64 protein-coding genes and 1 pseudogene (1 of these 65 only partly in view) are annotated in these 57671 nt (G+C 40.9%); 2 read left to right on the forward strand and 63 right to left on the reverse strand.

Annotation, left to right across the window (positions count from 1 at the left end; genetic code table 11):
• The 21 genes and pseudogenes from IHV09_RS22435 to IHV09_RS12430 all read right to left on the reverse strand — a co-directional run.
• Nucleotides 1-291, reverse strand: a pseudogene (locus IHV09_RS22435) (peptidoglycan recognition protein family protein); its annotated part reaches 210 nt to the left of the window's first position; the annotation flags it as partial.
• A 405-nt stretch (nt 292-696) separates the two neighbouring features.
• Nucleotides 697-1371 (reverse strand): endonuclease III, encoded by a 675-nt coding sequence (gene nth / locus IHV09_RS12340; RefSeq protein ID WP_197264641.1) that lies wholly within the window; start codon nt 1369-1371, stop codon nt 697-699.
• A 61-nt stretch (nt 1372-1432) separates the two neighbouring features.
• A complete protein-coding gene (locus IHV09_RS12345) occupies nt 1433-2146 on the reverse strand; it encodes a DnaD domain-containing protein (RefSeq protein WP_197130564.1) in 714 nt (237 codons plus the stop codon).
• 324 nt (nt 2147-2470) lie between these two features.
• Nucleotides 2471-3763 carry an asparagine--tRNA ligase gene (gene asnS / locus IHV09_RS12350; RefSeq protein WP_197191562.1) on the reverse strand — a complete coding sequence of 431 codons (1293 nt, stop codon included), beginning with the start codon at nt 3761-3763 and terminating at the stop codon, nt 2471-2473.
• Between the two features lie 76 nt (nt 3764-3839).
• Complete coding sequence (locus IHV09_RS12355; protein WP_197264642.1) at nt 3840-5024, reverse strand: pyridoxal phosphate-dependent aminotransferase; 1185 nt, start codon at nt 5022-5024, stop codon at nt 3840-3842.
• A 35-nt stretch (nt 5025-5059) separates the two neighbouring features.
• Nucleotides 5060-5545, reverse strand: coding sequence for a DUF5590 domain-containing protein (locus IHV09_RS12360; RefSeq protein ID WP_197130575.1), 486 nt, complete (start codon nt 5543-5545; stop codon nt 5060-5062).
• A 12-nt stretch (nt 5546-5557) separates the two neighbouring features.
• A complete protein-coding gene (locus tag IHV09_RS12365) occupies nt 5558-5728 on the reverse strand; it encodes a YpmA family protein (protein ID WP_082820684.1) in 171 nt (56 codons plus the stop codon).
• Between the two features lie 197 nt (nt 5729-5925).
• Complete coding sequence (locus IHV09_RS22440; RefSeq protein WP_231618292.1) at nt 5926-7341, reverse strand: cyanophycinase; 1416 nt, start codon at nt 7339-7341, stop codon at nt 5926-5928.
• Complete coding sequence (locus IHV09_RS22445) at nt 7328-8464, reverse strand: cyanophycinase (RefSeq protein WP_231618293.1); 1137 nt, start codon at nt 8462-8464, stop codon at nt 7328-7330. The genes IHV09_RS22440 and IHV09_RS22445 overlap by 14 nt, the downstream gene beginning before the upstream one ends.
• Before the next feature lie 279 nt (nt 8465-8743).
• On the reverse strand, nt 8744-9172 hold the full coding sequence (locus IHV09_RS12375) for a GNAT family N-acetyltransferase (RefSeq protein WP_197264643.1): 429 nt from the start codon (nt 9170-9172) through the stop codon (nt 8744-8746).
• A gap of 144 nt (nt 9173-9316) precedes the next feature.
• Nucleotides 9317-12124 carry an ATP-dependent DNA helicase DinG gene (dinG, locus tag IHV09_RS12380; protein WP_197130584.1) on the reverse strand — a complete coding sequence of 936 codons (2808 nt, stop codon included), beginning with the start codon at nt 12122-12124 and terminating at the stop codon, nt 9317-9319.
• Between the two features lie 40 nt (nt 12125-12164).
• A complete protein-coding gene (gene panD, locus IHV09_RS12385; RefSeq protein ID WP_066395605.1) occupies nt 12165-12548 on the reverse strand; it encodes an aspartate 1-decarboxylase in 384 nt (127 codons plus the stop codon).
• Entirely contained in the window at nt 12533-13417 is an 885-nt protein-coding gene (gene panC, locus IHV09_RS12390) for a pantoate--beta-alanine ligase (protein WP_197264644.1), read from the reverse strand. The genes panD and panC overlap by 16 nt, the downstream gene beginning before the upstream one ends.
• Nucleotides 13414-14253, reverse strand: coding sequence for a 3-methyl-2-oxobutanoate hydroxymethyltransferase (panB, locus tag IHV09_RS12395; RefSeq protein ID WP_197264645.1), 840 nt, complete (start codon nt 14251-14253; stop codon nt 13414-13416). The genes panC and panB overlap by 4 nt, the downstream gene beginning before the upstream one ends.
• 486 nt (nt 14254-14739) lie before the next feature.
• A complete protein-coding gene (locus IHV09_RS12400) occupies nt 14740-15726 on the reverse strand; it encodes a biotin--[acetyl-CoA-carboxylase] ligase (protein WP_197130593.1) in 987 nt (328 codons plus the stop codon).
• The gene (locus tag IHV09_RS12405) at nt 15714-16895 is read right to left on the reverse strand and encodes a CCA tRNA nucleotidyltransferase (protein ID WP_197130596.1); all 1182 of its coding nucleotides are present in this window, start codon (nt 16893-16895) and stop codon (nt 15714-15716) included. The genes IHV09_RS12400 and IHV09_RS12405 overlap by 13 nt, the downstream gene beginning before the upstream one ends.
• Complete coding sequence (gene bshA, locus IHV09_RS12410; protein WP_197130599.1) at nt 16892-18031, reverse strand: N-acetyl-alpha-D-glucosaminyl L-malate synthase BshA; 1140 nt, start codon at nt 18029-18031, stop codon at nt 16892-16894. The genes IHV09_RS12405 and bshA overlap by 4 nt, the downstream gene beginning before the upstream one ends.
• A gap of 11 nt (nt 18032-18042) precedes the next feature.
• Nucleotides 18043-18735 (reverse strand): bacillithiol biosynthesis deacetylase BshB1, encoded by a 693-nt coding sequence (gene bshB1 / locus IHV09_RS12415; protein WP_197130602.1) that lies wholly within the window; start codon nt 18733-18735, stop codon nt 18043-18045.
• Nucleotides 18732-19148, reverse strand: coding sequence for a methylglyoxal synthase (mgsA, locus tag IHV09_RS12420; RefSeq protein WP_197130605.1), 417 nt, complete (start codon nt 19146-19148; stop codon nt 18732-18734). Before mgsA ends, bshB1 begins: the two co-directional genes overlap by 4 nt.
• Before the next feature lie 11 nt (nt 19149-19159).
• A complete protein-coding gene (gene dapB, locus IHV09_RS12425; protein ID WP_197264646.1) occupies nt 19160-19963 on the reverse strand; it encodes a 4-hydroxy-tetrahydrodipicolinate reductase in 804 nt (267 codons plus the stop codon).
• Entirely contained in the window at nt 19956-20300 is a 345-nt protein-coding gene (locus tag IHV09_RS12430) for a nucleotide pyrophosphohydrolase (RefSeq protein ID WP_137789064.1), read from the reverse strand. Before IHV09_RS12430 ends, dapB begins: the two co-directional genes overlap by 8 nt.
• A gap of 142 nt (nt 20301-20442) precedes the next feature.
• Here IHV09_RS12430 and IHV09_RS12435 point away from each other — a divergent pair, with 142 nt between their 5' ends.
• On the forward strand, nt 20443-21315 hold the full coding sequence (locus tag IHV09_RS12435; protein ID WP_197130611.1) for a YitT family protein: 873 nt from the start codon (nt 20443-20445) through the stop codon (nt 21313-21315).
• A gap of 47 nt (nt 21316-21362) precedes the next feature.
• Here IHV09_RS12435 and IHV09_RS12440 read toward each other — a convergent pair whose 3' ends face one another.
• From IHV09_RS12440 to IHV09_RS12585, 30 genes are all read right to left on the reverse strand, one after another.
• Entirely contained in the window at nt 21363-22043 is a 681-nt protein-coding gene (locus IHV09_RS12440) for a zinc metallopeptidase (protein ID WP_137789062.1), read from the reverse strand.
• A 93-nt stretch (nt 22044-22136) separates the two neighbouring features.
• Entirely contained in the window at nt 22137-22931 is a 795-nt protein-coding gene (locus IHV09_RS12445; RefSeq protein WP_197130615.1) for a sporulation protein YpjB, read from the reverse strand.
• 85 nt (nt 22932-23016) lie between these two features.
• On the reverse strand, nt 23017-23583 hold the full coding sequence (locus IHV09_RS12450; RefSeq protein WP_197130618.1) for a DUF1405 domain-containing protein: 567 nt from the start codon (nt 23581-23583) through the stop codon (nt 23017-23019).
• An 80-nt stretch (nt 23584-23663) separates the two neighbouring features.
• Entirely contained in the window at nt 23664-24431 is a 768-nt protein-coding gene (locus IHV09_RS12455) for a menaquinol-cytochrome c reductase cytochrome b/c subunit (RefSeq protein ID WP_197130621.1), read from the reverse strand.
• Nucleotides 24432-24479: 48 nt separating this feature from the next.
• Entirely contained in the window at nt 24480-25151 is a 672-nt protein-coding gene (qcrB, locus tag IHV09_RS12460) for a menaquinol-cytochrome c reductase cytochrome b subunit (protein ID WP_066241815.1), read from the reverse strand.
• 3 nt (nt 25152-25154) lie between these two features.
• Nucleotides 25155-25658, reverse strand: coding sequence for a ubiquinol-cytochrome c reductase iron-sulfur subunit (locus IHV09_RS12465; RefSeq protein ID WP_137789058.1), 504 nt, complete (start codon nt 25656-25658; stop codon nt 25155-25157).
• A gap of 119 nt (nt 25659-25777) precedes the next feature.
• Nucleotides 25778-26242 carry a YpiF family protein gene (locus tag IHV09_RS12470; protein WP_197264647.1) on the reverse strand — a complete coding sequence of 155 codons (465 nt, stop codon included), beginning with the start codon at nt 26240-26242 and terminating at the stop codon, nt 25778-25780.
• 292 nt (nt 26243-26534) lie between these two features.
• Nucleotides 26535-27086: a ReoY family proteolytic degradation factor gene (locus tag IHV09_RS12475; RefSeq protein WP_197130627.1), complete on the reverse strand. Its 552-nt coding sequence runs from the start codon at nt 27084-27086 to the stop codon at nt 26535-26537.
• Nucleotides 27087-27176: 90 nt separating this feature from the next.
• Nucleotides 27177-28430, reverse strand: coding sequence for a tetratricopeptide repeat protein (locus IHV09_RS12480; RefSeq protein ID WP_197264648.1), 1254 nt, complete (start codon nt 28428-28430; stop codon nt 27177-27179).
• Nucleotides 28431-28467: 37 nt separating this feature from the next.
• Complete coding sequence (locus IHV09_RS12485) at nt 28468-29340, reverse strand: hypothetical protein (RefSeq protein ID WP_197130634.1); 873 nt, start codon at nt 29338-29340, stop codon at nt 28468-28470.
• A gap of 261 nt (nt 29341-29601) precedes the next feature.
• A complete protein-coding gene (gene hisC, locus IHV09_RS12490) occupies nt 29602-30708 on the reverse strand; it encodes a histidinol-phosphate transaminase (protein ID WP_197264649.1) in 1107 nt (368 codons plus the stop codon).
• 14 nt (nt 30709-30722) lie between these two features.
• Nucleotides 30723-31529 (reverse strand): tryptophan synthase subunit alpha, encoded by an 807-nt coding sequence (trpA, locus tag IHV09_RS12495; protein ID WP_197264650.1) that lies wholly within the window; start codon nt 31527-31529, stop codon nt 30723-30725.
• 2 nt (nt 31530-31531) lie between these two features.
• Nucleotides 31532-32731, reverse strand: coding sequence for a tryptophan synthase subunit beta (trpB, locus tag IHV09_RS12500; RefSeq protein WP_197130643.1), 1200 nt, complete (start codon nt 32729-32731; stop codon nt 31532-31534).
• Complete coding sequence (locus tag IHV09_RS12505; protein WP_197264651.1) at nt 32728-33360, reverse strand: phosphoribosylanthranilate isomerase; 633 nt, start codon at nt 33358-33360, stop codon at nt 32728-32730. Before IHV09_RS12505 ends, trpB begins: the two co-directional genes overlap by 4 nt.
• Nucleotides 33344-34120: an indole-3-glycerol phosphate synthase TrpC gene (gene trpC, locus IHV09_RS12510; RefSeq protein ID WP_197264652.1), complete on the reverse strand. Its 777-nt coding sequence runs from the start codon at nt 34118-34120 to the stop codon at nt 33344-33346. The genes IHV09_RS12505 and trpC overlap by 17 nt, the downstream gene beginning before the upstream one ends.
• Complete coding sequence (gene trpD / locus IHV09_RS12515) at nt 34110-35138, reverse strand: anthranilate phosphoribosyltransferase (protein ID WP_197264653.1); 1029 nt, start codon at nt 35136-35138, stop codon at nt 34110-34112. Before trpD ends, trpC begins: the two co-directional genes overlap by 11 nt.
• Before the next feature lie 368 nt (nt 35139-35506).
• Nucleotides 35507-36286, reverse strand: a complete 780-nt coding sequence (locus IHV09_RS12520; protein WP_197264654.1) for a CheR family methyltransferase — start codon at nt 36284-36286, stop codon at nt 35507-35509.
• 334 nt (nt 36287-36620) lie between these two features.
• Nucleotides 36621-37064 (reverse strand): nucleoside-diphosphate kinase, encoded by a 444-nt coding sequence (gene ndk / locus IHV09_RS12525; RefSeq protein ID WP_197130658.1) that lies wholly within the window; start codon nt 37062-37064, stop codon nt 36621-36623.
• An 84-nt stretch (nt 37065-37148) separates the two neighbouring features.
• Nucleotides 37149-38114: a polyprenyl synthetase family protein gene (locus tag IHV09_RS12530; RefSeq protein ID WP_197130661.1), complete on the reverse strand. Its 966-nt coding sequence runs from the start codon at nt 38112-38114 to the stop codon at nt 37149-37151.
• A 22-nt stretch (nt 38115-38136) separates the two neighbouring features.
• Nucleotides 38137-38964, reverse strand: coding sequence for a menaquinone biosynthetic enzyme MqnA/MqnD family protein (locus IHV09_RS12535; RefSeq protein ID WP_197191552.1), 828 nt, complete (start codon nt 38962-38964; stop codon nt 38137-38139).
• Nucleotides 38965-38970: 6 nt separating this feature from the next.
• Entirely contained in the window at nt 38971-39561 is a 591-nt protein-coding gene (locus tag IHV09_RS12540; protein ID WP_197130668.1) for a UbiX family flavin prenyltransferase, read from the reverse strand.
• Complete coding sequence (locus IHV09_RS12545; RefSeq protein WP_231618319.1) at nt 39558-40391, reverse strand: UbiA-like polyprenyltransferase; 834 nt, start codon at nt 40389-40391, stop codon at nt 39558-39560. The genes IHV09_RS12540 and IHV09_RS12545 overlap by 4 nt, the downstream gene beginning before the upstream one ends.
• A gap of 46 nt (nt 40392-40437) precedes the next feature.
• Nucleotides 40438-41142: a demethylmenaquinone methyltransferase gene (locus IHV09_RS12550; protein WP_197130674.1), complete on the reverse strand. Its 705-nt coding sequence runs from the start codon at nt 41140-41142 to the stop codon at nt 40438-40440.
• 4 nt (nt 41143-41146) lie between these two features.
• Nucleotides 41147-41860 carry a heptaprenyl diphosphate synthase component 1 gene (locus tag IHV09_RS12555; protein WP_197264655.1) on the reverse strand — a complete coding sequence of 238 codons (714 nt, stop codon included), beginning with the start codon at nt 41858-41860 and terminating at the stop codon, nt 41147-41149.
• A 150-nt stretch (nt 41861-42010) separates the two neighbouring features.
• Entirely contained in the window at nt 42011-42229 is a 219-nt protein-coding gene (mtrB, locus tag IHV09_RS12560) for a trp RNA-binding attenuation protein MtrB (RefSeq protein ID WP_066241872.1), read from the reverse strand.
• A gap of 12 nt (nt 42230-42241) precedes the next feature.
• Nucleotides 42242-42808: a GTP cyclohydrolase I FolE gene (gene folE, locus IHV09_RS12565; RefSeq protein WP_197130680.1), complete on the reverse strand. Its 567-nt coding sequence runs from the start codon at nt 42806-42808 to the stop codon at nt 42242-42244.
• A 318-nt stretch (nt 42809-43126) separates the two neighbouring features.
• On the reverse strand, nt 43127-43399 hold the full coding sequence (locus tag IHV09_RS12570; protein ID WP_197130683.1) for an HU family DNA-binding protein: 273 nt from the start codon (nt 43397-43399) through the stop codon (nt 43127-43129).
• A 380-nt stretch (nt 43400-43779) separates the two neighbouring features.
• On the reverse strand, nt 43780-45258 hold the full coding sequence (spoIVA, locus tag IHV09_RS12575) for a stage IV sporulation protein A (RefSeq protein WP_137789039.1): 1479 nt from the start codon (nt 45256-45258) through the stop codon (nt 43780-43782).
• 261 nt (nt 45259-45519) lie between these two features.
• Nucleotides 45520-46230, reverse strand: coding sequence for a hypothetical protein (locus IHV09_RS12580; protein WP_197130686.1), 711 nt, complete (start codon nt 46228-46230; stop codon nt 45520-45522).
• Nucleotides 46231-46244: 14 nt separating this feature from the next.
• Entirely contained in the window at nt 46245-46445 is a 201-nt protein-coding gene (locus tag IHV09_RS12585; RefSeq protein ID WP_197130689.1) for a DUF2768 domain-containing protein, read from the reverse strand.
• A 419-nt stretch (nt 46446-46864) separates the two neighbouring features.
• On the opposite strand from IHV09_RS12585, the gene IHV09_RS12590 reads away from it, so the two are divergent.
• Nucleotides 46865-47032 carry a hypothetical protein gene (locus IHV09_RS12590; protein WP_197264656.1) on the forward strand — a complete coding sequence of 56 codons (168 nt, stop codon included), beginning with the start codon at nt 46865-46867 and terminating at the stop codon, nt 47030-47032.
• Between the two features lie 57 nt (nt 47033-47089).
• Here IHV09_RS12590 and IHV09_RS12595 read toward each other — a convergent pair whose 3' ends face one another.
• From IHV09_RS12595 to sleB, 12 genes are all read right to left on the reverse strand, one after another.
• Nucleotides 47090-47350: a stage VI sporulation protein F gene (locus tag IHV09_RS12595; protein WP_066395705.1), complete on the reverse strand. Its 261-nt coding sequence runs from the start codon at nt 47348-47350 to the stop codon at nt 47090-47092.
• A 120-nt stretch (nt 47351-47470) separates the two neighbouring features.
• Nucleotides 47471-48496 carry an NAD(P)H-dependent glycerol-3-phosphate dehydrogenase gene (locus IHV09_RS12600; RefSeq protein WP_197130692.1) on the reverse strand — a complete coding sequence of 342 codons (1026 nt, stop codon included), beginning with the start codon at nt 48494-48496 and terminating at the stop codon, nt 47471-47473.
• Nucleotides 48497-48514: 18 nt separating this feature from the next.
• The gene (gene plsY / locus IHV09_RS12605) at nt 48515-49096 is read right to left on the reverse strand and encodes a glycerol-3-phosphate 1-O-acyltransferase PlsY (protein WP_370568825.1); all 582 of its coding nucleotides are present in this window, start codon (nt 49094-49096) and stop codon (nt 48515-48517) included.
• 6 nt (nt 49097-49102) lie between these two features.
• Complete coding sequence (der, locus tag IHV09_RS12610; RefSeq protein ID WP_066395717.1) at nt 49103-50416, reverse strand: ribosome biogenesis GTPase Der; 1314 nt, start codon at nt 50414-50416, stop codon at nt 49103-49105.
• A gap of 132 nt (nt 50417-50548) precedes the next feature.
• The gene (locus IHV09_RS12615; protein WP_197191548.1) at nt 50549-51151 is read right to left on the reverse strand and encodes a YphA family membrane protein; all 603 of its coding nucleotides are present in this window, start codon (nt 51149-51151) and stop codon (nt 50549-50551) included.
• 101 nt (nt 51152-51252) lie between these two features.
• Nucleotides 51253-52392, reverse strand: a complete 1140-nt coding sequence (gene rpsA, locus IHV09_RS12620) for a 30S ribosomal protein S1 (RefSeq protein ID WP_197130697.1) — start codon at nt 52390-52392, stop codon at nt 51253-51255.
• A 301-nt stretch (nt 52393-52693) separates the two neighbouring features.
• Nucleotides 52694-53275: a lysophospholipid acyltransferase family protein gene (locus IHV09_RS12625; protein ID WP_197130700.1), complete on the reverse strand. Its 582-nt coding sequence runs from the start codon at nt 53273-53275 to the stop codon at nt 52694-52696.
• 1 nt (nt 53276) lies between these two features.
• Complete coding sequence (gene cmk / locus IHV09_RS12630) at nt 53277-53951, reverse strand: (d)CMP kinase (RefSeq protein ID WP_197130703.1); 675 nt, start codon at nt 53949-53951, stop codon at nt 53277-53279.
• Between the two features lie 132 nt (nt 53952-54083).
• Nucleotides 54084-54260, reverse strand: a complete 177-nt coding sequence (locus IHV09_RS12635) for a DUF5359 family protein (protein WP_171005421.1) — start codon at nt 54258-54260, stop codon at nt 54084-54086.
• 58 nt (nt 54261-54318) lie between these two features.
• Complete coding sequence (locus IHV09_RS12640) at nt 54319-54981, reverse strand: flagellar brake protein (RefSeq protein ID WP_197191547.1); 663 nt, start codon at nt 54979-54981, stop codon at nt 54319-54321.
• A 323-nt stretch (nt 54982-55304) separates the two neighbouring features.
• Nucleotides 55305-56654, reverse strand: coding sequence for a germination protein YpeB (ypeB, locus tag IHV09_RS12645; RefSeq protein ID WP_197130709.1), 1350 nt, complete (start codon nt 56652-56654; stop codon nt 55305-55307).
• A 17-nt stretch (nt 56655-56671) separates the two neighbouring features.
• The gene (gene sleB / locus IHV09_RS12650; protein ID WP_197130712.1) at nt 56672-57553 is read right to left on the reverse strand and encodes a spore cortex-lytic enzyme; all 882 of its coding nucleotides are present in this window, start codon (nt 57551-57553) and stop codon (nt 56672-56674) included.
• Nucleotides 57554-57671: the final 118 nt, after the last annotated feature.

Consider the following 57671-nt stretch of genomic DNA (forward strand, 5'->3'; position numbering starts at 1 on the left):
GATCGCTGCATCATTCGATTCTCGACCAAAACGCAGGTTGTCCAATCGTGTTCCATATTGAACATGATACGCTTTTTCATCGAGCGGTATGATCACAAGGATCTCTTTATCATCTATAAAAACATGTGCGCTCGCACTCGGTTGTTGGTTGTTAAAATAGTTTCGGTTGTTTCGGGCGGAAGTCCCTGGGTTTCCCGTATCGTGAGCGACTCCGAAGAATGGCCCGTCAAGCTTCGTACCCGGTCTTGCATTACCTAACTTAATATAGTCATATGTGATTGAATATGACACAAAAACATCACTCCTTTCTATATGGTATGTAGAAAGAAAGTGATTGCTTGTACATAGGGGGTTTTTGTGCAGATTTTCAGACGATTTGTTAGTATTTGAGGGTTTGTTCGGCTGTTTAGACCTTGTGAAATGAATTTGATGTTGTTTTTGAAGCTTTCTTTAGCATACCCGCAATGGTATATGTAAGATGGATTTAGGAAATTTCTTCAATAATCCATGAAATTTCGTACATAATTCGGCGAGTTGGGACGATAATTCGGCGAGTTTTAATCATATATCAGCGGGTCGACAAATCATGACAACCTCACCTCACTAAAGTACCCCCTATGAGTGCCGTCCATCACTACCTACCAGATTCAAATACAAAGAAAAAACCGTAACTCCACTGGCGGTTACGGTTTTAAGCTATCTTTTTTGTGTCAGCTTCTTCTTCTCTTTTTGGTTCATCCGCTTCTTACCTTCTCGGCAGATGGAGAGGAGTGGACACTCTGGGCAGTTTGGATTTTGTGCTTTGCAGTGATATCTTCCAAAAAAGATCAAACGGTGATGAGTTGCCCCCCAAAGCGATTTTGGAATCTTCTTCATCAATGTTTCTTCTACCTGCAGAACAGAGTCTTTCCATTTACAGATGCCTAGCCTCTTAGAAACCCGTTCAACGTGCGTATCAACAGCAATAGCAGGAACGCCATATGCTACAGACACTACCACGTTTGCTGTTTTTCGCCCTACCCCCGGCAGCTTCGTCAGTTCATCTCGATCTTTCGGGATCTCTCCTCCGTATTCGTTCAAAACGAGTTCACTCAACTTTTGAATGTTCTTCGCCTTGTTTCGGTATAGACCGATCGATCGGATATCATCCTGCAGCTCTTCTATTGTTACGTCCAAATAATCTTGCGGTGTTTTATATTTTTCAAAAAGCTTCGGTGTGACTTTATTAACGAGCGCATCTGTACATTGAGCAGACAGCAGCACCGCGATCGTAAGCTCGAATGGGTTCGAGTGATGAAGTTCGCAATGAGCGTCCGGAAACATATCCTCGATCTGCTCTAAGCAAAATTGAATCTGTGCTTTGTTTAACACGTGTACGTTACCTCCTGTTATAAAAAAGAAAGACCTTAGAATAATAAGGCCTTTTCATGTATTACGATTCCAGCCAGTTGTATTGGGGTCGTTTGATACCTGTATCGTTTCTCGGTTGCTCTTGTTTTCCTGTTCTTTGCAGCTGTCTCACTCTGAATTTTTCACCGTACGTTTTTGCAGCTTCAGGACTGTTAATGCCGTTCTTCTTCCATTCGAATAAAATACGATCAATATATCGGAAGTTCAGCTTTCCAGATAAAACGGACTCTTTTAATGCAGAGAGAATTAATTCTGGAGACTGTTGATCCTCATCCATCCAAATTTTTAGCGTTTCAAGCTCCATTGGAGATAAAGGACGACCAAACTCTTTTTCAAAACGAACAAACACGTTCTGTTCCTGATGCTCCTTATGTACCTCTTTTTGGACCTGCTCTTCTTCTTTTAAACTTTGAAGAAGTCTGTTCCAAAGCGGCTGAAGCGTATAAGCCTCAAAGTAGACGCCTTTTTCTTTATCTTCGAACTGATCCATGCCGAGCACGCCTCTGCCGATCAACGACCGCAGCATAGCAGACACTTCATCACTTGAAGCTGACATCCGTTCAGATAGCTCAACAGGAGTCGGAAAGTAGTTTCCTGATTCTATAAAAACATGAAGCTGTATAAACAACATGCATTCGTTATCGGATAGGCCGATCTTTTTGTACGTTTTGATTAACATATTAGGGATGCTGACCGATCCTTCAGCCATCCATCGTTCAAATAAATTACCGTTCATCACTAAAACACCTCTTGCTACATTATAGCATATAAAACTCGCTTTTTTATTTTCGCTGTACTGGTGAATGTTGAGAAAAAAAGTAGTTTTGGACGTGATGAGCTAAGGCTAGGGGCTTGTCGAAATTTGCAGAACCGCCTTTATTTTCTTTTTTTGACTTAATTGGTTCTGATTTTGACTTAATTTTTTCATTTTAGACTTAATCGCGTCGGAAAACGACTTAATTCTTCCTCAAAACGACTTAATTGCACGTTTCCCACACTTAGAACACCACTTAAAACAATAAAAAAATCTCCCCGCATAACAGGGAGATTTTAAAATTTATTAAGGATATAGACGGTTCAATAGACGTGGGAATGGAATTGTTTCACGAACGTGCTCCGCTCCAGAGATCCAAGCTACTGTACGCTCTAATCCAAGACCGAATCCTGAATGAGGAACGCTTCCGTATTTTCTAAGTTCTAAGTACCATTTGTAAGCATCGTCTGTTAATCCGTGCTCTTCATAACGCTGTTCCATAAGGGCAAGGTCGTCGATACGTTGACTTCCACCGATGATCTCTCCGTATCCTTCTGGAGCGATTAAGTCTGCACAAAGTACAACATCATCGCGGTTAGGATCTGGCTTCATGTAGAACGCTTTGATGTCTTTCGGATAGTTTGTGATGAAAACTGGTTTATCGAAGCTTTCCGCGATCGCTGTTTCGTGCGGCGCACCGAAGTCATCTCCCCAGTCGATATCGTCAAACCCTTTTTCTTTTAGCATCTTGATTGCATCGTCATAAGAAACGCGAGGGAAAGGCGCTTTTACGTTCTCTAGTTTAGAGATGTCACGTCCAAGTGTCTTCAGCTCGTTTTCACAGCGTGAGATCACAGATTGAACGATGTGTGAGATGAACTGCTCTTGAATCTCAAGAGATTCTTCGTGTTCCACAAATGCCATCTCAGGCTCGATCATCCAGAACTCGATCAAGTGACGACGAGTCTTTGATTTTTCTGCACGGAACGTAGGACCGAACGAGTATACTTTTCCAAGTGCCATCGCTGCTGCTTCCATGTAGAGTTGTCCACTTTGAGAAAGATACGCATCTTCTTCAAAATACTTCGTATGGAACAATGAAGTTGTTCCTTCTGCAGAGCTTCCTGTAAGAATTGGAGGATCTACTTTTGCAAAGTCGTTGTTGTAGAAGAACTCGTTCACCGCATGAATGATCTCGTTACGGATCTTTAAGATCGCGTGCTGACGCTTAGAACGGATCCAAAGGTGACGGTGGTCCATCAAGAATTCTGTTCCGTGTTCTTTCGGTGTGATCGGATAGTCTACCGCTTGATGAAGCACTTCAACATCTGTTACTTCAAGTTCTACTCCTAGAGCTGAACGCTCGTCCTCTTTAACTGTACCCGTTACGTAAAGACTAGATTCTTGCGTAAGTCCTTTTGCTTTTGCAAAGATCTCATCACCAACTTCACTCTTTACGACAACCCCTTGTACGAATCCAGATCCATCGCGAAGCTGTAAGAAAGCGATCTTACCTGAAGAACGCTTATTAGAGAGCCAAGCACCGATCTTTACGGTCTCGCCTACGTGTTCACTAAGCTTTTTAATCGTTGTTTTCACTACATGTACCTCCACTGTACGTTATCAAATATCTACCAAAAAAAATTATGAAGGAGAACTTTCTAAAAATCAATCATTACTTGCGTTTTGAGTTGATAAAACGTTCGATGCGATCCAACGCTTCCATGATCGTATCAAGGCTCGTTGCATAAGAAAGTCTCACGTTATCAGGAGCTCCAAATCCTGAACCTGGAACTAACGCCACTTTTTCTTCTTCTAAAAGAGCTTCTACCCACTCATCAACAGAGTTAAATCCTGTCATACTTACCGCTTCCGTTGCGTTCGGGAACAGATAGAACGCACCGTTCGGTTTTACACATGTGATGCCAGGAATCGTGATCAGACGGTCGTACACTTTGTTCATACGCTCTTCAAACGCTTGACGCATCTCTTCAACCGGTTCTTGTGTACCGTTATAAGCTGCAAGTGCGCCGTGCTGAGATGTTGTTGTCGGATTTGATGTACTATGGCTGTCTAGGTTCGTCATCGCTTTGATGATCTTAGCGTCACCTGCTGCAAATCCAATTCTCCAGCCTGTCATCGCATGAGATTTAGAGAGACCGTTGATGATGATCGTCTGTTTCTTCAGTTCAGGTGAAAGCTCAGCGATCGACGTGTGCTTCACTCCGCCATAAACTAACTTTTCATAGATCTCATCAGAAACGATCAACACATCATGCTCTAGACAAACTTCTCCGATCGCACGCAGTTCGTCAGCCGAATAAAGAGATCCAGTCGGATTGCTTGGTGAGTTTAGAATCAGTGCCTTCGTTTGTTTCGTGATGACATTTGTTAAGTCTTCTGCTGTGATCTTGAAGCCATTCTCTTCTTTTCCTTCTAAGTAAACAGGTGTACCGTCTGCTAGTTTCACTTGCTCAGGATAGCTCACCCAATACGGAATCGGGATGATCACTTCGTCTCCTTCATCAAGGATCGCTTGGAACAGAGAATACAACGAATGTTTCGCTCCTGTACTAACGATGATCTCAGACGTTTCATACGTTAAACCTTGATCTTGCTTCAGCTTGTTCACGATTGCTTTTTTCAGTGATAAAAGGCCGCCGGAAGCCGTATATTTTGTATGTCCTTCTTTCATAGACTCATAAGCCGCTTCTATAATATGTATCGGTGTATTAAAATCAGGTTCACCTGCACCTAGTGCGATTACATCGTGCCCTTCTGCCTTTAATTGGTTTGCTTTTGCTGTGATTGCTAGAGTTGTTGAAGGAGTTAATGCCTCCACACGTTTTGCAAGCTTCATACTACTAAATCCCTCCACTTTTTTTCATCTGATTTCTATTGATCTGATTCTTTCAGACGATAGATCTCGTATCGCTCACCACTTTCAAAATACCCATAAAAGTAGGTGTAACGGTCATTCGTGTCATAATAGACCACTTCCCACAACGGAATGCCATCTTCCATGCCTAAACGGCTGTCGACGATCGTCTTCGCATCGTGATTCTGTTTCACATAATTCAGGATCTGTTTCTCTGAAAGCCCTTCTTTCGCGTTCAAAGAGGTAACCTTTTTGTTTTTATCGACCCAAACGATCTTGTTTGTGCCTTTTTTGTTCTTGCCTTCTACTACAAAATACGTCTCGTTCTTATAAAAGTGATCCACATTCGTAATAGAAACGAGGTCCTCTTCTTTCTTAGCGATCTCAACCGCTTCTGCTTCTTTTTTAGCGGGCTTTGCTTGAACGCCATTAAACAGATAATAAGCTTGCCAGCTTGCTAAGATTAGAATGCCAATAATAACAAGTATCCACTTTTTTCCCATATTTAAGCCTTCCTATGTGCGATAGATCGTAAAAATCATCTTATTTTTATTTTCGTCATCTAACGCGAGCCCAAACATTAAATCTTGATGCTTTAATGTTTTGTTCAGTTCAGATACTACTTTATACAAGTCACTCGACTTGTCCACCTTTAGCGTCGAAAGAACTTCAATTTTGCTTTCCACGGTTCTTCCTCCTCTTACATCGATCTTTTCCTTGTTTACTATAGCAGAAAATCGGTGAAAAAGGTACTTTAGAATCCTTTAATGAAAAGGAAAAGTGACTTAGTTTTCTGCTTACTTTGTAAACTTGGTTCCATTAATAAGAGGTAAACACAATCAGACCGACCAGATAGATTATGGTCGGTCACAAATTGAGATTATCATTTTATTGAATCTATTTTTACATTTACAGGAGTTATATCAAGATTTACCTTCACGAAAGAATAATCGTCTTTCTGCCCATCCGTATATCCCCAATAACCTTCTGTTTCTTCGGTCTTACTAAAGTTCAACTCAAATCCCCTTCCGTTATTAAAGCTGTAACTTTTTACACTCTCCGCTCCGGCATTATCAACAAGATTGTAAGAGATATATTTATCTAACATACCGTGTGCACTTAATACACCAGAATGAGGCGGGACGATATGTTCGTAATACTCGTAACCTTTCGTGCTTTCTTTCTTCTCGTTTATGGTTATGTTCTTCGTTTTTAGATCGAGCAAGTCTCCATGATTGATCCACGATAGTTTAATATTCTTGAATTGACTTTGACCAAGATCTGGACTTTTTAGCTGCTGAGACATATCGACTAACGTTACGCCACCTCTTCCAACAACTTCAGCTTTTTTCTCTTCGTTATATATGACAAGAGCGGTGTCTTCATCTATACCATATGATAAATTCTTAGGTTCACCTTTTTCATCTACTACCGCGATCAAGCGTCCAAGGCGTGCTTTGTTATCAAAGTGCTGATCAATGATGCCGTGTTCAAAAAAACCGAGCCCTCGTTCTAGATAACCTGGCCCTCCCTCTTGTTGCAGCATTCCGTCATACGTATTCGTAAATCCGGATGCTAGTGTATCATGACTGCCTCCACCGGCAATCATTACTTCACTCATTATCGCTGCCCCAGCACTCGTCCCACCAAGCACTGCTCCGTTTCTATACGTCTTCCAGATCGCGTTCAATACTTTTGAATTTGTTCCGTTCTTGTTCAATAACGAAGCTGTGATCTTTGTCTGATCTCCACCTACAAACCAAATCGCATCTAATTCCTCAACATTTTCTGCGAGTTCTTGATCGTTCTTATTTAAATCAGCCCATTTTGATTCATCGCCCGGTGTTTTTTTGTCGTCAGTTACAGCGAGTGGAAGAATCTCTATATTTTCTGAAGACATCCCGTATCGGACGAGGTCTTCTTTAAACGCCTTAGATGAAGATAAGCTTGAGCTTGCAGCAGGTATAATCCCAACTCTGGAATCTTCTTTTTGTTTTGCAAGATCAATGAACTTATTATATACGTCGAAATTACTGCTTCCTAAAGAACCTCCAGCAATCAACAGGTTTCCTTTAATCGGTTTCGAGCGATCGATGACTGGTGGTATAAACGAAGACTTTTTGTACTCAGTAAACGCATTCGTATTCTTTTTGAAACTTACCCTTTTAGGGGCTACGTCGAAAGCAACGTTTGTAAATGAATAGTCATCTTTTTGTCCGTCCTTATAACCCCAATAACCTTTTGTGTTTTCCGTTTTTCTAAAAGTAAGCTGAAATCCTTCACCTTTAGAATCGTACAAATAACTTTTTTACAGCATCAGTTGTCCTATTATCGATCAGAGAATACGAGAGATATTCTTTCAACCTTCCGTAAGAAGTAAAAACTCCTGTTGCATCAAGTGGCTTGAATTCGTAGTACTCATATTCGTTCGTCTCATCTTTATGGTCACTAATGAAAAATTCTTTAGTAGAAACATTTAAGGCATCACCAGACACGAGATGGCTGATATAAACATCTTGAAAATGAGCTTTATCAGAATCAGTCACCTTCACTTTACTAACATCAACAACAGATACACCGCTTCTTCCGACGATCTTGACTGCTTTTTGTTTGTTGTTCACAATAAGAGCTGTATCTTCATCTACACCATAAGCAAATTGTTTCTTTGATTTTTCTTTTAGAGCTGTCATCACCAATCTACCAAGACGTGCACGTTCATCAAAATGCTGATCTACGATGCCATACTTAAAGAATCCGAGCCCTTTTTCAAGATGCACGGGTTCGTATTCCTTACTTGAATTTAGTTTGCTCTTCCTAACAAATTCATTGTTTAGTGCACCTAAGCTGTCACCACCTGTAATCATCACTTCGCTCATAACGGCTGCTCCAGCGCTCGTTCCTCCAATGACACCTCCTTCTATATACATCTTCCAGATCGCGTCTAATGCTTTCGTCCGATGCCCGTTCGATTTAACTAATGTATCTGTAATTCGAAGCTGATCTCCACCAACAAACCAGATTGCACTATAATTCTCAATCTTTTTGGCTATTTTTTTGTTGTTTGCGTTTTTTTTCCATTTCGATTCATCTTCTGGTGTACCGCTGAAATCTCGATTTGCTAAAGGAACGATCTCGATCTGATGTTCATGTAAACCATATGTAATAAGATCTGCTTTAAAGCTTTGTGAAGATTTTAAGGAACTACTTGCTGCAGGTATGATTCCGATTTTTGCCTTCTTCTTCCCACCAGCTAAAGTGATAAATTCGTTATACACTTCCTTATTGCTACCGCCTAATGCTCCACCCGCAATCACGAGGTTTCCTTTCCAATCCTCCTTGTTTTTAGCGAAGCTCATTGATGGAAGCGTCAGTGATAAACCAAGCGTCATGGCCAACGTTACAGACATCCATTTTTTGTTCAAGATATTAGTTCTCCTCCATTCACATAGATCTATCTCTTTAAAGAAGATCTATCATAATTTTGAAAATTCAATATTCTTGTTGCAAGATACGTGCCAAAACCAGATAGCTTGTCTTTCAACAAATTAGCGATGAATCAAACTAATTTGGTTATTATTAGGATTTATAAAACGCCATAAAACACCCAAATGTACTTATGAAAACTAAATTTGTGTACGATTTTGTTTTCAAATAAAAAATCACCTCTTTAAGAAAGAGATGACTGCTTTTAAAGTTAATACCTACAAATACTTTTTAAAACCTTTACTGACCGATCCATCAAAACCTTCTCTTTCAAAAAACTGATGAGCTCTGTCTCGCTTTATGCTACTCAAGAGCATGATTCTGTGACAGTCCATCGAACGGCAATAATCTTCAGCATGTTGTAAAAGTTTTCTCCCTATATTTCTACCACGAAAACACTCATGTACGATAATATTTTCAATCACTCCATATGGACGAAAACCATGCAAGGCTTGAAGGCATATGTTTAACGTCAGCGTTCCCAATAATCCTTCATCATCTTCATAAACAAATAAAAAATTGTAGGGAGCATTCTTGATTACTTCGATCTGTTCTTCTCTGACATTCATCTTTTTACTTTTTGGCACTAACATTCGGTAAAGTTCGAACAATTCGTCTTTATCCCTTTTTTCTGCCTCACGAATCATACAGGATACTCCTTCTATATATTTATGATGTATTTGATTCGTTAAAGGGAGAAAGATGTCCTCTTATCCTCACCTATTTTGCATGAAACAAAAATGGAGGGTAAGGAAAAAAGAAGAAGCAAAAAATCCGCTTCTTCTTACATATTATTCCATCCAATCATCCAGTTCTGACACGAGTTCATCGATCGGTTTGATCGATACCGGCAGTTTTGGCAGCGATTGAATGAAGGATTTTCCGTATCTCGTCTCGATCATTCTTCGGTCGAAGACGAAGACGGCTCCTTTATCTCGGCTGCTTCTTACCAATCGGCCGAACCCTTGCTTAAAGCGTATGATCGCTTGCGGAAGGGAAAGATCATAGAACGGATTTCCGCCTTCTGCTTTCAACTTCTCGCTTTTAGCGGCCATCACAGGCTGATCTGGCGGTGTGAACGGCAGACGGATGATAACGAGACAAGAAAGATCGTCACCAGGGATATCGATTCCCTCCCAAAAACTGTTCGTACCAAACAGGATGCTGTTATCAAAACGCTGGAAGTTCTTTGTAAGACGCGCCCGGCTTCCAGAATCAACGCCTTGCGCGATCAATACGAACTCTTCGGCATCCATCAAGCTTTTGAACGCTCCGTGTGTCTCTCGCAACATCTCGTAAGAAGTGAACAGAACGAGCATGCGCCCTTTCGTTACTTTTGCGATCTCGTACAGAGAAGACGAGATTTTTTTAACGAACGTTTTCTGATCCACTTCGTTAATGAGCGGAATGTCTGTTGGCACCATCAGCTTCGCTTGTTGTTCATATTGAAACGGAGAAGGCAGCTGTGCGCTGATCGGACCAAAGTCTAATAGTCCAAGCCTCTCACTCAAGTAACGGAAACTGTTCTTTACACTCATCGTCGCAGAAGTGAGCACAACCGAGCTTTTTTTGCCAAAGAATTTATCTGCTAGAATCTGATCGATCTCAACAGGCTTCGCAAAAAGTGTAACCGCGTGTCTTGGACCTTTTGACTCTGCTTCCATCCAATACACTTCTTCAGATAACGGGCAAGTCAATAAGTGATGAAGATCTGTCATCTCGTCCTGCAGATCGTTTAAGATGCCTTCTAGGTCGACTAAGAAACCTTTTTGCTGAACCGTTAGATGTTCTTCGTATTGATCAAAGCTCTTCAAAACACGTTTTACAGGCTTCACAAGATCACCCATAAACTGACGTGCCCGTGCTTCCATCTCTAGAACTGGTTCCCAAGCAGCAGCCTCGATATCTTCTTTCGTATAACGAAGCGTTAATTTCGTCAACTCAGTTGAGCGAGACGATTTGGCTTTGCGTAGACAGATTGTCTTGATCTGCTTGAAGATCTCATCAAGCTCGTTCTTCACATCAGAGAATAGTGAATCCCAATTAGCAAGATGATGTTCGTATTTTGGAACTTCAAGAAGATCACAGATCTCTCTAAACGTATTCATCATGCCATCTCCATCCGTCTGAGATAGACGGTCTAAGAGCTTAACGAATGAAAAATAATCTGTTTCTTTTCCGAAATGATCGCTTACGACTTCTTCAACATGGTGAGCCTCATCCAAGACCACTTCTTTATAAGCGGGCAACAGTTGATTATCAGACTTCAAGTCGGTAAACAACAACGCATGATTCGTAATCACAAGATCTGATTCATGCGCGGCTCTCCGCTGCTTGTGATAATAACATCTGGAGAACCAAGGACATCTATGGTTCAAGCAAGAATTGGCATCACTTTTGACCGTGTTCCAAAACAGCTTTCCGCCTGACGCCATCGACAGCTCTTCTACGTCGCCCGTCTCTGTTTCTGTAAGCCAGACGATCAGTTGTGCTTTTGTGAAGTTCATATCGTAATTATCATCGTGATGATCCATTAGCGTATGTTCAAATTTTCTTAAACATAGGTAATGATTTCTTCCTTTAAGAAGAGTCGCTGTAAAATCAAAGGGCATGATCCTTTTTAGCAGCGGAACATCGCGTTCTAACAGCTGTTGCTGAAGCTGTACGGTATGTGTAGAAACGACAAGCGGACGGTCTTTCTCCTTAGCATGTCGTATACCGGGTATGAGATAACCGAGTGATTTCCCTACACCCGTTCCCGCTTCAATCACAAGGTGCTGATTCGTGTGAAGAGCTTCGTCCACGAGTTCGACCATTCTCTGCTGACTTTTCCGCACTTCGTAATGCTGCATATGCTGCTGAAGCTGATCATGAACCTCTTCGTCTTTAAACTCTGTAAAATCATCATCTGAAGATTGTACAAAATCCGGTCTCTTTTTTAGAGCGAGTTTTCGGTAAAAATCAAACGTCTCTTCATCTGCTAAAAAAGCTGACTTCTCCGCGATCATATCCCCTACGATGCTTTCTAAAGAACTCTGCAGTTTCTTTAGAAAAGGTGTGAGCCTCTCGAGTGTTGCGAGGGGGAGATTTTCTAGCTTTTCTAATAGATGAATCAAGAGTCTTGCAGTTACTTCTGCATCACTGTCAGCTTGATGCGGGTTTAGGTGTTCTAATCCTAAATAATCTGCAAGCATCCCTAGCTGGTAGCCGTCTGCTCCTAAAAGAAGCAGTCTTGACATCTCAACTGTATCGATCAACGGCATGGATAGCCGCGAATAGCCTGCATGGTCGAGTTCACCTTGCAGAAACGAATAATCAAACATCACATTATGGGCAACAAAATAAGCTCCTTCTAACATCTGAAGGAGCTTTGGTGCCACTTCTTCAAACAACGGGGCATCTTTCACCATTTCGTCGTTGATGCCCGTCAATTGCTCAATAAAAGGGGGGATGGGAACGCCTGGCTGGATGAACGTAGAGAATCTGTCCGTTATCTTTCCTGCCTCAACGGCGACCGCACCGATCTGAATAATTCGGTCTCCTTTTGCTGCTGAATTTCCTGTTGTTTCAAAATCGATAACGACAAATCGCCGTGTCATAGCCTTCACCTCATTCCCCTGTGGCTTGTTTTATATCGAATTAATAAATAGTAGCCTCAGGTTCAACTCCGAGCATCTCTTGTACACGATTGTTCTTGTCCATAATCGCAACTTTCGGTACATGATGTCTTGCTTCGGTCTCATCATACATTCCGTAGGAAATAACAATAACAACATCCCCTTCTTGTACGAGACGTGCTGCAGCGCCATTTAAGCACATCACACCAGAACCTCGTTTTCCAGGAATAATATACGTTTCAAAACGTGCGCCATTATTATTATTTACAATTTGAACTTTTTCGTTCGGAATCATGTCAACAGCATCCAAAATATCTTCATCGATCGTGATGCTGCCAACATAGTTTAAATTAGATTCAGTCACCGTAGCACGGTGGATCTTGCCTTTCATTAACGTACGGAACATGTTTCTTCCTCGCTTTCTAGTCTACTTAAAATGTTGTCTAAGATGACATTATCAATCAAACGCGCTTTGCTGAACTTTACAGCTACAGCAATGATCAACTTTTTTGATTCTGGTGTAGGAGGAAGAAGTTCAGGATACGAAAGAATCTTGCAATAATCTACAATACCGCTCGTATGTTCCTCCAAGTATTTTATCATCTTTTGTTCGGTCTCACCACTATCACCCTCTAAAAGCCATTTTTTCGCTCTTACAAGAGATTCACTCAGATGAACCGCTTCTTTTCTTTCCGTGTCATTGAGATACACGTTTCTAGAACTCATCGCAAGACCGTCAGCCTCACGCTTTGTCTCACACCCGATCACTTTGATTGGGAAGTTAAAGTCTTCAACAAGACCTTCAATGACAGCAACTTGCTGGGCATCTTTTAATCCAAAATAAGCGAAATCTGGAGACACGATATGAAACAGCTTTGTGAGTACTGTCGCCACTCCATCAAAATGCCCCACTCGGCTTTCCCCACAAAGCGCATCCACTCGTTTGTTTACAGAAACTGTTACGACGGATTCGTGAGGGTACATCTCTTTCGTATCCGGAAAAAATAATACATCTGCTCCAGCTTTCAATGCCAATTTCTGATCACGATCAATGTCACGAGGATATCTGTCAAAATCTTCGTTCGGTCCAAATTGCAGCGGATTAACAAAGATACTGACAACAATCACATCAGATTCTTTCTTCGCGCGTTCGATCAGTGATAGATGGCCGTCATGAAGATAACCCATCGTTGGTACGAATCCTATCACTTTTCCCGCTCTTTTTTCTTCAGCGATCCATTTTCGCATGTCTTTAATAGAATTGATCTGTTTCACGATTGAACTCCTCCGTACAGAGAATGAAGCGTTTCAGCCTTCATATTAAAGCTGTGGCTTTCTTCCGGAAATTGCTGTTTTCTTACGTCTTCTTTATATTGTAAAAGCCCTTCTACCATAACATCCTTCACGTTTCCGTACGTTTTCACAAACTTTGGTACATGGTGAAAACCGTAGCCGATCATATCATGGTAGACAAGGACTTGACCGTCTGTATGTTTTCCTGCACCTATTCCGATAACAGGAATTCTTAGTTTTTTTGTTACGATCTCAGCCAACTGCTGCGGAACACATTCCAAAACAATCGCGAACGCACCAGCTTTTTCAAGCAACAGACTCTCTTCGATGAGTCGCTCCGCATCTCTTTCTTCCTTTCCTTGAACACCATAACCGCCCATCACACCTACCATCTGAGGTGTTAGGCCAAGGTGTCCCATGACAGGAACTCCAGCGTCAGTCAACCGTTCAACCGTCTGAACAATCTGTTTTCCGCCTTCTACTTTGACTGCAGAAGCACCGCTTTCTTGAAGAATTCTACGCGCGTTGTTCAGCGTTTCATCGATCGAACCGTGATACGTCATAAACGGCATATCCGTCACGATAAACGTGTTCGGCGCGCCGCGCTTTACCGCTTTTGTATGATGAATCATATCTTCCATCGTAACAGGTATCGTTGAATCATAGCCAAGCACGACCATGCCAAGAGAATCTCCGACTAGCAAAAGATCCATCTCCGCTTTTTCACAGATAACCGCAGTCGGATAATCATAAGCCGTTACCATCGTGATCTTTTCGCCATCTCTCTTCATCTTAAGAAAACTTTTCGTCGTTTTCATCATAAAGCCTCCCTGTTTTTTGTTAGGCTTTTTCCATAAGCAGATGTTTTTGAATTTTTTTATTAGGTTCTTTCTTAAGGGTTTTAGCTCTATGAACCTAATTCATCATCGTAAGTTGATTGAAGCGCAAGGTGCGAGACTCCTGGGGGATCAGCGGGACAGGTGAGACTCTTAACAGCGCATAGCGCTAAGAGGCTCACCGCACGCCCCCCGGAAAGCGAGCAACCTGAAGCGGAAATCAACATCATCCAAAAGCAACAAAGCATAACAGAAAATGCCTCTAACAGGGCCAGAAGTGCAAAAAAACCTTCTTTCCAATAGAGGAAGAAGGCATAGGAAAAAATCCTAGACTTTTATTGTTTGCTCCCTCTGTCCCGGTCCTAAATTTGGATCTAGGCAGATATAAGGTTTGTGGTCAAAACTAGACAAGATTAGTGCAGTTCCACATGGATACCGCCTACAACTTTATTTTATCACGGACTTTCCTCAAGTAGAAGGAAATTCGATATCAGCTGAATAGATGGAGTGTACGACGCCATGATCGTCTTCTAAAAGCAAAACACCTTCTTCAGTGATTCCTTTGGCATAACCCGTGATCGCCCCTGTTATGGATCTTGCTGTAATTCGTTTACCTAAACTGAACGCACGGGATTCCCATAATAGCTTGATAACGCCAAATCCGTTTTCAAGATATTGATGGTATAGGGCTTCGATCTCTTGAAGAAGCACCCCAACCACTTCAGCCCGCTTGAATGATTGCCCGCTTTCAATCGCTAGACTTGTAGCGATCTCGCTGATCTCATCCGAAAAGTGCTGTCGTTCTTGATTCACATTGATTCCGATTCCGACGATTACCGAGTGAATAGAATCTGCTTCTGCTTGTAGTTCTGTTAAGATGCCAGCTGACTTTTTACCGCTGATCAAAATGTCGTTCGGCCATTTGATCGCTGCTTCAATGCCTGATACTTTTTCGATCGCTTTTGAGACAGCTACCGCGATAAGCAATGTAAGCTGAGGCGCTTTTTGAAGTGGAATGTTAGGCTTTAAGATCAAGCTCATCCAAACTCCTGTCCCCTTAGGAGATTGCCACGCTCTCCCTAGCCGTCCTCTACCACCGGTCTGTTCGTCAGCGAGTACGATGCTTCCTTCGACCGCGCCATCTCTAGCAAGAGCATGTGCGATCTCTTGTGTACTTTTTACAGATTCTCTGTACGTGATCTTCTTTCCGAATGTGCCGTCACCCGTATATAATGATACTTCTTCAGCAGTTACCGCATCAGGAGACGTGATCAAACGGTAACCTCTCTTCTGAACGGCTTCGATCGTGTAGCCGTTCTTACGAAGTTCTGAAATGTGTTTCCAGATCGCGGTTCTCGAACAATCCAGTCTGTTGCTGATTTCTTGACCTGAAACAAACTTTCCTTCTTGTTCTGTAAGCATGTGCAAAAGTGCTTCTTTCATCATGGCTCCCACCTTTTTACCCAATCCTTTAGTACGGATGAGCTGAGGGCTAGTTCTCCCTCAACGATTTTTTTCTCCATCTCTTCTAAAAGCTTCCCCAACCAAATTCCAGGTTCTCTTTGTGTGATCTCTGATATTTCCTTACCATCTAGCGGAATATCTTTTCTAGATGTGATCGGAATCTCGCTATATCGCTGTTTAAGTTGAGCGATTTCTTCAGCATAATCCTTCTTTTCGATCGCACTTTTTAACGTGATGCTTGATAATGCAGTCTCCAAGCCAAAACGGTACAAATCCATCTTGCTCCAGGAAGTAATACGATAGGCGGACATAAGCTCACCTACTTTTTTGATCATGTGATTTGGAAGTTTCCAGACTTTCAAAAATCCTCTAACATCACTCACATCAGATAACAGCAGGATAGCTGTCCATCTTTGTTCGTCAGATTCTAATTCGTTCCAATCAAAGTCCATAAACTGAGCATTCTGTTTTTCTTGCATCTTAGTAGGCATGTGATCTAAAACAGAGGATTCTTTCATAAACTTCAGTGCAATTCCCGCTTGTACACCTTGAAGCAGTTTAATGAACTCGATCGCAATTCGTTCTGTTGAAATACGACGAAGCAAGTATGCTTGATCTTTGATAGCACGCTTCGTTTCTGCTTCAATCGTCATGTTATACACACTCATGAACCGGCAAGCTCTCATGATACGAAGAGGATCTTCTGAAAAGCGCAGATTCGGATCTCCAACAGTCCGAATCTGCTCTCTCTTAAGATCTTCACGTCCGCCAAAGTGATCGATCAACTGAAAAGATGTATCCAGAGCCATCGCATTGAACGTAAAATCTCTTCTTGAGAGGTCTTCTTTTAGATCATCAACAAACCATACTTTTGATGGCCTTCTATAATCCCTATATTCATCTTCTTTTCTAAACGTTGTAACTTCATAAGATACAGATTCGTGTCTTACGATAACAGTTCCATGTTCGATACCGACCGGAATGGTCTTTGGAAAGATTCGTTGTACGTCTTCTGGTCTTGCCGAGCTCGCGATATCGATATCTTTGATCGGACGGTCAAGCAAGTGATCTCGTACACAGCCTCCAACAAAATAAGCACGGTACCCTTTTTCTTCCAACCGTTTTAATACCGGTAAGGCATTTTGGAACATTTCGTTCATACCGTACGATCCCCTACTAAGGAATAATAAATATCTTCATAGATCGAGACGATTTTGTCAGATAAGAAGTTTTCTTTTACATGTCTTACCGAATTTTCTCTGAACGTCATTAGCTTTTCTTCATCCTGTAACAGTGCGAGCGCTTTTTGTGCTACCGATTCTGGATCACCTAGCTCCACCATATAACCTGTCTCGCCATCGACGATCACTTCCGGTATTCCACCAATATTAGTTCCAATAACAGGTACACCACATGCCATCGCTTCTAGCAGTACGAGTCCAAAGCTTTCTTTTTCAGATAAAAGTAACTTTAGATCACAGATCGAGAACAATTCACCTACATTCTCTTGTTTTCCTAAGAACAACACATCATCTTCAATATCCAGCTCACGTACGAGTTCGCATGCCGTTGTTAGTTCTGGACCATTTCCGATCAATAACAGTTTTGAAGATAGTTCTTTTCGAATGAGAGCAAATGATTTGATCACATCTTCTAATCTTTTTACTTTTCTAAAGTTAGAGATATGAACGATGACTTTTTCATTCTCTTCAATGCCGTATGTTTGTCTCAATTCAGCATTATTGCTTCTTCTGTAATACACTCTTTCATCTACAAAGTTATGTACAGGAATGATGTCTTTGTTGATATTTAAAAGCTCTAAGGTATCTGCTTTCAGCTGATGAGAAACAGATGTAACCACATCTGATTTCTCAATACCGAACTTGATCATCTCACTTAGTGAAGGATCGTATCCGAGTACCGTAATATCAGTTCCGTGTAGGGTTGTAACGATCTTCATCTCATCATTTAGCATCTGTTTTGCTAACACCGCACAAACGGCATGCGGCACGGCGTAATGAACATGAAGAAGGTCAAGCTTTTCTCTTTTCGCTACTTCTGCCATCTTGCTAGCTAAAGCAAGATCATAAGGCGGATATTTGAACACGGAATAATGGTTCACTTCAACTTCATGAAAGAAGATATTCGGATAAAATTTTCCTAAACGAAAAGGAACACTTGATGTAATAAAATGAATCTCATGTCCTTTTTCTGCTAATAGTTTTCCTAGTTCTGTTGCAACCACTCCTGATCCGCCTACGGTCGGATAACAAGTGATGCCGATTTTTAACGTCATAGACTTTCTCCTTATAAATGGTTAGTTATATAAGTTTGTTCTGTAATGAACCCTTCTGCATAACTCACACCAGCTTCAAGACCAAACAGCTTGTCACGGGATTCTACACGTTCGATGTACCCGTTCGTTAGGGGTGTATCGATACTTTCTATCGTTTTTACAAACTGAGATGGATAAGCTTTCAATGCTTCGATCTTTGCATTGTATGACTCAGTTACGTTAACAAAGAGTTGTGGTCTCTCCGCACTGTTGATCATGTAATAAAATATATTCTTTACTTTGTGTGCAGGCAGATGTTTTGGATCTTGAATATTTTTTATTCCGGCAGAAAAGACGGCTTCTTTTACGAGACGTGCACAGTTTGCGTGATCTGGATGACGATCGATCCAATAGGGAGCAAACACATATTGAGGTTTATGCTCTCGAATAACTGAAACCAGTTTTAAAATATATTCTTCCTGCATATATAGGCCGCGGTCAGGTAACTGTAGGTTACTTCTTGTTCTTACTCCTAAAAGTTCTGCTGCTCTTTCAGCCTCTTTTTTCCGGATGTCGACGGTGCCGTTCGATGATAGTTCTGCTTCTGTTAAGTCACAGATGATCACGTCACGACCTCTCTCAGTTTCTGCTTTAATCGTAGCTCCCATGCCGATTTCTACATCATCTGCATGAGCGCCAAAGGCAAGCCAGCTTTCAACGGTCATTTTTTCTCTGACTCTCTTTCATCTATTATTTTTCTCCAATCCAGATCTCCTCGTTCGAGTGATCGAATAAAAAGTTCTGCTGAAGCCAAGTTTGTTGCGAGCGGAATCTGATATACATCACATAAACGCATCAGTGCAGATACATCAGGCTCATGAGGCTGTGCAGTCAACGGATCTCTGAAAAATAGTACAAGATCAAGATCATTTTCTGCGATCAATGCTCCGATCTGCTGATCGCCGCCTAAAGGACCAGATTGGAATCGTTTGATTTCAAGCCCCGTCGCTTCATTTATTTTAAAACCTGTCGTTCCTGTCGCAAACAGGGTATGTTTTTTTAGGATCGGTGCATATGCGACGGTAAAATTGATCATATCGTTCTTTTTCTTATCGTGCGCAATAAGAGCTATCTTCATAGTATCCCCTCTTATTCCATAATATTTTCAAGGCCGTATACAAGACCTTCAATGTTCATAACACTTTCTACCGCAAGTCGTACACCAGGCATGAAAGACGCTCTGTTCATAGAATCATGACGGATCGTTAAGACTTGACCCTCACCACCGAAGATGACTTCTTGATGCGCGACCAGTCCAGGTAATCTTACACTATGAATACGGATTCCTTCTAGTTCTGCGCCTCGTGCTCCTTTAAGGTCCTCTTTTTCATCAGGATGACCTTGTTTCTTTTCATCTCGCACTTCTGTTATTAGTTGCGCTGTTTTTAATGCTGTTCCTGACGGCGCATCCAACTTTTGATCGTGATGCTTTTCAATGATCTCTATATCCGGAAGGTATTTCGCTGCCATCTGAGAGAACTTCATCATTAAAATGGCACCGATCGCAAAGTTTGGTGCGATGATGGCACCTGTTTGTTTTTCTTCAGCCAACGCTGTTAGACGTTCAAGATCTTCATTGGAAAAGCCTGTCGTTCCAATTACCGTGCGAAGACCGTGGTTAAGCGCCAACTCAAGGTGCTTTTTGCCGATATCCGGACGCGTGAGATCTACAACGACATCTGCTTTTACAGCAGCAAGGCAGTTTTCCATATCATCGTAAACAGGTGCTTCCATAGAATGTGGTGCACCTGATAGATCCTTAACTTGAAGTCCGTCATTTTTTGAATCTACTGCAGCCACTAGGTTAAAATGTGGAGTTTCCTCAATCATCTTCAACGCTTCTTGGCCCATCTTTCCTCGAGGTCCAGCAAGTATGATACGAATATTATTCATGAGTAGTCTCTCCTTCTTTTTTAGTCCATCTGTCTTTGTCTCGTGTTTCAAACTTATTCATTACTGTTTTTAACGCATCGTCAAGATCTATATCGAGGGAATTTGCCAGACAGATCAACACAAAGAACATATCTCCAAGTTCTTCTTCGACCGTCTTTTTATCCTCTGTTGATTTCTTCGGTTTCTCTCCATAATGATGGTTCACTTCACGGGCTAGTTCCCCTAATTCTTCTGTTAAACGTGCAAGCATAGCTAAAGGACTGAAATAGCCTTCTTTAAACTGTGATATGTATTGATCTACAACGTCCTGACTCTCTTTTAATGTACGATTGGCCATGATGTTGACACTCCTCATTCAATATTAGTCTTCTTTATGTTATCGGTATTTTTTCTGTTTGACAAATTTCATGAAATTTCGCTTATAATAGGAAGGCATGACTAAAAACAACCTTAGTATCTTTGTAGAAAGTAGGCCTCATATGACTTATCCAATCAAACTAAAAAATATTTTATTTATCTTACTTGGTGCTGCCATCTTTTCGTTCGGAATCGTCCACTTTAATATGACGAACAATTTGGCCGAAGGTGGTTTTACAGGGATCACGCTTATTCTCTATTTTCTTTTCTCGATCGATCCTTCTTATTCTAACCTGGCACTCAACATTCCATTGTTTTTTGTCGGCTGGAAGCTGCTTGGAAGAAATGCCTTCATCTATACGATAATTGGAACCGTTGCCGTATCGGTATTTTTGTTTATCTTTCAACGTTTTTCATTTGTTACGATCAACCTTAAAGAAGATATGACACTTGCTGCTTTGTTTGCAGGGGTATTTATCGGAGTCGGGCTAGGAATCATCTTCCGCTTTGGTGGAACGACAGGCGGAGTGGATATCATCGCGAGACTCGGTCATAAGTTTCTAGGCTGGAGCATGGGTAAAACGATGTTCATCTTTGATTTCGTTGTTATCGTTGTCTCGTTAGTCTATTTAAACTATAAAGAAGCGATGTACACACTACTTGCTGTTTTCATCGGGGCGCGTGTAATCGACTTTATGCAAGAAGGTGCTTATGCTGGTAAAGCGGTCATGATCTTCTCGGATAAAAATACCGAGATCGCAGCAGACATCATCAAAGAATTAGACCGTGGCGCAACCATCTTAAACGGTAAAGGTTCTTTTACAGGGAACATCCGTGAAGTGCTGTACTGCGTCATCGCTAAGAACGAGATCGTCCGCATAAAGCAAGTGATCGAGCGTATCGATCCGCATGCATTTGTTACCGTAAATGACGTTCATGAGGTAATCGGTGAAGGTTTTACTTTAGATGCTGATAAGAATCCAATAGGCAGATAGAAAAAAGCTCCCGATAAAGTATCGGGAGCTTTACTGTTAGATTAATATTAATCGTCTTGGTTCATCCCTAAGAACATGAAGATGAAACGTGCTAGTTCGAGTAATGCTACAAGAGCACCAGCTACATACGTTAAGGCAGCAGCATTAAGTACTTTACGAGCACCTCGCTCTTCGTTGTTACGAATCAGACCTGTTGAAACGATCTGGTCCATCGCACGAGAGCTTGCATTAAACTCAACCGGCAGTGTAACGAACTGGAACAATACAGCTACTGACATGAAGATGATCCCTAAAAGGAACATGTTCATCGAGCTTAAAAGCATACCACCAAGAATCAATAGAAACGAAAAGTTAGATCCGATGTTAGCTACAGGAACTAGAGCATGTCTGAAGCGTAAGAACGCATAACCTTCAGCATCTTGAATTGCATGCCCTACTTCATGGGCTGCAACGGCTGCGCCTGCAATCGAACTTCCGTAATAGTTATCTTCAGATAAACGAACTACTTTACTGCGAGGGTCGTAATGATCAGATAGCATCCCTCTGACTGGCTCTACTTGAACACTGTAGAGTCCGTTTTGGTCTAAAATCTCTCTTGCTACTTCTGCACCAGTCTTTCCTGTGCTGTTACTCACCTTCGAATACTTTTTGTACGTGCTTTTCACTCGCATCTGAGCCCAGATTGGAACGATAAGCAAAATTGCGAAGTAGATTAAAAATCCACCCATCGTTGGCATTCCTCCATATAAAAAGCTTTTGATACTCACATTTTACGTTTTCAGCTCACAGTTTGTCAAAGAAAACGCATGACTCATGACCTACTAACGTTTATCCGGCACTCTCAATCCATCTTGCTGATCACCTTTGTATTTTCTCCATCCTACGTAAGCTAGTGTTGATGATATGATTCCACCGATTGAAAATATTAGCCAAAAGAGCGATGGCTCTGAGTTATCTTTTTTTGCGAAGAACAGTGCTTCAAAATCAGCAGCAGCTGTCTCAAGCTGTTTTTGATGAGCAGGATCTGTAAGAATCTGACTGCGGTTCGTATCAACGTAAGAAACATGTTCATCGAGCTTTTCTAAATCTTCATCTTTCAGGTCAACCATTAAAGCTGGTCTGACCGTTTCGTAACGTTCAAGTAAAAGATTGGCTGCTTGATGAAACGCCACCGAATCATCTTCACTGATTCCCTTTTCCATCGTGATAAAAGGCTCGAGCATCATCAGCCCTGTTTTTTTCCATAACGGTTCATAATCGGTCTGAAGGGCATCCACTAATAAACGAACTTCGGTAAGCTTGTTTAGCTTTTTTTCCTTCGACCACTCGGGATTCTGAAGAGAAGATACAGCATCTCTGAACGTGTATTCTACGAGACGCTTCTGTTCAGGTCTTAAGGACAAGACGTCTTCTATATGAGTGATATTAGCTGATGTAAACTGCAGCACGCCAGCTGCTTCTTCATATCGTTCTATCTTACCAAGCTCCCAGATCTCACTCGTAAGCTCATTTATCTCAGACCATTCCTTCGTCTCTGTATGATTTGATGCAAATACTGGCATAGCAAGTCCAAAAACCATACAAAGAACCATCAATGCCCATCCAAACCTTCTCATCCGTTGTCCCTCCTGTACCCTTATACTTAAAACGTATGAGAGCTGGGACAAGGATAGACCTATTAATAAGGAATTAGAACGTGTTCTACGCTTTTCTCATCTTCCAAACAATGAAGATGGATAACGCAGATAACCAAAAGGTCAAGTATCCGATCATGTCTTGATACGGATCAAGAATGTCATATCGCGGCATCATATCAAACACGTAGTCGATGATTTCGTTATGAAATAGAACGAGTGCAGCAAGCGTTACATGCCAACCCTTGATCTTATAAAATGGAGCGTATAACAGACCTTGAACCGCCATACCGAGGTGTGAAAAGATAAGCATGTAGTTTATAAGATCCAAAGGCGTCCCAACAAAAGCACCACCAAGATTCATCCCCACTGCCCATATGCCATACTTAAAAAGCGTCGCAACGGCCAATGCCTCGATCACTCCATGCTGCTTATCCCTCAAAAACCCGATGATGACAAAGACAAAAAACAGAGATGCTGTTGGACTATCGGGTACGAACGGCAAAAAGTACCACGGTGTTTCTTGAAGCTGATAGAGGTACCAATAGTAACCGTAGATCGTGCCTAGTATGTTGATTAAAAGAAGTGCTAGTAAGAACATTCGATCCATGATGATCGCTCGAATCCAGGCCATAACCACATACTCCTTTATCATTACTGTGTTTCGTTTTCATTCAGAAAAAAGCCGGCCCATACCGAGCCGGCTTCAAACATTTACTTCTGTTCTAGTTTTGAGATGAATTCTGCTAATTGTTTTAGCTCATCATCAGAACCTTTAAACGCATTCGGCGGCATGCCTGGTGGCTTACCTTCTTTAGCGATTTTCATGATTTCTTCAGGCTTCAAACCTGTTCCGATCAATGATGGTCCTGATGCTCCACCTGATAACGTGTTACCGTGACAGCCTACGCAGCTCTGCTTTTGGTAGATCTTGTAACCAGGGTCGTTTTCATCAAAACTTACATCAACGATCTTACCTTGAGTCTTCGCTTTTTCCCAATCGTGTGTCACAACAGATTCCCATGTTAGATATGTAACAGAGATCAAACCTAATAACATTAATCCAGTTGCGATCGGACGTTTAGAAGGACGTCGCTCCAACCCTTTGTCCAGGAATGGCGCAAGCATTAACGCACCAAATGCTAGACCCGGTATAATAACAGTACCGATAAGAACATAATCCCCTGCCGCATACTTGTACTTCAGAAGCTGGTATAAAAATAGGAAGTACCAGTCTGGTAGAGGAATATATCCAGCATCGGTAGGATCTGCTTTTTTCTCCAAAGGAGATTCATGGACGATTGTTAGGATAAGGTATCCGATTAAGAATACAGCTCCTACCATCCATTCTTTTAAAAGAAAGTTTGGCCAGAACGCTTCCGTTTTTCCCGGAAACTCCGAATAATCTTTTGGAATATTCGGCTTGCGCTCAGCAGGGACACGAGAGTCACCGACAAACTTCATTCCTTTACCGCGATGCATATATTTCCCTCCTTTGCTCTTATGAAACTTTAAATCTTATGTTTGTTCTTACAACGGTCCGGAAATACCTTGTTTACGGATCATTAAGAAATGGGCACCCATCAAGCCTAATAATGCTGCAGGAAGGAAGAATACGTGAATCGCAAAGAATCGCGTAAGCGTCTGTGCTCCGATAATCTCTCCACCGGCAAGGAATGTCTTTGCGATCGGACCAACAACAGGAATCGTCATAGCGATCTCAATTCCTACCTTAGTCGCAAATAGCGCTTTCATATCCCAAGGTAATAGATAACCTGTAAAACCTAAACCTAACATAACAAAGAAAATAAGTACTCCAACAACCCAGTTTAATTCTCTTGGCTTCTTATAAGCTCCCTGGAAAAATACGCGCAATGTATGTAGAAACATCATTACGATAACAAGGCTCGCGCCCCAGTGGTGCATTCCGCGTACGATCACTCCAAATGCCACTTCATTTTGCAGGTAATATACGGATTCCCAAGCATTCACGATATCAGGCACATAGTACATCGTTAAGAACATACCTGAAAGAATTTGGATAACCGTGATGAAGAAAGTTAATCCACCGAAACAGTAAACAAACGCAGAAAAATGATGTGCGGGGTTTACGTGTTCAGGTACTTCATGGTCTGCAACATCTCTCCAAAGCGGCGTAATATCCAGGCGCTCATCTACCCAGTCATAAATCTTTTGTAGCATTCATTACGCCCCCTTTCTTGGTTTTGCCTTTCCTAAATAAAGCTTTCCATCTTTCACCTGGCTGTCATATACATCAAGTGGTGCAAGAGGTGCAGTTCCCTTAACATTCGTTCCATCCTTCGTATAACGGCCTAAGTGGCAAGGACAGAAGAACTGGTTAGGGTGCGATGGATCTGTATTCCAGTCTACCGTACAACCTAGATGTTTACAGATTGGAGAAAGTGCGATAAAATCACCATTCTTCGCTTTATAAACCCAGGCAGATTGAGTGACATCAGATTCGTACCAGCCATCTTTTTGTTTGATTTTAAAATCGAAACGCTTTGGTTCGTTCGCAATCTCTTCCACGCTCGTAACCGCTACCAATTCTTGATCTGTTCCCTCTTTCAAAATCGGATCAAGGGCGAAACGGACCATTGGCATAAGCATGCCGGCAGCCATAAATCCACCTACGCCAGTTAATGTGTAGTTTAAGAACTGACGTCTTGAAATATCTTCCTTTGACATTGTTTTCCCCCCCTTATGCTGTAAATGACGGTCCATCCGGACTTTTACACACATATTACTAGGACATAAACATGATAGCTTATGTTGTCTTTTAATGTCAATATGACATGTGGTAAATATTACGAATTTATACTCCTCTGCCAATCGTTGAAAATAAGCTGAAACAACGGTTTTACCTGCTCTTTTATCACTTCTAATTTATACTTCTCGTCCATTGTTTCTAGCGGCAGAGCGGGTACCCAAAACAATTGTCCCGAAAGTTGCTGTTCGAATTCCTTCCAATACACATCGCTAGTCATCAGAAAGATATGTTTGAAATGGCCGGAAATTTTTACGTGCTCTAAGAAACTAGTTAATCGTTCAAGAGCCTGATCATTTTTTACGTATGTAAAATTAGGGGATAAGAACAACCTGCCATGCAGCTGACGCTCGATCTCTGACGTTAGCAATTCTGTATACTCGGACATCGTCACGCTCGATTTGAAGTCGTGAGAGAAGCTGACTGGTGTTAACGGAATCAGTATCGAATCTACATACTCACCAGATTTTAAGAATACATCTGCGTCTTTTGTTTTCCATTTCATAAAAAAATCTCCTTACTTGGTATGTACTGCTTCTTATCGTACCATATTTCTCTCTAGCATAATGTGGTTGGCTAGGAAAATAGGTAGATTTGTAGATGTCGAAATAAGTCTAAGTATGTCGACTCGCGGATAAAGTGATCAAACTTTTGGATTGCAGGCAAAAACTTCTGGATTCAAAGCCTGATTTCGTGGATTGGGTGCAATATTCCATGGTCAAGATTTAAAAATATTGCGCGCAAACGTAAGCCCACAAAAAAGACGACCCTTTTTCTTAAGAGTCGCCTTCACACAACTAGGATGGCTGTTTTTCTAAACTTTTTAGTTCATTGGTCCATTTTGTAAAACTATCATAATCCTTTTGGTCTAGTGCTGCATCGATCTTCGCCATAATATCATTCTTGCGGTAGGTTTCAATCGACTTCTCTAAGACCATTTCCGCCCAGATGCCATATTTTTTGTCCATAGACATGTTCTGTGGCAAGTGTGGGTTCTCTTCTAATACAGAAGCGTACTCGGGCGTCAGACGTGATGCGTTAAAATTAAGCTCAAGATAGATCTCTTCTTCTTGGTTCAAGCGGATGTCGTGAAATGATTTTTCGGCATCAGTCGTTAGAACATTTTGCTTGTAAAAACGGAACGGAACTCCGTCTGTGCATTGAGTTGACATGATTATGGCCTTTGGACAATATTCAGCTTTCTCTACAAAATGTACCTTCTCCATCAGTTGGTCATCACTAACTAAATAGTTTAATAACCAAACACATTCGCGCTTCTTTAACTGATAATGATTAAGGAACCATTTGATAAAATCCTTTTTTTCAAGGACCGAAACGGTGCTGCTCATTGCAATCCCCCCATCATTCAAAAACACGTCATCTTGATAATAAATATATTCTCTCACTGCTCGTAAAATCCTTCTTCACTTCAGAAAGTTTTAAAAATCTTCCAATCGATTTAAAACGTCTTCAATATCGTCTCGTTCAGGGCTTTTGTTCAACAGATTCTGCAGAATAGATTTCGCTTTCTTCTGGTCGCCTTCCTCGATGAGGAAATAAGCATATTCTTCTAAGAACACCGGGTCCTCAGTAAATAACAGAGATGCTTTTTCGTACCATTTTGCCGCTTCCCTATAATCTTCAGTTTCTTTGTTTGCTGTAGCGAGATGCCAGTACATGAGCGGTATCTCCTCTTTTGTTTCAGCTAGTGATTTGTAGAGACTGAGCAGATCATCAAATCGTTCTTCAGAAATGTACTGATCTCCTAACCGCAATAACGGTTCTATACGTGTAGGATTGAGTTCAAGTGCTTGTTTCACCCACTGTTCTCCTTGTTCAGGATTGTGGAGTTTATAAGCTAACCTTGCAGCTTGCAGATAGATATTCTCGTTATGTTCATCTCTCTTTAACCCTTCAGAGATAACGTCATATGCTTCTGTTAGTGCCCCTTCTTCTTCATACGCTTCAGATAGTACACTATAAAGGGTTGTATAATCAGGATCCATGTCTTTTAGTTCCTCAAGACTTGCGATCGCTTCTTTAAACTCACCTGCTTTAAAAGCAGTTACTCCATGACCAAACAAACTGTAAAGGTCTTTATGGTGATCCAGACCTTTTCTGTAGAATGGAAGTGATTCCTCAAACTTACCTGCTCTGCTTAGTGCTTCGGCATATCTTAATGTAACATCTTCAATTTCAGCTTTTTCGTCGATCGCTACTTTTAATAGTGGCAAACTTGAATCAAATTTACCTTGCCTTAAATAAAAATCACCTAAAGCATAAGCGAGCACAGGATGTTTCTGGTCCTTTTGATGCGCTTCTGTCAACTTACGTTCTGCTACTTCTGTCAGTCCAAGACTTTCATAAAGATCCGCTTGAAGGATGAGTGCTCTTAAATATTCGTCATCTTCTTCGGTTACTTGGTCCAAATACTCGATCGCTTTCTCATCCATGCCTTCATCCAAGCAGCATTCTGCAATGGATACGAGCAGCTCTCCATCTCCAGGGTATTTTTCGAGCAACTCATTAAAAAGGTTCATCGCTTCTGTTGTATGACCCCAGTTCAAGTAAACTTCTGCGATTTCAAATTTTTCTGGGTCGCCTGCTTTTTGTTTTAGTTTATCTAATAAGCTCATCCCTTTTTCGACGTCACCATGTTCGACAAGCCTTATTGCATCTTGGATTTCGTTCACTAATAAAACTCCCTTATCCCTTGTATTCTTGTGACTATTATACACGAGATATAAGAGATTCTCCAAAACGACGTGGCTTTACTACAATAATTTCTTTTCCATATCCCTGGTGCTTCTCTGGAACATTCTCTGAAAAGACGATTGTGCCTCTTACGATTACAGCCTGTAACGTTTCATTCAAACCATCCGTACGGTAAATACAATAGTCTGCATCACTGCCAGCGAACAGACCGCCTTTTACAGGGTATAGACCAAGCATTTTTAAACTAGGCAACGAGATCGGTTCTGCTTCACTCAAATCATGAAAAAGTGTTGGAATTTGATGTTTAATAGATAGCTCGTTCCATTTTCTTTGCCACGTTTTTTTCAACTTCTGATCCATGTCTGATGGAAAGGTTGGGAAGATCACTGTTCCATAACTAAAATTTGCTTCACTGATCCTCTCCCAGATCACATGTGTTAACTGAGTAAAATCTTTACAGATCAACTCGATGAACGGAATTCTCTGCTTTCGGCAAAAACTTATCATTTGTGGAGTGATTTTTTCTGGAGACATGCTAAGACCCATACAATAGTCTATCGAACTGGATATTAATAAGTGCCTCGTTCGTTTCAACTCTGTTTCAGCTTCATGTAAGTAGCTGACTTCAGCAGATGTTAGAAGAGTGGTCGTACCCATTCTAACTCGTTCACCCAGATTCTGCCTTACCTTTTCAATAGGCAATCTATTTAATGACATAAGAGGACTGATATGCCCAGGAATCATCTTTAAACCATGCATAGACATCTTCATCACATTCATTCTAAGAGGGCCCTGTGAGACGTAGGAGATTTTTTGAGAGTCTACTAGATAGGAAAGAACAGTATCTGTACCGAGCGATTGCAGCGGGCGCTCAATAATATATCGCATAGCTCGCCTCCTTTTTTTCTCTATAGGACAAGTTATGATAGAAACGAGATTTTTATGATAGAAAATATAATGGAAATAAAAAATGAGGACAAAAAAAGTCCTGACATGTAAGCGCTGTCAGGAAAGTATAATATGGATAGGAGTGGAGAGAAACCATATTACATTCATTATAAATAGAGCTTATTTAAAATGCAACACTTTTTTGAAAATTATGAAAATAGCCCGATGTTAGCAAAAATGATCGGGCTATTTTCATAGAACTTATTTGTTTACTTTCTCTACAACAGAGTCAATATACGTTCCTAAATGTTCGATGATCTCTTTGTTTTGTACTTCTTCACCGACTGTGATTCGTATCATAGTAGGAAACCCTAATGCACTTCCTGATCGAACAATATATCCTTTACGCAAAAGATAATCAAACGCTTTATCTGCATCAGATTTTACGTCGATCAGGATAAAGTTTGCTTCAGAAGGATAGTACAACAGTCCTTTATCATCACAAAATGCATAAAACAGTTCAAGACTTTTCCTGTTTTTCTCTTTACATTCTCTAATGAACGTATCATCTTCCAATGCTCCGATCGCAGCAGCTTGAGCGATTCTAGATGTGTTGAAAGGTTCTCTAGCTGGCTCGATATACTGGATGATGGAAGATGCAGCGACTCCATATCCAATTCGAAGCGCAGCTAGTCCATGGGCTTTTGAGAACGTTCTTAAGATCACTAGATTACTGTACTTCTCCAAGTAATCTAGCGTGTTTGGATAATCAGCAGCTGATACATATTCGTAATAAGCTTCGTCACTTACTACGATCACGTCAGACGGTACTTTTTCCATAAAGCTTACAAACTCTGACTCCGGAATATAGTTTCCAGTCGGGTTGTTCGGGTTGCAAAGCCAGACGATTCTCGTATTTTGATCGATCGCTTCAAGCATCGCATCTAGATCATGATTGCCTTCGTTCAACTGAACCTCTCTCACTTCAGCTCCTTCAATAACAGCATTATGTCTGTATTGTGGAAAAGTAGGAGCTGCCATCACGGTATTGGTTTCAGAAGATAGATACGCACGACAAAGAATTTGTACCACTTCATCTGACCCGTTTCCAAAAATGATTTGGTCTTGTTTCACTTGAAGTTGGTTTGAGAGTTTTTCTCTAAGCTCAGCTGAATAACCGTCAGGATATACATGAAGCTGTGAGAGCTCCTCTCTTATCTTTTCTTTCGCAAGATCCGAACATCCATAAGGGTTCTCGTTTGAAGCGAGTTTTACGATTTTCTCTAGTCCTAGTTCACGCTTCACTTCTTCTACTGGTTTACCTGGTTTGTAAGGTTTTAAAGATAACAACTGCTGTTTCGGCTGCATTTTCCCACTCCTTTTTAACGACTATAGACAGGCAGCAAAGACTCAATATACGATTTAAACGTTTTAATCGCTTCCTCCCTATTCGTTAGCAGGTCACTCTCTAGTTCCTCGATCTTTTTGACGATCGCACTACCTACGATGAACCCATCACTGCTGCCATCAAACTGCTGGATCTGTTCTCGCGTAGACAGTCCGAATCCTACTAAGACAGGAACACGGCTGTTTCGTTTCGCGGCTTTTAAGAAATCATCCAGTCCCGCTCTAAACTCACTTCTAACTCCTGTCACACCTAATGATGAGATACAATACAAAAAGCCTTCTGCCTCTCTGCTGAGTTTTGCAAGCTTTTCTTCACGGGTTGTAGGAGAAACGAGCGAGATGAGAGCAAGGTTATGCTCTGAACACATTTCTTGTAGATATCCGCTTTCTTCATACGGCAGATCAGGCACTAAAACCCCGTCCACACCGCTGTTCTCTGCTAACTTCAGGAAACGATTTTCTCCTAATTGTAACAAAAGATTATAATAAGTAAAGATAATTACCGGAATCTTCAATCCTCTTTCACGAAGCTTAGAAACGAGCTTTACAGTTTTTTCAAGATTCATGTTTTGTGCCAAACCTCGCATACCTGCCCTCTGAATGACAGGTCCATCCGCCAATGGATCTGAGTACGGAACACCTAGCTCGAGTGCATGAGCTCCACACTCTTCTAGGGCTAAGGACAGTTCGATCGTTGCTTCTTCACATGGATCTCCAGCCATGATGTACGGAGTGAAACGATAATCTGAAGAATGTTGAAAGACTTCCCATCTCTTGTTCATCTTTATTCGCCCCCTTCTTCAAATTCCATCAGAGTATGAACATCTTTGTCGCCTCTTCCTGATAAACAGACGACTACATGTTGATCTTTTCGCATTTTTTTTGCGAGCTTCAGACTATAAGCTACGGCATGAGCACTCTCTAACGCACATAGGATTCCTTCGTTCTCGCATAAAAGCTTTAAGGCCTGTAATGCTTCTTCATCTGTTACTGCTTCATACGTTACTCTTTTTGTCTCATGAAGGTAGGCGTGTTCCGGTCCTATTCCTGGATAATCGAGTCCCGCTGAGATCGAGTATGGTTCTGTGATCTGTCCTTCGCTCGTTTGAAGAAGCTTCGTCAATGAACCGTGAATCACTCCATTTGAGCCTTTGGATAACGTTGCTGCATGTTGTGCCGTCTCTACACCCATCCCTGCTGCCTCTATACCGTATAATGGAACCTCTTTCTCGATAAAGGGCGCGAACATGCCGATCGCATTACTGCCGCCTCCTACACAAGCTACAACAGCATCTGGAAGCTTCTCGTGATGAATCTCTTTAAATTGACTCTCTGTTTCATGACCGATCACTTGCTGAAATTGTTTGACCATCTTCGGATATGGATACGGTCCTACAGCAGAACCGATGAGATAAAATGTATCTTCTACCGCAGCAACCCATTCTCGGATCGCTTCATTGGTAGCATCTTTTAACGTTTGGCTGCCGCTCGTGACCTCGATCACTTCTGCACCTAACAGCTTCATACGAAAAACATTTAGTGCTTGTCTTCTAATATCTTCTTTTCCCATATAAACTTTACAAGATAATCCGTACTTGGCTGCAACGGTCGCTGCTGCTACACCATGCTGACCCGCTCCGGTCTCAGCGATAATCTTTTTCTTTCCCATCCTTACTGCTAAGAGCGCCTGGCCGATCGCGTTATTGATCTTGTGGGCTCCTGTATGGTTCAGGTCTTCTCTCTTTAAATAGATCGATGCTCCGCCATTGTACTCACTGAGACGATCTGCTCTTGTTAAGGGAGTCGGACGGCCTGAATAGATTGCTAGTTCTTTTTGAAAAAGCTCATTAAATTCTTTATCCTGTATGGCTTCATCGAAAGCCGTCTCTAACTCTTCAAGTGCAAACATGATCGTTTCTGGGACGTATTTCCCACCAAACACACCGTATCTTCCTCTATGATCAGGTACTGTAGCTGTAGTCATCTCATTATCATCCTTTCAAGAGTTTCTATTCTTTTTAAGCTTTTTCTTCCGTTTTCTTCGATACCACCACTCAAATCGATTCCGTGCGGATGAAGTCTTATTAGTTCTGAAACATTATCTGATCGGATTCCGCCAGCTATGAAACACGTTACTCCTATCCTTTCTGCTGTTCTCATCATGTTAGGAACTTCTTCCCAAGAAAAAGGAATACCTGTACCTCCGAACTGCCCTTTAGCTACTGAGTCTACGATAAGACTATCTGCCGCTTTTCCATATAACTCTATTTCATTTAAAACGTGTTCACTAAAAGGTAGTGCTTTATAGATTTCTTTGTTGCAATGAACTCTTATTTCCTTGAGCTGTTCAACCGTTTCAGTACCGTGACATTGGATGATGTCTATCGGAACCGTGCTGATTACTTCTTTGATTCGTTGTACAGTTGCGTTTTGAAAAACGCCCACGAGCTTTTTAGATTTTCCATACTTCTCAATCCAGCTGTTCACTTTCGTAGGATCGACTTTTCTTTTACTTTCAGCGAATATGAACCCGATCAGATCTGCTTTTGTTCCAATGAGCAGCTTATAGTCCTCTTCAGACTGACAGCCACAATATTTAATTTGAACAGTCATGATAAAGCTCTCTGATCTTAGTTTCTATCGAGTCCGCTCTCATCAATGTTTCTCCGATCAACATTCCGTTCACTCGGTGATCGAATAGGCTTTTAACATCTGAAGCTGTTTTGATGCCACTTTCACTGATAACAAGAGTTTCTTCCTTTATAGACGAAAGAAGAGAAAATGTATGCTGGATATCTGTTGTGAACGTCTTAAGATCACGGTTGTTTATTCCGATCATCGAAGGGTTGCAAACGTCGTAAACTTGCTGGATTTCCTGATGTGAATGAACTTCGACCAAGCACTCTAGCCCGCATTCTGTTGCTAGTGCATGAAGCTTCTCTAACCGTTCACTTGGTAAGCAAGCTGCAATGAGCAGAATCGCATCCGCTCCATTCTCAACGCTCTCAATGATCTGCTTTTCATCTATGATGAAATCCTTCCTTAAAAGAGGCAGCGAGACATGATTGCGAATATCTTTTAAATATTGAAGATCTCCTTGAAAGAACTCGGTGTCCGTTAAGACGGATAAGCAAGATGCGCCAGCTTTTTCATATTCAACAGCGATCTCTACAGGATTGAAATCTTCTTTTATGATTCCTTTTGATGGTGAAGCTTTTTTCACTTCAGCGATCAACGCTGGTCTTTTAAAAGAGTTTGCAAGTGTATAAGCAAAAGGTCGATGATCTTTATCGGTAAAATCCAGTTCACCTTTCTTGAATGAAGGGAGAACGGCTATTTCTTTTTCTTTTTGTTTCAATATTTTAGTTAACATGTGCACTCGCCTCTTCTTTCGTCATTTCTTCAAGATGATAATATGCGGATTTTAATCGTAGACACTGTTTGATGATCTCCACTCCGTCTCGAATACTTGAGACTCGTTTTGACGCAAACAGAGCTGCAGCTGCATTTAGGATGACGATATTACGAGCTGATTCATTTCCTGCACCTTGTAGGATGGAACGAATGAGCTCAGCACTTTCTTGTTTGTTCTTTACCGTTAACTCACTTAGATTTCCTCGGTTTAATCCTGCTTCCTCAGGTGTGTAGGTAAACGTTACAACTGTGTTGTTCTCTACTAAAAACATCCGTGTATCACCTGTGATCGAGCATTCATCCAAGCCTTCTTTACCTGTAACAATCAATGCTCTTTTGATCCCGAGCTTATTAATCACTTCAGCGAGCTTTTCAGCAACTTCTTCATTGCTTGCTCCGATCAGCTGATACGTCGGTGCCATCGGATTTAACAGTGGCCCGATACAATTGAAGATCGTTCGAAAAGGGAGTTGCCCCCTCAACGAAGCAACCTTTTTTAGTGCCGGATGAAAATATGGTGCGTGCAAGAATGCTATGTCGTGTTTATTCAGTTGCGAATTGGCTTCAAAGTGGTTACTTGACGCTTGAATGCCTAGAGCTTCTAGCACATCAGAGCTTCCACTTTTTGAAGTGACTGCTTTGTTGCCGTGCTTCGCTACTCTTACCCCTAAGGAAGCGAGTATGATACTGACAGCGGTGGATATGTTAAAAGTCGATGCTCCATCACCACCGGTACCACAAGTGTCCATCAGTTCATGGTGTTGTGAGGATTCAGCCTTTCTTGAGAGCTTTCTGATCGCTTTAACAAAACCAACGATCTCATCTACCGTCTCACCGCGAAAGCTCATGATACTTAGAACAGAACTTGCTTGAGCATCTGTAACATCACCACTCGCTAATTTCTCCATAAAATAAAAAGCTTCATTTTCTGTTAATGTTTCGTGTTTCATTATTTTTTGAATGATATTTGAAATCATATGAACACCCCTTAATCGTTTTGGTTGTTTTGTCTACAATCAAAAACGTTCAAGGCGGAATAGGAAAGGATATGATCATATCTGCACCTCCGTTAAATACGGAGAATGAGGAGGATATAAGAGGTCGATCTATAAGGGAACATGTACATGCTTCTTAAGAAGCAAACAAAAAAGCCATGCAGAAATAACCCGCATGGCATATGTACATATCCATTCTCGGCTCTGCTCCACTCAAACTCTCTCAACTTGTCTCAACTATGCTCTAAACTCTAAACTAAATGACACAATTACATGTGCTCTAAACTTATCAGTTACATTAAACTATTGTAGGAAATCTGTCAACAGATTTACAGCGTTACAATTTTTTTTTACTTAAGTTTTCTATAAAAGAACGGTTCTACCGATTCCAAGTCGTATAATCCAGGATTGAAGATCTGCTCGGTACTTCCCACAAATAGAACACCGCCTTTTCGAAGCGCTTTGCTGAATTTTTGATACAAAACCGTTTTTGCTTCTTCCGTAAAATAAATCATCACATTTCGGCAAACGATGAGATCAAAATCAGATTCAAAACGATCTGAAAGCAGATTCTGCTTCTTAAATGTTACTTGTTTTTTGATAGAATCTGAAACGCTGATACCAAGTTCCTCTTTTGTTGTATGTCGGGCAATTTTGTCGCTCGGAACATCTTTGATCGCTTTTTCAAAATAAAACCCTTTTTTTGCTTGGTCTAACACTTGTTGATCTAGATCTGTTGCAAGTATTGAAAACCTTGATAGTCCTTTTTTGTAATCTGATAACAACATCGATAGGCTGTATGGCTCTTCTCCTGTGGAACATGCGGCACTCCATACTTTTAAAGATGACCTGTCTTCAACTAACAGTGGAATGATTTTTTTCTCGAGCACATCCCATCGAGCAGGATTTCGGTAAAACTCAGAAACGTTAATTGTCATGCGGTCTAAAAACTCAAGAAGCAAATCTGAATTTTTTGTGAGTGCACGAAAATAGTCTGCAAATGTTGTAAATGATCGCTTGTCTCTCAGTGCAAGGAGTCTGCGTTTCATTTGCGCTTCTTTGTACAAGGAAAGATCTATTCCTGTTTGGTCATTAATGCTCTGTTTAAAGCTTTCGTAGTCCGTGTCCATATGTCTCTCTCCAATTCAGCTGCCATGCATATTTAATCTCTACACATATATATCGGAAGCTGATACGGATTTTTGCATACTAGATGAATGAACATTACAGATGGCTCGTGCATTTATATTATTATTTTATCCGTAGGAAGTTGTCGATTTTCGTAAATTATAGTCGACTTGTCATTATAATAGGTGAATTGGTGAAATTACGTTGCAAATCGGTCAAATTATTACGAAGAGAGGTAAATTTAATAATGAATCTTGGCAAACTCATAGTTAAAGGTCCTCAAAATAAAAAAACCGGCGCGGCGGCCGGTTAAAACGCTTTCATTTCCATGTAAAATTAAATCCAAACTGCTACTGCTTTATCATAAGAAACAAGTTCTTCTTCCTTGAAGAAAAGACCGATCTCACGGACAGCGCTTTCAGCAGAGTCAGAACCGTGGATGATATTGTTGCTTACTTGTACAGCATAGTCTCCGCGGATTGAACCAGGAGCCGCTTCAGATGGGTTTGTTTTGCCCATCATGTTACGAGCTGTAAGAATAACGTCCTTACCTTCCCAAACCATAGCAAATACTGGACCAGATGTAATAAACTCAACTAGTTCGCCGAAGAACGGACGCTCTTTGTGCTCACCATAATGTTCTTTTGCAAGATCTTCAGAAATGTTCATTAGTTTAGCACCAACAAGTTGAAAACCTTTCTTTTCAAAACGGGATACGATTTCTCCGATTAACGCACGTTGAACACCATCAGGTTTTACCATTAAAAACGTTTTTTCCATGCATTCCCTCTCCTATCATCTATGTATATGTGGGACAAGTTCCCCAGAGAAATCGTACCAAAAATTTTAAAAATTAGCAATCACTCAAAATTTTCGACCAGCGATATAATCTGCTACTTTTAACAAACTATCTCTGGCATCCGTTTCTGGCAAAGACTCGGCAGCCAATTTAGCGCGCTTTAAATATTTATCAGATATCTTCGTCGCGTAATCAATCCCGCCTAACTCTTTAATATCTTTTAACAGTTCAGCTAGTTGAGCAGGCTCTTTTGTTTCATAATAAGCATCCAGCTTTTCTTTCATGTCTGGATACTGATAGATCGTGTACAGCACAGGCAATGTTAAGTTTCCTTGCTTCAGATCACTGCCCGCTGGTTTTCCGAGCTGCTTTTCAGAAGCGGTAAAGTCTAAAATATCATCCGTAATCTGAAAAGCCATGCCGACAGAGAAACCAAAATCATACAGCTTCTTTTGAAGAGAGACATCCGCTTTAGAAGTAATTGCTCCAAGCTGACAGCTCAGCGCAATTAGAAGTGCGGTTTTCCGTTTGATCCGTTTGAAGTACTTTCTAATGTTTTGATCCGTATCATACTGTTCATTAATCTGCTCGATCTCACCGAGACACATCTCTTTCATTCCTTGGGCCAAGATTTGATGCGCACGTGGTATTTCGATCTCAGTCATTAGTTTTAAGGCGGATGCGAAAATAAAATCGCCCGTATACATGGCAATCTTATTATCGTATTTTGCTTTTACTGTTTTTCTTCCACGTCTCATATCTGCATCATCCACTACATCATCATGTACGAGTGAAGCCATATGAATCAGTTCAAGAGCTGCAGCCGGCTTTTTCACTTGCTGAATGTTATACGTGCCGAACTGAGCGGAAAGCAGAACAAATACAGGGCGGATTCTCTTTCCCCCTGCTTTTAAAAGTTCAGCTCCTGCCGTATGAATCTGTGTCTGATCGGAACGAACGGATTCTACGAGCTGATCTTCAATCTGCTGCAAGTCTTTTTTTAGAAATGAGTATAAGTCCTTTAACTTCACTTTTGTTTCACCCTATCGCCCGTTACTTATACGAATATTTAATGATAGAGGGCATTGTTTTTAACAATCCGCACTCTACAGCTAGCTGAAAATAAAGGTTGAGTCCCTTTTCATGTTCGCCACTAAATTGATAATTTAATCCACTAAAATAAGAATTCCAGAACTGAAAAGTGCCTCCGTGTTCTGCTATCACTCGCTCGATGACAGGAACAAAATTTTCTTTCTGACATCTTTCTTTGCTCTCTATCATACTTCTTCCCACATACGACAATAGTGCACCTTGTTCGGTTTCCATTTCATTTCGATACGCCATCACAGCAAAGATCATAGGCAAACCTGTCTGCTGGTACCAGATCTCCCCAAGGTCGTATACATGATAAGATCCTCGCTTACGGTATGCGCTAATCGCATCGTCTCCAATCAAAAGACACGCATCATAAGCGTTCAGCATCTCTTCAAAATTCGGTGTTTCTATCTGGTATGTAACCTCAACACCATAAAAACGGTCTAAGATGATTTTTAATAGAGCGACCGATGTTTCTGAGCTAGAGGTTAAGGCGATCCTTTTACCGTTCAACTCTTCGATCTTATACTTTGAAAAAAGAAAGATAGAATTTACTTTTCCGAACGAAGAAACAGAAAGGTCTGGAACTAAGCTGTAATTCATAGCGTTCTTTCCGTATGAAAACGAAGAGATGCCTCCGATATCGACCAGCTGTTTCTCCATTAAAGCGTTTACTCTAGATGGAACTGCCTGCGTTATAGTCGCACCTTGATCCATCAGTCTTTCTCTATCTAAATAAAAATAAAGGGGTATGATGTTCGTGTAGCTGATTTCCCCGATGTTCATAATCTATCAGTCTCCCCAGCGTGTAAACAATTCGTGATGTACGCCTAAGTTATCTAGTACTTTACCTACCAAGAAGTTCACAAGGTCATCCATAGACTTCGGCAAGTGGTAAAAACCAGGCATCGCAGGAACAATCTTTCCTCCTGCTTCTGTTACTTTCAGCATGTTTTCAAGATGAATTTTATGAAGTGGTGTCTCTCTAGGCACTAATATCAGTTTTCTGCTCTCTTTTAGCATAACATCTGCCGTACGTTCTAATAGGTTTCCTGATGCACCATGAGCGATTCCTGAAAGAGTTCCCATCGAACATGGAATGATGACCATTCCGTCGTTCTGATACGAACCGCTTGCGATCGGCGCGTTAAAGTCGCGAAGGGTGTGATAATGAAAACGTTCTTTACCGTATGAAGCAAAGTTTTCTTCTATACAGCGTTCACGGTCCTCTGTATCCCATAATAACTCTTCTCTAAACACCTGCCAGCCTGCTTCAGTTACAACAAGATGTAGTTTGTGTCCGCTTTTTAATATCTCTTGAGCGAGTCTTACGCCGTAAACAGCTCCACTCGCTCCTGTAATTCCAATTGTAAAAGTTTTCATATCAACAAATCTCCTACTGAAAAGATAAACATGACCACACTCAATACACCGTTCATCGTAAAGAAAGCCACATCCAGTTTAGACAGATCATGAGGCTTAACGAGTGAGTGCTCATAGACCATGATCGCACCTGAGATGAACACACCTAAGTAGTAGATCCAGCCCATTCCTGATACAACGCCAAGTGAAACAAAAGCTATGAAACTAGCAACGTGCAGCCATCTAGCAGTCATCAGACCATTAGCGATACCAAACGCAGATGGAATGGAATACAGACCGTGTGACTTATCATATTCAGCATCTTGTGTGGCATAGATCACATCAAAACCTGCTGTCCAAAACAATACCCCTACAAATAGTAAAAAGGCTTCCGGACTAAGTGTTCCGGTTGCACCGACCCAACCTCCGAGTGGTGCGATCGCGATCGTAACCCCTAAGACGATATGACACAAATACGTAAAACGCTTTGTGTAGGAGTAGATAACAAGAAAAAAGACAGCAAGCGGCAAAAGCTTAACGGATAGCGCGTTTAATTGGTACGCACTAACGAACAACAAAGCTAGTGAGACGAGAATAAAAAGGTATACTTCGCCTCTTTTTAAAAGCTTTGCTGGTATCGCTCTTGTTTTCGTTCTAGGATTCGCTCCATCAATCTCTGAATCTATCGCACGGTTCAGTGCCATAGCAGAACTACGTGCACCAACCATAGCAAGAGTGATCCAAATCCATTCCATCAGTGACGGAACTGATCCCTCTTCAACGAGGTTTCCCATTATTGCTCCAAGAAATGCAAAGGGTAGAGCAAAGATGGTATGTTCAAATTTTATCATTTCTAATATAATTTTAATTTTATTCCACACACTGCAACGCTCTCTTCTATTGCTGTTTTTTCCCTGTATGCATGGCAGCAGCGCCTAAAGCATACGATTTGACCTCAACATTCGACAAACCCGCTTGTTTAAAAAGTTCTTTCAGTTCTTCTTTTGTTAAAAATGCTTCTGTAGATTCTTGAAGCCATGCGTATTCCTGATAGCTTTTAGCGAACAACTTGCCAAATACAGGCATGATATACGTAAAGTAAAACTTAAAAAGCTGTTTGAACACAGGAACCGTCGGATGCGAAGTCTCGAGACAGACTACTCTCCCGTCTGGTTTTACAACGCGTGCCATCTCTTTAAGCGTCTGAAGATAATCGGGAACGTTTCTTAGGCCAAACCCGATTGTAACAAAATCAAAGCTGTTATCTTCAAACGGAAGCTCCATCGCATTGCCATGGATGAAACTAACTCCAGGAGATCGGCGCTTCTTCAACTTTTCAATCCCGACATTAAGCATGTTCTGACTAAAATCTAGCCCCACTACTTTCCCCGTAGTCCCAACTTCTTCGGCAAGTGCGAATGTCCATTCACCTGTTCCGCAACAAACGTCTAAACAATGGTTTCCAGGCTGTACTTTCATTCTTTTCATCGTATCTTTACGCCATTTACTATGCTGTTTAAAAGAGATCAAATCGTTCATGTAATCATACTGATCAGAAATCTTTTCAAATACAGAGTGAACCCGTTCTTCTTTGCTCAACATCGGATTAACCCTCTCCTAACATTAAGTCATTTTTACTAGCATCTTCCATGCTGTAACCTTCTCTATGAAACAACAGAGGCATTTCAACTGCTTTATTCTTAATTTCCGTCTCGCATGTTTTAAGGAAGGTCAATTGTTCTTCACTTAGTCTTCTTCTCGTGTCCATATTCTGATAGCGTGACACCAGAAGGTATCTTTCAATAAAAGGTATATATGTATGAAGGCCGAACGATTCTGCTGCTTTTGTAAAAAGAAGACTGTCGATCTTTTGTACAGCTTTTAAATATTCCACACTCGTAATTGAAAACTTGTCCCTACTCTGAATATGCAGATCTGCCTTCTGTTCGTTAATTTCTTGAACAGCACTCGACAGTTTTTGAATCAGATCTAAATTTTCACAGTGAGATAAAAGCAAGTAATATAGACTGCTAAAATAGTCGCCAGATAAAACGACTAGCTGACGTTTCTTTTTATTCTCGGTGATGTTCTCTTCTAAAATGTCATCATGACGGTCCAAAGCAGCTTGCATGAGAGTAATCGAACTAAAATACTCTGCTTCTACAGCTTCATCCAATTCAAGTTCACGCAACAGACAGTACGTGATGAATACTTTGGATTCATTAAAGACTGGAGGTTGAAGAAATCTATCCACATAACCGTGCTGCATCAATAAAAGTGTATGCTGTTTTAAACGTTGAATTTGTTCCATGGTGTTCATCAAATCCCTCCAATGACACAGCAAAATTGTGCTTTCTTATTATAACATAGTCGCCAAAATTATTAGGATTCAACCTCTTTAAAAGACATAAAGAAAACTAGGCTTATCTCTAGCCCAGCTTTTTGGCACGTATACCGCCGAAAGTAATCCTTACGATTCTGTATCTACTTCTCCGTGTTTTGTGTAGATCACTGCTTTTCCTCTAACTTTCACAGCTGAAGTATGCTCGGTAAACTGAGCGATCATCACTTCACCTTTATCAAGCTTTTCAGAATGGTGAAATCTTGTTTCTGTACCACGAGTTAAGCCGATCACGTTTACGCCGTTCTCTTTCGCTTTGATCACGAAAAAATCAAATTCTGATTTCATGAAGTTACCTCCTTAGTTTCTGATTAAACTTAGTACTTCTGCACGAGCAGCAGGATCTTTTTCAAAAACACCGCGTACCGCTGAAGTAACCGTCATAGAGCCCGGTTTTTTAACACCACGCATCGTCATGCACATATGCTCTGCTTCAATAACAACGATCACACCATGAGGTTCTAAAGTCTCGAGCAAGCTGTTCGCAATCGTTGACGTAATTCTTTCTTGTAGTTGAGGTCGTTTTGTAACAGCTTCAACAGCTCTAGCCAGCTTGCTTAAGCCTGTTACTTTTCCTCCTTTAGGTATGTAACCGATATGCGCTTTCCCGAAGAAAGGAACAAGGTGATGCTCACACATGGAGTAGAAAGGAATGTCTTTTACAAGCACTAACTCTTCATGATCTTCGCCAAAAATAGTAGCAAAGTGCTCTTTTGGATCTTGATTTAATCCTTGGAATACTTCTTCATACATTTTCGCAACACGTTTTGGTGTATCTATTAAACCCTCTCTCTCAGGGTCTTCACCTATAGCTTCTAAAATCATTTTTACAGCTAACTCAATTTTTTCTTTTTGAACTTCTGCCACGCCGGTTGTCCTCCAATTCCATTAACACAATAGAAAAATTTTAGCATAACGAAGAAAGAATAGCAAAAGGAGAAAACCCTTACGCCATGTGAGGAGCGGATCTGATCGAATAGTAAGGTTTGAATTGGATGAAGAATGATTCATTGAGTGAATTGCTGATAAAATTGGATTGTTGCCGATATATTCAAATTCTTGCCGATAAAAACAAAATCTTGCCGATATAATCTCATTCTTGCCGATATATCTTTCCCTTCTTACATTCCATATAAAAAAGACCGTGAAAGATTCACGGTCTTTTTAAGTTGCCCTATGTATCAATTATTTAACAGCGTCCTTAAGGGCTTTCCCTGGTTTGAAAGCAGGAACTTTGCTAGCAGAGATCTCGATCTCTTGACCAGTTTGTGGGTTGCGGCCTTTACGAGCTGCACGCTCACGAACTTCAAAGTTACCAAATCCGATAAGTTGAACCTTATCACCGCCTTGTAGAGTACCAGTGATTGCTTCGAAAACAGCGTCAACTGCTTTAGATGCATCTTTCTTAGAAAGCTCAGCTTGCTCAGATACTGCATTGATTAGATCAGTCTTGTTCATTCCATTCACCTCCTCTCAAGGATATATTCACCAACATTCAACTTTTAAATCATGATTCATTTATTTATGTAAAATACAAGATTTTACTAATTATATCTGTAACAAGCCTTATATTATACGATTACATACAGAAATTCAATCTTTTTTAGGCGTTTTTCGCTATTCAACCCTTAAAATTCCTTATTTTTTGACCTTTTTTTACAAAAAATCGGCACTACCAAGGTAATAAAGTCACTCCCTTAACACAGGTCATTTGTGCTAGTAACATAACAAAAAAAATACTCCGAGTTAGGCTTATCCATTTCAATACCCCCATATAGAGAAGCAGGAAAAAGTTATGATCACAAAAAAAAAGACTCCTGGTTATAGGAGTCCCTAAGTTATAAAATAATGGCAATCAAACCGCCTGAACCTTCATTTATAATACGTTCCAATGTCTCTTTTAATTTATATCTTGCATTCTCTGGCATGAGTGAGATCTTGCCTTGAATCCCTTCTCTTACGATAGAGTTTAGCGATCTTCCAAAGATATCAGAATTCCAGATTGATAGCGGATCTTCTTCAAAGTCTTGCATCAAGTATCTCAGCATCTCTTCACTTTGTTTTTCCGTACCAATAATCGGAGCGAACTCTGATTCTACATCTACTTTAATCATATGAATAGATGGTGCGATCGCTTTAAGTCTTACACCGAATCTAGATCCTTGACGGATGATCTCTGGCTCATCGAGGCTCATATCAGTAATTGCTGGCGCCGCTATTCCATACCCTGTTTGCTTAACCATTCGGAGAGCATCTGCCACTTGATCGTATTCCGTCTTAGCGTATGCAAATTCTTGCATCAGCTGAAGCAGGTGGTCTTTTCCTCGAATCTCGACTCCAACCACTTCTTTTAAGATCTGATCGTATAGGTAATCAGGTGCGAACAAGTCGATCTCAGCGATCCCTTGCCCCATTTCGATTCCCGCAAGTCTCGCGTCATCGATAAAATCATAATCCGCGAAGAACCCAACAACTTTATCTACATCACGCAGACGTTTGATGTCTTGAACCGTTTCTCTTACTGCTTCTTCATAGCTTTCACGTAGCCAATGGTTCTCACGTAGGACCATTACCCAGCTAGGAAGGTTAACATTGACCTCAAGCACCGGAAACTCGTATAACGCTTCTCTTAACACATTGTTAATATCATGCTCCGTCATCGCTTCAACACTCATCGCGAGTACAGGAATATCATATTTTTCACAAAGCTCGTTGCGAAGTCTTTGCGTATCTGGATGGTGTGGCTGCGTAGAGTTGATCAGCATGATAAACGGCTTTCCAACTTCTTTCAGCTCTTCAACCACTCGCTCTTCTGATTCCACATAATCATATCTTGGAATCTCACCGATCGTTCCATCTGTCGTAACAACTACTCCGAGAGTGGAGTGCTCTTGAATGACTTTTCGAGTACCGATTTCTGCCGCTTCATGAAACGGAATCGGCTCATCATACCAAGGCGTATGAATCATTCTTGGGCCGTTTTCATCTTCGTACCCTTTTGCACTTGGCACCGCATAACCTACTGAATCAACAAGACGTATGTTAACATCAAGCCCATCACCTACATTGATCTTCACCGCATTGTTTGGAACAAATTTGGGCTCAGTGGTCATAATGGTGCGTCCAGCTGCACTCTGCGGTAGTTCATCTTGAGCACGTTGGCGTTCTGCTTCATTGTCAATGTTCGGCAGCACCACAAGCTCCATAAATTTCTTAATAAATGTGGACTTCCCTGTTCTTACTGCTCCTACTACACCCAAGTAGATATCTCCGCCTGTCCGTTCGGCGATATCTTTGAAAATATCGATTTTCTCCATTCGTTTCCCTCCCGATCCAAATAAAGTTCCGGATGCTAGTCTTGGACAATACATCGTATGATTTTGTCCTATTGATTATGACAAAGGAACGGAAATTTTTATTGGATCCTCGCTTTTCTCGGTTGTATAGTTCCATAAAAACGGGAGGGCGCACTAGAGTGCCTACCGATGAAACTATAAAGCTTGTTTCGTTAAAAGGATTTCCAAAAAAAATCTCTCCGCCTTTTCTATGAATGTATTAGAAAAAGGGAGAGTTCATGCCTATTTTATTAAAAAAATAGGTTTATTATTTTCAACTGTATAGGGAACGGAATAGACAGGCACAAAAAACGAATGAACCGCTAATAGATGGCGTATGTCTTCGTGTTTATCTAATTCGTTCTGGTAGCTTGATATCGCTGAATTCAAATCTTTTCTATAATCTATAAAAATCTTTGCATCACCATTGACCATCAATGGCAGTTTCTTGCCCGTAAAAGGACTCGTGACATACGGATCTTCTTTAAAACCTAACTTCTTATAATCAAGAGTATGCCTGCCTTGTGCTTCTATCTTTTTAAATGGCGGATAGTCATGTTCAGCCATATAGATATTTAGCGCGACTTGAATATCTTGAACCTTATCTGTTAAAACAAGGTCTGCAAGCTTGACCGTCGGCTTAGTCTCTACATCGATCAACACGTACTGAAAGGTTCCACCCTTTTCAAAAGCATTACCTGGAGGTTCTTGCATATATTTTGGAACTAGTTTATTAAAGTCGATCAAGTATTTTTGATAGATATCTGTATCTGCCTCTTTTGTCTTGATTGGCAGAACACCTGTATCTTTTTGAAAACTCTCAACAGCTTGCTGAACCGCTGTAATCTGATCTTGATAAGGTACTCGATTTTGTGTTTTTCTTTCTTCCGGATATAAGCATCCTGAAAGTGTAAATAACATTAAACATAAAGGAATCCACCATTTTTTAGACATCTAGACTTCCTCCTCTACCCTTGTACAGGTCCGCTGAACACAACGATGATGATAAGAATACCTGCAACGATCATGCAGATCCAAGCGAATAACGAAACGACCGTCTGAAATATCCCTTTTAATTTCGCTCGACTAAACATGATAGAGAAAACAGCTACAAACATTAAACCGATGGCTGATAGCGCCACCCACATTTTTAACAAACCTTCACTCATATGTATCCTCCTTGTCCACAGCGTACATTATAGCATAATTCTTGGTATTTCCTTTACTTTTTCGGAAGTTGGAATTTTGTAAGAGTCTAGACTCTGTTATTAACAATAGAAAACTTGATTCACAAGATTACACCTGACGAAGAAAGCTATTTTGTTGTTAGTGTTTGACATGGAAGCATGGGCTTTCCGTTTAATTTTTTGTAGGTGTACGATAAATCATTGATTACTTCTTTGACAAGTTGATTGGAGTGGAAGGTGCGTGCCTCCTGCGGGACAGGTGGGCAGCTCGAAAAGTGGAAGTGGCTCGTTCAGCCCCGACAAGCAAAAGTTGAAGGAAGGTGCTCTATGCCTTCATGGTCTATTCAACTTTTGACCTCGAGGGGCTAGCCACTGCAACTAGGCAGGTGAGACACTTATACGTGAAACGTACGAATGTGGCTCACCGCCTGCCCCGCGGAAAGCGAGCAACCTGGAACGGAAATCAACTACCTTCAAAACATCAAAGAAACAACCAATCTAAACCAAAAAATCAAACAAAAAAACACCCGGGCATGACCGGGTGTTCGACTAAATACTTCCTGTACTGAAGGAACACTCCCATGATTTAGGTGCTTTATCCACTTTATACATTTTTTAAATTCGATCTACTTACCTTCAAACATTTTAGATAATGTTGCCAAGTCAAGAGGGATGTTATTGTTAAGAACAGCTTGAACGATCTGATCTTCTTTTTGTTTTGAGACTGCTACACCAGCCATAGAAGATACTTGGGAAATCAGCATACGAATCGTGCGCTCGTCACGAAGATTTGACCCGCTTACGGATTGAGCAAGTTTAAAAATATCATCCTTTTTCACACTTGTTTTCTTCTCGATCTTATCAAAAAAGTGTTGTTCACGTTCCACCTGAAGTCCTCCTCCCACTTCCTTTTCACCCTTATCGTATGCAAGGAGATGGGAAGCGTGAAAGAAAAAAAGGCGATTGCCTAATTTTTTTTAGACAATCGCCTATTTGACGGAGTGTTTTTAGCTCTTTAAAGAAGATACATCTTCCACTTCATGTGTGCGAGAACGCTGCATCAGATCGTCAACAGCTTGCTTTGCACCCTTACCGTTAAACAATACATCGTACAGCACTTGTGTGATCGGCATCTCCACTTCTTCCCGCTTACTCAATTCGTATGCGGCTTGAGTGGTTCTAACGCCTTCAACGACCATGCCCATATTTTCAAGAACGTCTTCAAGCTTCATACCTTTTCCAAGCATGTTGCCAGCGCGCCAGTTACGGCTATGAACACTCGTACAAGTTACGATCAAATCTCCAATGCCAGTAAGACCAGAGAATGTAAGAGGATTTGCACCCATATGTGTACCCAGTCGAGCGATCTCAGCTAGACCCCTCGTGATTAAAGCCGCCTTCGCGTTATCTCCATAGCCTAATCCATCAGAAAGTCCAGCACCTAGAGCGATGATGTTCTTTAATGCACCACCAAGCTCAACACCAACCACATCAGGGTTTGTGTAGACACGGAAATTTTGATTAATGAACAGATCTTGTACTTTTTCAGCAGATTCCATGTTTACAGAAGATACCGTAACAGTCGTCGGCTGCCTTAAAGAAACCTCTTCGGCATGACTTGGACCTGAAAGTACGACTACAGAATCCAAAACAGTCTCAGGAAGCTCTTCTTCAATGATTTCAGAAATACGTTTATATGTACCAGGTTCGATGCCTTTAGAAGCATGAACGATTGTTACCGGTGAGATCAGTTCGTTCTTTAATTGACCGAGTACTTCTCTCATCGCTTTTGTTGGCGTAACGAGTACGATCGTATCTGCATCTTTCACACATTCGTTCAACTGAGTTGTTGCTTGTATGTTTTCAGGGAGTTCAACTCCAGGCAAATATTTTTCATTCATATGTTTGTTGTTGATCTCACTGACTTGATCCTCTCTACGTCCCCAAAGAGAAACGTTATGACCGTTGTCAGCCAAAACGATGGCAAGGGCAGTACCCCAGCTTCCAGCACCTAAAACAGCAACATTACCCATACATGTCACACTCCACTATTAAATTTTACTTTCATTCCCGCTCCAAATCCTTGCTATATTTCCACGATGCTTCCAGATTGAAACAATTGAAAGGACAAAGCTCGCCAATACTGCTTCAAGAGACAGATTAAATTGGTACAACATAAAGAAAGGAGTAAGAATTAAAAAAACAATAGAACCTAATGAAACAAATCTGGATATCCAAATGGTTATGATAGCGATAACACCAGCTATGAGTGAAGGCAAGAAAGCAATTGCAGCAAAAACACCGATCGCTGTAGCCACGCCTTTCCCGCCTTTAAATCCATAAAAGACGGGATAGTTGTGACCGATTACGGCTACTAATCCACATAAAACTGCGATTAAGGAAGAATTAGTAAACCACAAAGCAACTAATACAACCAAGATACCTTTTAGACAGTCTAAAAGCAGTACTGCGATCGCGGGTTTTTTGCCCAACACTCTTAACGTATTCGTAGCACCTGCGTTACCGCTACCATGATTTCTTATGTCTTCATTTCTCAATACTTTAGTCAGCAAATAACTGAAACTGATACTTCCGATCAAGTAAGAAACAACGAAGAGTACAAACGTCATCATGAAAAATTAATCGTTTTTCTTTCTAGCAAAGATTTTGATCGGCGTTCCAACAAAACCAAATGTTTCACGAATACGGTTCTCGAGAAAACGTTTATAGGAGAAGTGGAAAAGTTCTGGATCATTAACAAAGATAACAAACGTTGGTGGTTTTGACGCCACTTGTGTCGCATAGTTGATCTTCAGTCTTTTTCCGTTATCCATCGGTGCAGGGTTCATCGCAACAGCATCCATGATCACTTCATTTAAGATGTTCGTTTGGACGCGAAGCGAGTGATTCTCAGCCACCTGATTGATGACAGGATACAGCTGATGAAGACGCTGCTTCGTTAATGCAGATACGAAAACGATCGGTGCGTATGATAGATATAAGAAATGATCACGAATCTTCTGTTCGAACTTTTGCATCGTCTTATCGTCTTTTTCAACAGCATCCCACTTGTTTACGACGATCACTACCGCTTTACCGGCTTCGTGTGCAAAACCAGCTACCTTTTTATCTTGTTCAATGATTCCTTCTTCAGCGTCGATGACCATAAGGACAACGTCGGAACGTTCGATCGCTTTCATCGCACGCATTACACTATATTTTTCAGTCGTCTCATATACTTTTCCGCGCTTTCTCATACCAGCCGTATCGATGATCACATACTTCTGATCTTCACGCTCAAAACTAGAATCGATTGCATCTCTTGTTGTTCCTGCAATGTTACTAACAATAACTCGTTCTTTACCTAAGATCGCATTCACAAGAGAAGATTTCCCTACGTTCGGTCGTCCGATTAAAGAGAAGTAAATCGTATCATCTTCTTTTTCCTCAGCTACTGTTTCAGGGAAATGGCTTACTACTTGATCTAAAAGATCGCCAAGACCGATACCATGTGTACCTGACACACCGATTGGTTCACCCATTCCTAAGCTATAGAACTCATACAACAATTCTTTACGTTCGGGGTTATCGATCTTATTCACACCTAATACGACAGGCTTTTTGGAACGAAACAGCATCTTAGCTACTTCTTCATCAGCAGCTGTAATTCCATTCATTCCATCTACGAGAAATAGAATAACATCCGCTTCTTCAATAGCGAGTTCTGCTTGCTCTTTCATCTGACTCATAAATGGTGCATCACTAATCTCAATACCGCCTGTGTCAATCAAGTTGAATTCTGTGTTCAACCACTCAGCAGAGCTATAAATACGGTCACGCGTTACACCTGGCATATCTTCTACGATCGAAATACGATCTCCGGCAATTCTGTTAAAAATAGTAGATTTCCCTACGTTCGGTCTTCCTACTATGGCTAAAACTGGTTTCGTCATCTAGACACTTCCCTTTTTTCCTGATCAAGTCAATCATCAAATTTTCTTTTTATATGCTCGTTCATTTTCTTGTAATTAGACAAGTCCACTTATTTTAGCAAATTACTTGTGGTTTAGACAACTGATTCTCTTCTAAATCTGCTTAGCTGAAGTAACCCTTTTAAAAGCTGTTCGTCTTATTTTTTTGAACATATCTACCAATACTACCATAAATAAGAGCATCATAGAAGTTGAGGCAAACAAATCCATCACATATAGAGATCCGATTTCAACTTTGCCAACGAGTCTAAGAATGATGAACTGATAAGCAGCATCACCAATAAAAAGACCGATGGCGATCAGACTGAAGTGATCTTTCTTCGATCTTGCTAACGTAATCACTAGAAGTGTCAGGAATATAAGAATCATTAATTCTTTGTTTACAAAGAGTTTAGCTGGATCGTATAAAGCAAAAAGTTCGATCGAAACAAAGGCTGTAGCCACTATAAAACTGCTAGTAACGAAAAAAAAGATCTGATGACTATTTTTGATCACATGAACAAATGCCATCAATAAGAAGAACACAAATGCAGCATTCATGCTTCCAATTGAAAGATGAATGTTGACACCAGACAAAATAATTCCTAACAACGTCATAAAAACACATTGATTCCTTAATTGTCCCTTCTTCATGAGAAAGGTTGAAACTATCCAGCCCATCCACATGAACCAATAAAAAAGTATGCCATCGTTCATCTCATTCACCTCGATAGCATTATTGCCATAATATGTACCCTTCTAATCGCAAGAAAAAAAGCTCTCGATGAGAATCATCGAGAGCTGTAACTTCATTTGTCTTATTTGTAACCTTTTAGCTGATCACCGATCATATCCGCTAATGAAAAACCTTTTTCTTCTTTAGGAAGGTTTTCTTTCAGGTTCGCTTTTTCCTTTTCATCTTGAACAGCTTTCATGCTAAGGCTCATTCGCTTATCTTGACTGTTCACTTCAAGAACTTTTACAGAAACTTGCTGTCCTTCTTTAACAACCTCACTCGGATTTCCGATATGACGGTTCGCTAGTTCTGAAATGTGAACCAGCCCTTCAATGCCAGGTGCTACTTCTACAAACGCACCAAACGTAACGATGCGTTTTACAGTACCTTCAATAACACTTCCTGCTTGAATGGAAGAACTTGCTTCTTCCCACGGTCCAGGCTGAGTTTCTTTGATGGACAATGAAATTCTGTCATTATCACGATCAACAGATAGAACTTTTACTTTCACCGTCTCACCTTCGCTAAGAACTTCTGAAGGATTATCAACACGGCTGTGTGAAAGCTGTGAAACATGGACTAACCCATCAACACCACCGATATCTACGAATGCACCGAAGTCTGTTAAACGCTGCACTTTACCTTCAATGATTTCTCCAGGTGCTAAACGGTCTAAGATTTCTTGTTTCTTCGCTACCGCTGTTTCTTCCGTTACGGCACGGTGAGATAAGATAACTCGGCCTTTCTCAGCATCAAGTTCTACGATTTTCACAGAAAGCGATTTTCCTTTATAATCCGAAAAGTCCTCTACAAAGTGAGACTCGACCATAGAAGCTGGGATGAACGCTCGAACGCCAAGATCTACTACTAGTCCACCTTTTACTACATCATGAACGACGACTTCAAACGTTTCCTTAGAGTTAAACTTTTCTTCAAGTTCGCTCCAAGATTTCTCAGTGTCCACTGCTTTCTTAGACACAAGAAGTTTGTCTTCCGTGTGAGAAAGTACTTTGACAGTGATTCTATCTCCTTCATTCAACACGTCACTTACCTTTTCAATGAAAAGACTTGAAACTTCATTAATCGGTAAAAACGCGTCTTGCTTAGCGCTGATATCCACTAACGCGTGCTTGTCTTCCACTTTTAGTACAGTACCTTTAATGATTTCACCTTTTTCAGCCATGGTAGCATTTGTTAAACTTGTGCTCATTTCGTCTGTCATGTTCGTGCCCTCCTCAAAAATTAGAAAAGTAATTTATTGAACTTTCGGTATGAAAGAACATTAACATCGATCATGGAGTTGTTTTTGCAATGATGCAAACCTTTGAATGTGATTGATTTGCGCTACAGGATGCTCGCTTTCCGCGGGGTGTGCGGTGAGCCTCTTAGCGCTATGCGCTGTTAAGAGTCTCACCTGTCCCACTGATCCCGCAGGAGTCTCGCACCTTACGCTCCAATCAATTTATCAATGATGCCTTTGAAAAAACAACTCAAAAGTAAATTCTTAAAGATAATTGGTTAAGTTATTCATGCTCTTTTTTTAACTGAGCTATATTTTTCATTATAAGCTCTGTCGCTTCTTTTGCGGAAGCTTTTTGCTCCCGAAAATGTGTAAAGTCGATCGGTTTGCCGAATACGACTTTTAGTTTTTTGCCTTTTTGATATTCTCCAACGATTGCACAAGGAACGATGTGTGCCTGTGATTTAAGAGCAAAGAAACCTGCCCCTGCTAAACCTTCTCCGATTTCTCCCGTCTTTGAGCGGGTTCCTTCTGGAAACAACCCTACCACTTTTCCTTCTTTTAAAAGATTCATTCCTGTTTTTAATGCCGTTTTGTCACTCATCCCGCGTTTTACAGGAAAAGCGTTGATTTTTGGAAGGATATGTTTTAAAACCGGTACAGAAAAGAGCTCTGCTTTAGCCATAAAATGCACGTCTCGTGGTGAAGCTACCCCTACAAGCGGCGGATCGTAGTTGTGGATATGGTTGGTACATAAAAGCACGCCACCTGTTTTCGGCATGTTTTCTGCTCCAACGATCTCTGGCTTATATGTTCCTTTGAAATATGTCCCACATAGCCATTTTCCGAAAGAATAAAGCATCATTTTACAAAGCCCTTTCTTTTGCATAATGAAGAATGCTTGAAACTACCTCTTCGATCGTCATACTTGTTGTGTCCAGTTCGATAGCATCTTCTGCTTTTCTTAATGGAGCAACTTCTCTCTCGCTGTCACGTTTATCTCTTAGTGCAATTTCACTTTTTAAGAGTTCAAAATCAGCTTCAAACCCTTTTGACATATTTTCTTCATAACGTCTCTTAGCTCTTTCTTCTACAGAAGCGATCAAGAAGATCTTCAGCTCAGCATTCGGCATAACGTGAGTGCCAATATCACGGCCATCCATGACAACTCCGCCAGATTCAGCTAAGAGCTGTTGTCTTTTTACCATTTCAGTACGCACTTCTTGCTGTCTAGCAACAAACGATACATTATTGGTCACTTCACTTGTTCTGATCTCTTCAGAAACATCTTTTCCATCAAGAAGAACAGCTTGTCCTTGCTCTGTGATCACTAATTTAATATCTGTATCGTTCAATACGATTTCTAGTTCTCGTCCATCATTAAGGTCTGCTCCTTTTAAAAGAGCTTTATACGTTAATGCCCTATACATGGCACCCGTGTCAATGTAAATGAAAGAAAGACGTTCAGCTACTTGCTTGGCTACCGTACTTTTTCCTGCTCCAGCCGGTCCATCAATGGCGATCGATAATAATTTTTTCATGTTTCCTCCTACCCCATACCTATGACAATGCATACATAGCAATAAAAAGCAGGTGAGTTTCCCCTGCTTTTTTCTGTGTATAAATCTGAATACATCAGACTTAATCTATATGTATATTACCATACTTGGTGTTTAACGGTCTATGGTTTCCAAAGTCGGTTGTTGGTCGTTCTTGATGACTCCTTCGTAATAGATACTCTTGTTTGTATACAACTTAAAGGATGGGATCTCAAGTAAAAACTGCGCGGCCACCAGTAAAATAAAATGAACAACGGCAAGTTGGATCAATATCCGTTCAAATCGTTTCATGAATTCGCCACCTTCTTTTCGGGAGTATTTTTCCCCAAAAGAAAAGATCTATGCACTTCTATAGACTAACGCTCTCTTTTTTCTTCATAAGAAGCTGCTGTTCAAAACAGAATCGAATAATATGCTGTCGGTCTCTTTGCGTAATTTCCCCGAATTGAAGGGAAGCTTTCTGTCGTCCGCCCGCTCCATCAAATACTCTTAAAACTGTGCAGTCTAGATCTAGATACAGTTTTTCTCCAGATTGCATAGGAAAAACCACAAGACAGTTCAACTGGTCTTCACTCTTAACCGAATGAACAACCGGAAGAGAAAGAAGCATCCCTCCTGCACTCAGATCGAGAATCACAGAGTTAAAAGGTGGATAAGCATCATTTTGGTTGACAACCGACGTGTCTATCATCGTTTCTACCCTTACAAATTCTCTTCGTTGAATCTTATGTATCTCTTCTTCTTTCGGAGAAGTGATCATCAATACTGGAATATTTTCGATCTTTCTACCTAATAGCTCTGTTCGAAACGTATAGACGTTCCTCTCTTTATCCACAAAAGATGCTTTAAACTGTGTTCCATCAAAGAAATATTCGGTACGGTTTGTTTTTTCGTTACTCGGATAATCAATATATAGATGATCCTCTTTGACATCGAACACTTTGCAGCGATATTTATCTTTTTTGTCGGAAAACAACGGCTCTAAATATAACGGTTCACCCACTGTAATCATCAAACTTCCCCCATACATTGCTTTCTAATCTTTCTACCTTATTATGACAGTTTCAAAATAAAAGAAAAAGCAAAATTTCAAGTTGCGAAATTTTGCTTTTTAAACATTCGATCAATCTGTAATAGTTGTAAGTAGTTGATTTCCACTCCAGGCTGCTCGCTTTCCGGGGGGGGGGGCGTGCGGTGAGCCTCCTCGGCGCTCCGCACCCTTAGGAGTCTCACCTGTCCCGCTGATCCCCCAGGAGTCTCGCACCTTCCGTTCCAATCAACTTGTCAACGAAGCAATTAACACAAACCTTTGTTCACGATACCCATAATTCTCTTTTAGATATCGTTGTAAGATGGCTCTGCTTCTTTAAGCTTTCTTACTTCTTCTTCGTTTCCGTTCTCTGCGTTAATGAAGACGCGGAATGTATCATCGCCTAGAATTCCTAGGAATTCGTAGCAATACACTTCTTCGTTAATATCGTTTCGAATCAATGCTTTGCTTGTTTCTTTAACTTGGAACTTAGGGTTAAGATTTGTTCTTGCTTCTTGTTCTGAAATCTTAAACGTCGGGGTTCTCTTGTCAACGTGTGCAAGAAGGAAGTCTGTGCCTTCGTACCCCATGATGTCTCCATTATCTAACGCTACCTTTACAGATACTGTTTCAGGATAGATCCTTACTCCGTTATCGAGTCGAGCATATGTGAACACTCCGATGTTATCGTATTGATCACTCGTTACCATCTCCATCTGACTCTCCATATGTTTTTTCAGGAAGTCTTCTGCTTGAAGCATCGCTTCATTCAGTGAGATTTTTGGTTTCCCTACATTACGGTCGTAAAGTACATACAGTGGATAACCACCCTTTTTCGTAAGATCCATGTATGTTGTACCTTTTGTATCTGGGTTGTATAGCGTTAACGAGTAAGCATCATACTTTGCATCTTTTCCCGTGCTTTCGATAGTAATCTTCACGTTTTTCTTCAATTGGAAAAAGTCGACTGCAATCTTTTTAGCTTCTTCTTTTGTAATCTTTTTACCTTTTAACTGACTAAGGTCGCGATCTTTCATTTTCTCCATGTTTGAAACTTCAGTTCCAAAGTCTACATCTGAATAACCTTCGACCGATTTGTCAACCGTCTTAAATCCGTCAATAATCGTGTTATCCTCTGGCTGTTTGTTTGTAGCGAGAGCCATCTCTACATCCATCCAACGCAAGTTGTTCTTTTGAGCTAACGATTCTGTTTTTCTTAACTCGTTTTGTATTTCGGTTGAATTTGCGTACAACTCTTTTAGCGTATTATATTCTTTATCACTTAGCGGATTCTTATCTAGATCACGAACTGCTGCTCGATAACTGAACTCGCCCATCTTTGTTAAAAACTCTTCCGTCTTGTTAAATGGTAGTAGAGTTAACGGTAGTTGACCTACATCATTATGAGCTTCTGATGTTAACCTCCACACTTGTGCTAAAGCTGGAGATAGCTGATTTCGTGTATTCATCGCGATTGTTTCGCCAATCTTGTCATGAAGTGAATCCATATGGAAGTTCAGATCATGAAAAGCACGTTGATAATTGTTCTCGGCTTGCAAAAGTACAGCATTTTTTTCTTGATGTTCACTGTAGCCCCAATAGCCTGTTCCTGCTACAGCAACGAACAACAGTACAATTAGGATTGTGCGTATCATATCAGTTCACCCCTTTATTAGTTACAGAAAATGTGCTTTCCGATTTTTTTGATTTGAGGACGAGTCCATATCCAGCCTGATGTAGCTGTATCAGGGTTAAAATAATATTCCGCTTCACCTGTTGGGTCCCAACCGTTCAAAGCATCCATTACTGCTTTTTTTGCTTGTTTATTTGGCGTAAGATAAATTTGACCATCCGCTACAGCTGTGAATGCGCCCGGTTCGAATATCACACCAGATACTGTGTTAGGAAATGAAGCACTGTTCACTCGGTTGATAATAACCGCTGCTACTGCGACTTGACCGATGTATGGCTCACCACGTGATTCTCCATAAACAGCATTCGCCATTAAGTTCACATCGTTCTGTGAATAACCATCTGGTGTATTCTTTGCCGGTTTAACTTGAGCAGGCTTCGCTTTAGCTTGACCCGTTCCTTTTGTGCCTTTAGCAGTTCCAGCTTTTGGCGTGCCGCTTTTAGCAGAACCCCCTTTTGCTTCTCCACTCTTCGCACTTTTCTTCTCACCACCGTAATATGAGAACTTCTTACCTTTATCAATCTGCTTATTTACCCAAGCTTTATCGTATTTAGAAGCTTTAGCTAACTTGTTCTTTGTCGTACCACCTGCTAAGCCATCAATCGGCAGGCCGAACTCATATTGGAAGTTTCGTAATGCCCAATACGTTCTCCATCCAAATACTCCATCGATGTTCCCCGTATAAAAACCTAAATATTGAAGCCGTGACTGAAGTTCTACTACATCTTCACCCGTTGCCCCTACTTGTACGACTTGGTTTGAAAATGCGTGTGCATTGTTCTGACCAAATCCAGCTAATAGGCCAAAACAAAGGGCAATCGCAATAAATGCTCCCTTTATGTAAGCTGAATTTCTTTTCATGAGAAAGTAAGCCTCCTGTGATTTAATCTCCAATTTTCGTGTTATAGAGATATCATTTGTAATCTGTTATTTTTTATTCAGCTTTTCAAAGACTCATGGTTCACAATAAAGAAAACTT

The sequence above is a fragment of the Fictibacillus sp. 23RED33 genome, assembly GCF_015903925.1.
In the GTDB taxonomy this organism is placed as follows: Bacteria; Bacillota; Bacilli; order Bacillales; family Fictibacillaceae; genus Fictibacillus; species Fictibacillus phosphorivorans.

Coding starts and splice junctions, on each gene's coding strand:
- IHV09_RS12635 (WP_171005421.1), bottom strand. CDS start 54,260: ATGAAACGATTTGAACGGATATTGATCCAACTTGCCGTTGTTCATTTT.
- dapB (WP_197264646.1), bottom strand. CDS start 19,963: ATGAATAATATTCGTATCATACTTGCTGGACCTCGAGGAAAGATGGGC.
- hisC (WP_197264649.1), bottom strand. CDS start 30,708: ATGCAGCCGAAACAGCAGTTGTTATCTTTAAAACCTTACAAACCAGGT.
- IHV09_RS12585 (WP_197130689.1), bottom strand. CDS start 46,445: ATGAGTGAAGGTTTGTTAAAAATGTGGGTGGCGCTATCAGCCATCGGT.
- sleB (WP_197130712.1), bottom strand. CDS start 57,553: ATGAAAAGAAATTCAGCTTACATAAAGGGAGCATTTATTGCGATTGCC.
- IHV09_RS12485 (WP_197130634.1), bottom strand. CDS start 29,340: ATGCGATATATTATTGAGCGCCCGCTGCAATCGCTCGGTACAGATACT.
- IHV09_RS12435 (WP_197130611.1), top strand. CDS start 20,443: ATGACTTATCCAATCAAACTAAAAAATATTTTATTTATCTTACTTGGT.
- IHV09_RS12545 (WP_231618319.1), bottom strand. CDS start 40,391: ATGATAAAATTTGAACATACCATCTTTGCTCTACCCTTTGCATTTCTT.
- der (WP_066395717.1), bottom strand. CDS start 50,416: ATGACGAAACCAGTTTTAGCCATAGTAGGAAGACCGAACGTAGGGAAA.
- trpA (WP_197264650.1), bottom strand. CDS start 31,529: ATGAACAAGAGATGGGAAGTCTTTCAACATTCTTCAGATTATCGTTTC.
- IHV09_RS12445 (WP_197130615.1), bottom strand. CDS start 22,931: ATGAGAAGGTTTGGATGGGCATTGATGGTTCTTTGTATGGTTTTTGGA.
- IHV09_RS12535 (WP_197191552.1), bottom strand. CDS start 38,964: ATGAACATCGGGGAAATCAGCTACACGAACATCATACCCCTTTATTTT.
- IHV09_RS12580 (WP_197130686.1), bottom strand. CDS start 46,230: ATGTCTAAAAAATGGTGGATTCCTTTATGTTTAATGTTATTTACACTT.
- panB (WP_197264645.1), bottom strand. CDS start 14,253: ATGAAAACGACGAAAAGTTTTCTTAAGATGAAGAGAGATGGCGAAAAG.
- IHV09_RS12520 (WP_197264654.1), bottom strand. CDS start 36,286: ATGGACACGGACTACGAAAGCTTTAAACAGAGCATTAATGACCAAACA.
- mtrB (WP_066241872.1), bottom strand. CDS start 42,229: ATGAAATCAGAATTTGATTTTTTCGTGATCAAAGCGAAAGAGAACGGC.
- IHV09_RS12375 (WP_197264643.1), bottom strand. CDS start 9,172: ATGATTCGTGAGGCAGAAAAAAGGGATAAAGACGAATTGTTCGAACTT.
- IHV09_RS12640 (WP_197191547.1), bottom strand. CDS start 54,981: ATGATTACAGTGGGTGAACCGTTATATTTAGAGCCGTTGTTTTCCGAC.
- IHV09_RS12360 (WP_197130575.1), bottom strand. CDS start 5,545: ATGGGAAAAAAGTGGATACTTGTTATTATTGGCATTCTAATCTTAGCA.
- mgsA (WP_197130605.1), bottom strand. CDS start 19,148: ATGAAGATAGCTCTTATTGCGCACGATAAGAAAAAGAACGATATGATC.
- cmk (WP_197130703.1), bottom strand. CDS start 53,951: ATGAAAAAATTATTATCGATCGCCATTGATGGACCGGCTGGAGCAGGA.
- bshB1 (WP_197130602.1), bottom strand. CDS start 18,735: ATGACCGTTGAAAGCTGGCTTGCCTTTGGCGCTCATGCAGATGATGTA.
- qcrB (WP_066241815.1), bottom strand. CDS start 25,151: ATGCTACAAAAGATTTATGACTGGGTAGATGAGCGCCTGGATATTACG.
- IHV09_RS12430 (WP_137789064.1), bottom strand. CDS start 20,300: ATGGCCAATCGTACATTAAAAGAGAGTCAGGACGTTGTAGATCAATAC.
- panD (WP_066395605.1), bottom strand. CDS start 12,548: ATGTTCCGTACGTTAATGAAAGGCAAGATCCACCGTGCTACGGTGACT.
- IHV09_RS12455 (WP_197130621.1), bottom strand. CDS start 24,431: ATGCATCGCGGTAAAGGAATGAAGTTTGTCGGTGACTCTCGTGTCCCT.
- IHV09_RS12600 (WP_197130692.1), bottom strand. CDS start 48,496: ATGGGTAATGTTGCTGTTTTAGGTGCTGGAAGCTGGGGTACTGCCCTT.
- IHV09_RS12625 (WP_197130700.1), bottom strand. CDS start 53,275: ATGATGCTTTATTCTTTCGGAAAATGGCTATGTGGGACATATTTCAAA.
- IHV09_RS12405 (WP_197130596.1), bottom strand. CDS start 16,895: ATGAACGAAATGTTCCAAAATGCCTTACCGGTATTAAAACGGTTGGAA.
- IHV09_RS12550 (WP_197130674.1), bottom strand. CDS start 41,142: ATGTTGAGCAAAGAAGAACGGGTTCACTCTGTATTTGAAAAGATTTCT.
- IHV09_RS12465 (WP_137789058.1), bottom strand. CDS start 25,658: ATGTCAAAGGAAGATATTTCAAGACGTCAGTTCTTAAACTACACATTA.
- IHV09_RS12615 (WP_197191548.1), bottom strand. CDS start 51,151: ATGAACGATGGCATACTTTTTTATTGGTTCATGTGGATGGGCTGGATA.
- IHV09_RS12450 (WP_197130618.1), bottom strand. CDS start 23,583: ATGGCCTGGATTCGAGCGATCATCATGGATCGAATGTTCTTACTAGCA.
- spoIVA (WP_137789039.1), bottom strand. CDS start 45,258: ATGGAGAAAATCGATATTTTCAAAGATATCGCCGAACGGACAGGCGGA.
- IHV09_RS12355 (WP_197264642.1), bottom strand. CDS start 5,024: ATGAAGCTTGCAAAACGTGTGGAGGCATTAACTCCTTCAACAACTCTA.
- IHV09_RS12505 (WP_197264651.1), bottom strand. CDS start 33,360: ATGACTGTTCAAATTAAATATTGTGGCTGTCAGTCTGAAGAGGACTAT.
- trpD (WP_197264653.1), bottom strand. CDS start 35,138: ATGATTTCAAATATCATTCAAAAAATAATGAAACACGAAACATTAACA.
- IHV09_RS12470 (WP_197264647.1), bottom strand. CDS start 26,242: ATGAAATGGAAAACAAAAGACGCAGATGTATTCTTAAAATCTGGTGAG.
- bshA (WP_197130599.1), bottom strand. CDS start 18,031: ATGACGTTAAAAATCGGCATCACTTGTTATCCGACCGTAGGCGGATCA.
- dinG (WP_197130584.1), bottom strand. CDS start 12,124: ATGACACGGCGATTTGTCGTTATCGATTTTGAAACAACAGGAAATTCA.
- ndk (WP_197130658.1), bottom strand. CDS start 37,064: ATGGAAAAAACGTTTTTAATGGTAAAACCTGATGGTGTTCAACGTGCG.
- IHV09_RS12570 (WP_197130683.1), bottom strand. CDS start 43,399: ATGAACAAGACTGATCTAATCAATGCAGTATCTGAGCAAGCTGAGCTT.
- trpB (WP_197130643.1), bottom strand. CDS start 32,731: ATGACTACAGCTACAGTACCTGATCATAGAGGAAGATACGGTGTGTTT.
- IHV09_RS12555 (WP_197264655.1), bottom strand. CDS start 41,860: ATGAACACCATGGAACAAATTCAACGTTTAAAACAGCATACACTTTTA.
- rpsA (WP_197130697.1), bottom strand. CDS start 52,392: ATGACAGACGAAATGAGCACAAGTTTAACAAATGCTACCATGGCTGAA.
- plsY (WP_370568825.1), bottom strand. CDS start 49,096: ATGATGACGTTTGTACTCTTCGTTGTTTCTTACTTGATCGGAAGTATC.
- IHV09_RS12475 (WP_197130627.1), bottom strand. CDS start 27,086: ATGAGCAGCACCGTTTCGGTCCTTGAAAAAAAGGATTTTATCAAATGG.
- IHV09_RS12440 (WP_137789062.1), bottom strand. CDS start 22,043: ATGGGTGGATTTTTAATCTACTTCGCAATTTTGCTTATCGTTCCAATC.
- ypeB (WP_197130709.1), bottom strand. CDS start 56,654: ATGATACGCACAATCCTAATTGTACTGTTGTTCGTTGCTGTAGCAGGA.
- IHV09_RS12345 (WP_197130564.1), bottom strand. CDS start 2,146: ATGAACGGTAATTTATTTGAACGATGGATGGCTGAAGGATCGGTCAGC.
- trpC (WP_197264652.1), bottom strand. CDS start 34,120: ATGTTAACTAAAATATTGAAACAAAAAGAAAAAGAAATAGCCGTTCTC.
- IHV09_RS12540 (WP_197130668.1), bottom strand. CDS start 39,561: ATGAAAACTTTTACAATTGGAATTACAGGAGCGAGTGGAGCTGTTTAC.